Annotated in this window: 58 protein-coding genes (2 of these 58 cut by a window edge); 34 read left to right on the top strand and 24 right to left on the bottom strand. The window is 68.0% G+C overall.

Annotated elements, in window-relative coordinates; translation table 11 throughout:
• Positions 1-1554: the 5' portion of a M16 family metallopeptidase gene (locus tag ACE3N9_RS07245; RefSeq protein ID WP_374282325.1), read on the bottom strand. 1419 nt of this gene lie to the left of the window's left edge; only the first 1554 of its 2973 coding nucleotides appear in the window; the start codon lies at positions 1552-1554; its stop codon lies beyond the left edge, outside the window.
• Between the two features lie 115 nt (positions 1555-1669).
• Between ACE3N9_RS07245 and ACE3N9_RS07240 the strand changes: the two genes are divergently transcribed.
• The 14 genes from ACE3N9_RS07240 to ACE3N9_RS07175 all read left to right on the top strand — a co-directional run bounded on the left by ACE3N9_RS07240 (position 1670) and on the right by ACE3N9_RS07175 (position 12275).
• Positions 1670-2245 (top strand): NifU family protein, encoded by a 576-nt coding sequence (locus ACE3N9_RS07240; protein WP_374282323.1) that lies wholly within the window; start codon positions 1670-1672, stop codon positions 2243-2245.
• Positions 2246-2281: 36 nt separating this feature from the next.
• Positions 2282-2875 carry a malonic semialdehyde reductase gene (locus tag ACE3N9_RS07235; protein ID WP_374282321.1) on the top strand — a complete coding sequence of 198 codons (594 nt, stop codon included), beginning with the start codon at positions 2282-2284 and terminating at the stop codon, positions 2873-2875.
• A gap of 10 nt (positions 2876-2885) precedes the next feature.
• A complete protein-coding gene (gene tsaB / locus ACE3N9_RS07230; protein ID WP_374282319.1) occupies positions 2886-3506 on the top strand; it encodes a tRNA (adenosine(37)-N6)-threonylcarbamoyltransferase complex dimerization subunit type 1 TsaB in 621 nt (206 codons plus the stop codon).
• A 29-nt stretch (positions 3507-3535) separates the two neighbouring features.
• Complete coding sequence (locus ACE3N9_RS07225; RefSeq protein WP_374282357.1) at positions 3536-3973, top strand: GNAT family N-acetyltransferase; 438 nt, start codon at positions 3536-3538, stop codon at positions 3971-3973.
• A 168-nt stretch (positions 3974-4141) separates the two neighbouring features.
• Positions 4142-4582 (top strand): MucR family transcriptional regulator, encoded by a 441-nt coding sequence (locus tag ACE3N9_RS07220; RefSeq protein ID WP_374282317.1) that lies wholly within the window; start codon positions 4142-4144, stop codon positions 4580-4582.
• A gap of 75 nt (positions 4583-4657) precedes the next feature.
• Positions 4658-5080: a Fur family transcriptional regulator gene (locus ACE3N9_RS07215; RefSeq protein WP_374282315.1), complete on the top strand. Its 423-nt coding sequence runs from the start codon at positions 4658-4660 to the stop codon at positions 5078-5080.
• Positions 5080-5841, top strand: a complete 762-nt coding sequence (locus ACE3N9_RS07210; RefSeq protein WP_374282313.1) for a lysophospholipid acyltransferase family protein — start codon at positions 5080-5082, stop codon at positions 5839-5841. Before ACE3N9_RS07215 ends, ACE3N9_RS07210 begins: the two co-directional genes overlap by 1 nt.
• A 40-nt stretch (positions 5842-5881) precedes the next feature.
• A complete protein-coding gene (gene miaB, locus ACE3N9_RS07205) occupies positions 5882-7204 on the top strand; it encodes a tRNA (N6-isopentenyl adenosine(37)-C2)-methylthiotransferase MiaB (RefSeq protein WP_374282311.1) in 1323 nt (440 codons plus the stop codon).
• A 98-nt stretch (positions 7205-7302) separates the two neighbouring features.
• Entirely contained in the window at positions 7303-8328 is a 1026-nt protein-coding gene (locus tag ACE3N9_RS07200) for a PhoH family protein (RefSeq protein WP_374282310.1), read from the top strand.
• Between the two features lie 12 nt (positions 8329-8340).
• Entirely contained in the window at positions 8341-8838 is a 498-nt protein-coding gene (gene ybeY, locus ACE3N9_RS07195; RefSeq protein WP_374282355.1) for an rRNA maturation RNase YbeY, read from the top strand.
• 17 nt (positions 8839-8855) lie between these two features.
• Positions 8856-9761 carry a CBS domain-containing protein gene (locus tag ACE3N9_RS07190; RefSeq protein WP_374282308.1) on the top strand — a complete coding sequence of 302 codons (906 nt, stop codon included), beginning with the start codon at positions 8856-8858 and terminating at the stop codon, positions 9759-9761.
• 6 nt (positions 9762-9767) lie between these two features.
• Positions 9768-10652 carry a LysR substrate-binding domain-containing protein gene (locus ACE3N9_RS07185; protein ID WP_374282306.1) on the top strand — a complete coding sequence of 295 codons (885 nt, stop codon included), beginning with the start codon at positions 9768-9770 and terminating at the stop codon, positions 10650-10652.
• Positions 10649-11545, top strand: a complete 897-nt coding sequence (gene bla / locus ACE3N9_RS07180) for a subclass B3 metallo-beta-lactamase (protein ID WP_374282304.1) — start codon at positions 10649-10651, stop codon at positions 11543-11545. The genes ACE3N9_RS07185 and bla overlap by 4 nt, the downstream gene beginning before the upstream one ends.
• A gap of 40 nt (positions 11546-11585) precedes the next feature.
• The gene (locus tag ACE3N9_RS07175; RefSeq protein ID WP_374282302.1) at positions 11586-12275 is read left to right on the top strand and encodes a peptidylprolyl isomerase; all 690 of its coding nucleotides are present in this window, start codon (positions 11586-11588) and stop codon (positions 12273-12275) included.
• On the opposite strand, the gene ACE3N9_RS07170 is transcribed toward ACE3N9_RS07175, so the two are convergent.
• Positions 12272-12724, bottom strand: a complete 453-nt coding sequence (locus ACE3N9_RS07170; RefSeq protein WP_374282300.1) for a peptidylprolyl isomerase — start codon at positions 12722-12724, stop codon at positions 12272-12274. The genes ACE3N9_RS07175 and ACE3N9_RS07170 overlap by 4 nt on opposite strands.
• 108 nt (positions 12725-12832) lie before the next feature.
• On the opposite strand from ACE3N9_RS07170, the gene mgtE reads away from it, so the two are divergent.
• Positions 12833-14266 (top strand): magnesium transporter, encoded by a 1434-nt coding sequence (mgtE, locus tag ACE3N9_RS07165; RefSeq protein ID WP_374282298.1) that lies wholly within the window; start codon positions 12833-12835, stop codon positions 14264-14266.
• 4 nt (positions 14267-14270) lie between these two features.
• Positions 14271-14669 (top strand): DUF1489 family protein, encoded by a 399-nt coding sequence (locus ACE3N9_RS07160; RefSeq protein ID WP_374282296.1) that lies wholly within the window; start codon positions 14271-14273, stop codon positions 14667-14669.
• 9 nt (positions 14670-14678) lie between these two features.
• Here ACE3N9_RS07160 and ACE3N9_RS07155 read toward each other — a convergent pair whose 3' ends face one another.
• Positions 14679-15593 carry a hydrogen peroxide-inducible genes activator gene (locus tag ACE3N9_RS07155; RefSeq protein WP_374282294.1) on the bottom strand — a complete coding sequence of 305 codons (915 nt, stop codon included), beginning with the start codon at positions 15591-15593 and terminating at the stop codon, positions 14679-14681.
• A 270-nt stretch (positions 15594-15863) separates the two neighbouring features.
• Between ACE3N9_RS07155 and ACE3N9_RS07150 the strand changes: the two genes are divergently transcribed.
• Complete coding sequence (locus ACE3N9_RS07150) at positions 15864-16850, top strand: TerC family protein (protein WP_374282292.1); 987 nt, start codon at positions 15864-15866, stop codon at positions 16848-16850.
• A 22-nt stretch (positions 16851-16872) separates the two neighbouring features.
• Here ACE3N9_RS07150 and ACE3N9_RS07145 read toward each other — a convergent pair whose 3' ends face one another.
• The 4 genes from ACE3N9_RS07145 to ACE3N9_RS07130 are packed head-to-tail and all read right to left on the bottom strand — an operon-like array spanning position 16873 to position 20816.
• On the bottom strand, positions 16873-17559 hold the full coding sequence (locus ACE3N9_RS07145) for a DsbA family oxidoreductase (protein WP_374282290.1): 687 nt from the start codon (positions 17557-17559) through the stop codon (positions 16873-16875).
• Positions 17556-18428 carry an NAD(+) diphosphatase gene (gene nudC, locus ACE3N9_RS07140; protein WP_374282288.1) on the bottom strand — a complete coding sequence of 291 codons (873 nt, stop codon included), beginning with the start codon at positions 18426-18428 and terminating at the stop codon, positions 17556-17558. Before nudC ends, ACE3N9_RS07145 begins: the two co-directional genes overlap by 4 nt.
• Before the next feature lie 13 nt (positions 18429-18441).
• Positions 18442-19755: a serine hydrolase domain-containing protein gene (locus tag ACE3N9_RS07135; protein ID WP_374282286.1), complete on the bottom strand. Its 1314-nt coding sequence runs from the start codon at positions 19753-19755 to the stop codon at positions 18442-18444.
• Entirely contained in the window at positions 19752-20816 is a 1065-nt protein-coding gene (locus tag ACE3N9_RS07130; protein WP_374282284.1) for an A/G-specific adenine glycosylase, read from the bottom strand. Before ACE3N9_RS07130 ends, ACE3N9_RS07135 begins: the two co-directional genes overlap by 4 nt.
• A 43-nt stretch (positions 20817-20859) precedes the next feature.
• Here ACE3N9_RS07130 and ACE3N9_RS07125 point away from each other — a divergent pair, with 43 nt between their 5' ends.
• The 5 genes from ACE3N9_RS07125 to ACE3N9_RS07105 all read left to right on the top strand — a co-directional run bounded on the left by ACE3N9_RS07125 (position 20860) and on the right by ACE3N9_RS07105 (position 27110).
• On the top strand, positions 20860-21387 hold the full coding sequence (locus ACE3N9_RS07125) for a DUF721 domain-containing protein (protein ID WP_374282282.1): 528 nt from the start codon (positions 20860-20862) through the stop codon (positions 21385-21387).
• Positions 21384-22064, top strand: a complete 681-nt coding sequence (locus ACE3N9_RS07120; RefSeq protein ID WP_374282280.1) for a thioredoxin domain-containing protein — start codon at positions 21384-21386, stop codon at positions 22062-22064. Before ACE3N9_RS07125 ends, ACE3N9_RS07120 begins: the two co-directional genes overlap by 4 nt.
• A gap of 1 nt (position 22065) precedes the next feature.
• Positions 22066-22788, top strand: coding sequence for a DsbA family protein (locus ACE3N9_RS07115; protein ID WP_374282278.1), 723 nt, complete (start codon positions 22066-22068; stop codon positions 22786-22788).
• A gap of 102 nt (positions 22789-22890) precedes the next feature.
• Positions 22891-23652: a thioredoxin domain-containing protein gene (locus tag ACE3N9_RS07110; RefSeq protein ID WP_374282276.1), complete on the top strand. Its 762-nt coding sequence runs from the start codon at positions 22891-22893 to the stop codon at positions 23650-23652.
• 32 nt (positions 23653-23684) lie between these two features.
• A complete protein-coding gene (locus ACE3N9_RS07105; protein WP_374282274.1) occupies positions 23685-27110 on the top strand; it encodes a chromosome segregation SMC family protein in 3426 nt (1141 codons plus the stop codon).
• 1 nt (position 27111) lies between these two features.
• Here the strand turns inward: ACE3N9_RS07105 and soxR are convergent, their stop codons facing one another.
• Positions 27112-27555, bottom strand: a complete 444-nt coding sequence (soxR, locus tag ACE3N9_RS07100) for a redox-sensitive transcriptional activator SoxR (protein ID WP_374282353.1) — start codon at positions 27553-27555, stop codon at positions 27112-27114.
• 174 nt (positions 27556-27729) lie between these two features.
• Between soxR and ACE3N9_RS07095 the strand changes: the two genes are divergently transcribed.
• Positions 27730-28551 carry an arylamine N-acetyltransferase gene (locus tag ACE3N9_RS07095; protein ID WP_374282273.1) on the top strand — a complete coding sequence of 274 codons (822 nt, stop codon included), beginning with the start codon at positions 27730-27732 and terminating at the stop codon, positions 28549-28551.
• 189 nt (positions 28552-28740) lie between these two features.
• Here ACE3N9_RS07095 and ACE3N9_RS07090 read toward each other — a convergent pair whose 3' ends face one another.
• Positions 28741-29370, bottom strand: coding sequence for an SOS response-associated peptidase (locus tag ACE3N9_RS07090; protein ID WP_374282271.1), 630 nt, complete (start codon positions 29368-29370; stop codon positions 28741-28743).
• Positions 29370-30272 (bottom strand): 4-hydroxybenzoate octaprenyltransferase, encoded by a 903-nt coding sequence (gene ubiA / locus ACE3N9_RS07085; RefSeq protein ID WP_374282269.1) that lies wholly within the window; start codon positions 30270-30272, stop codon positions 29370-29372. Before ubiA ends, ACE3N9_RS07090 begins: the two co-directional genes overlap by 1 nt.
• A gap of 44 nt (positions 30273-30316) precedes the next feature.
• Here ubiA and ACE3N9_RS07080 point away from each other — a divergent pair, with 44 nt between their 5' ends.
• The 4 genes from ACE3N9_RS07080 (at position 30317) to ACE3N9_RS07065 (ending at position 35483) form a co-directional block, all read left to right on the top strand.
• Entirely contained in the window at positions 30317-31078 is a 762-nt protein-coding gene (locus tag ACE3N9_RS07080; protein ID WP_374282267.1) for a 16S rRNA (uracil(1498)-N(3))-methyltransferase, read from the top strand.
• 60 nt (positions 31079-31138) lie between these two features.
• Positions 31139-33736 carry a CshA/CshB family fibrillar adhesin-related protein gene (locus ACE3N9_RS07075; RefSeq protein ID WP_374282265.1) on the top strand — a complete coding sequence of 866 codons (2598 nt, stop codon included), beginning with the start codon at positions 31139-31141 and terminating at the stop codon, positions 33734-33736.
• A 74-nt stretch (positions 33737-33810) separates the two neighbouring features.
• Complete coding sequence (locus tag ACE3N9_RS07070; RefSeq protein ID WP_374282263.1) at positions 33811-35181, top strand: glutamate--cysteine ligase; 1371 nt, start codon at positions 33811-33813, stop codon at positions 35179-35181.
• Complete coding sequence (locus tag ACE3N9_RS07065; RefSeq protein WP_374282261.1) at positions 35181-35483, top strand: putative quinol monooxygenase; 303 nt, start codon at positions 35181-35183, stop codon at positions 35481-35483. Before ACE3N9_RS07070 ends, ACE3N9_RS07065 begins: the two co-directional genes overlap by 1 nt.
• 19 nt (positions 35484-35502) lie before the next feature.
• Here ACE3N9_RS07065 and ACE3N9_RS07060 read toward each other — a convergent pair whose 3' ends face one another.
• The 5 genes from ACE3N9_RS07060 to ACE3N9_RS07040 all read right to left on the bottom strand — a co-directional run bounded on the left by ACE3N9_RS07060 (position 35503) and on the right by ACE3N9_RS07040 (position 41146).
• On the bottom strand, positions 35503-36831 hold the full coding sequence (locus ACE3N9_RS07060) for an isoprenylcysteine carboxylmethyltransferase family protein (protein ID WP_374282259.1): 1329 nt from the start codon (positions 36829-36831) through the stop codon (positions 35503-35505).
• A 91-nt stretch (positions 36832-36922) separates the two neighbouring features.
• Positions 36923-38269 carry a PQQ-binding-like beta-propeller repeat protein gene (locus ACE3N9_RS07055; RefSeq protein ID WP_374282257.1) on the bottom strand — a complete coding sequence of 449 codons (1347 nt, stop codon included), beginning with the start codon at positions 38267-38269 and terminating at the stop codon, positions 36923-36925.
• A 14-nt stretch (positions 38270-38283) separates the two neighbouring features.
• Positions 38284-39039 (bottom strand): tetratricopeptide repeat protein, encoded by a 756-nt coding sequence (locus ACE3N9_RS07050; protein ID WP_374282255.1) that lies wholly within the window; start codon positions 39037-39039, stop codon positions 38284-38286.
• Positions 39040-39155: 116 nt separating this feature from the next.
• The gene (locus tag ACE3N9_RS07045) at positions 39156-40283 is read right to left on the bottom strand and encodes a glycosyltransferase (RefSeq protein WP_374282351.1); all 1128 of its coding nucleotides are present in this window, start codon (positions 40281-40283) and stop codon (positions 39156-39158) included.
• Positions 40284-40288: 5 nt separating this feature from the next.
• Positions 40289-41146, bottom strand: coding sequence for an alpha/beta fold hydrolase (locus ACE3N9_RS07040; protein WP_374282253.1), 858 nt, complete (start codon positions 41144-41146; stop codon positions 40289-40291).
• A gap of 67 nt (positions 41147-41213) precedes the next feature.
• On the opposite strand from ACE3N9_RS07040, the gene ACE3N9_RS07035 reads away from it, so the two are divergent.
• Together ACE3N9_RS07035 and astD are read left to right on the top strand one after the other, a co-directional pair.
• A complete protein-coding gene (locus ACE3N9_RS07035; RefSeq protein ID WP_374282251.1) occupies positions 41214-42599 on the top strand; it encodes a protein adenylyltransferase SelO family protein in 1386 nt (461 codons plus the stop codon).
• 114 nt (positions 42600-42713) lie between these two features.
• Entirely contained in the window at positions 42714-44129 is a 1416-nt protein-coding gene (astD, locus tag ACE3N9_RS07030) for a succinylglutamate-semialdehyde dehydrogenase (protein WP_374282249.1), read from the top strand.
• Positions 44130-44140: 11 nt separating this feature from the next.
• Here astD and ACE3N9_RS07025 read toward each other — a convergent pair whose 3' ends face one another.
• Positions 44141-44842 (bottom strand): hypothetical protein, encoded by a 702-nt coding sequence (locus ACE3N9_RS07025; protein ID WP_374282247.1) that lies wholly within the window; start codon positions 44840-44842, stop codon positions 44141-44143.
• A 103-nt stretch (positions 44843-44945) separates the two neighbouring features.
• On the opposite strand from ACE3N9_RS07025, the gene rarD reads away from it, so the two are divergent.
• Positions 44946-45854 carry an EamA family transporter RarD gene (gene rarD / locus ACE3N9_RS07020; protein ID WP_374282245.1) on the top strand — a complete coding sequence of 303 codons (909 nt, stop codon included), beginning with the start codon at positions 44946-44948 and terminating at the stop codon, positions 45852-45854.
• Here the strand turns inward: rarD and pyrC are convergent.
• Positions 45832-46869: a dihydroorotase gene (gene pyrC, locus ACE3N9_RS07015; RefSeq protein WP_374282243.1), complete on the bottom strand. Its 1038-nt coding sequence runs from the start codon at positions 46867-46869 to the stop codon at positions 45832-45834. The two genes, rarD and pyrC, sit on opposite strands and share 23 nt — an antisense overlap.
• A 231-nt stretch (positions 46870-47100) precedes the next feature.
• Here pyrC and ACE3N9_RS07010 point away from each other — a divergent pair, with 231 nt between their 5' ends.
• Positions 47101-49026, top strand: coding sequence for a TonB-dependent siderophore receptor (locus ACE3N9_RS07010; protein ID WP_374282241.1), 1926 nt, complete (start codon positions 47101-47103; stop codon positions 49024-49026).
• A 45-nt stretch (positions 49027-49071) separates the two neighbouring features.
• Positions 49072-49782, top strand: coding sequence for a folate-binding protein YgfZ (locus ACE3N9_RS07005; protein ID WP_374282239.1), 711 nt, complete (start codon positions 49072-49074; stop codon positions 49780-49782).
• On the opposite strand, the gene ACE3N9_RS07000 is transcribed toward ACE3N9_RS07005, so the two are convergent.
• A complete protein-coding gene (locus ACE3N9_RS07000) occupies positions 49779-50375 on the bottom strand; it encodes a TetR/AcrR family transcriptional regulator (protein ID WP_374282238.1) in 597 nt (198 codons plus the stop codon). The genes ACE3N9_RS07005 and ACE3N9_RS07000 overlap by 4 nt on opposite strands.
• 28 nt (positions 50376-50403) lie before the next feature.
• On the opposite strand from ACE3N9_RS07000, the gene ACE3N9_RS06995 reads away from it, so the two are divergent.
• Positions 50404-51300, top strand: a complete 897-nt coding sequence (locus ACE3N9_RS06995) for a metal-dependent hydrolase (RefSeq protein ID WP_374282236.1) — start codon at positions 50404-50406, stop codon at positions 51298-51300.
• 40 nt (positions 51301-51340) lie between these two features.
• On the opposite strand, the gene ACE3N9_RS06990 is transcribed toward ACE3N9_RS06995, so the two are convergent.
• The 3 genes from ACE3N9_RS06990 to rplU all read right to left on the bottom strand — a co-directional run bounded on the left by ACE3N9_RS06990 (position 51341) and on the right by rplU (position 52763).
• The gene (locus ACE3N9_RS06990) at positions 51341-51910 is read right to left on the bottom strand and encodes a GNAT family N-acetyltransferase (protein WP_374282234.1); all 570 of its coding nucleotides are present in this window, start codon (positions 51908-51910) and stop codon (positions 51341-51343) included.
• A 213-nt stretch (positions 51911-52123) separates the two neighbouring features.
• Positions 52124-52390: a 50S ribosomal protein L27 gene (rpmA, locus tag ACE3N9_RS06985; RefSeq protein ID WP_147089055.1), complete on the bottom strand. Its 267-nt coding sequence runs from the start codon at positions 52388-52390 to the stop codon at positions 52124-52126.
• 19 nt (positions 52391-52409) lie between these two features.
• Positions 52410-52763 carry a 50S ribosomal protein L21 gene (gene rplU / locus ACE3N9_RS06980; RefSeq protein ID WP_374282232.1) on the bottom strand — a complete coding sequence of 118 codons (354 nt, stop codon included), beginning with the start codon at positions 52761-52763 and terminating at the stop codon, positions 52410-52412.
• 188 nt (positions 52764-52951) lie between these two features.
• Between rplU and ACE3N9_RS06975 the strand changes: the two genes are divergently transcribed.
• Positions 52952-53458: a hypothetical protein gene (locus ACE3N9_RS06975; protein ID WP_374282230.1), complete on the top strand. Its 507-nt coding sequence runs from the start codon at positions 52952-52954 to the stop codon at positions 53456-53458.
• Between the two features lie 12 nt (positions 53459-53470).
• On the opposite strand, the gene ACE3N9_RS06970 is transcribed toward ACE3N9_RS06975, so the two are convergent.
• The 3 genes in view from ACE3N9_RS06970 to moaA are tightly spaced (at most 3 nt apart) and all read right to left on the bottom strand, a layout consistent with a single transcriptional unit that may run on beyond the window.
• On the bottom strand, positions 53471-53917 hold the full coding sequence (locus ACE3N9_RS06970; protein ID WP_374282228.1) for a molybdenum cofactor biosynthesis protein MoaE: 447 nt from the start codon (positions 53915-53917) through the stop codon (positions 53471-53473).
• Between the two features lies 1 nt (position 53918).
• The gene (locus ACE3N9_RS06965) at positions 53919-54152 is read right to left on the bottom strand and encodes a MoaD/ThiS family protein (RefSeq protein WP_374282226.1); all 234 of its coding nucleotides are present in this window, start codon (positions 54150-54152) and stop codon (positions 53919-53921) included.
• A 3-nt stretch (positions 54153-54155) separates the two neighbouring features.
• Positions 54156-55099, bottom strand: partial view of a GTP 3',8-cyclase MoaA gene (moaA, locus tag ACE3N9_RS06960; RefSeq protein WP_374282224.1) — the 3' portion only. Its footprint extends 61 nt past the window's final position; only the last 944 of its 1005 coding nucleotides appear in the window; its start codon lies beyond the right edge, outside the window; it ends in the stop codon at positions 54156-54158.

Genomic DNA, 55099 nt, shown 5'->3' with positions numbered 1-55099 from the left:
CGCGGCCAGCGCCAGCTTGAGCGCGGCGGCATCGGCTTCGCCGCCCTGCGGGGTGATGTAGATCGAACGCGTGACGTTGCCATGGAACAGGCTGCGGGTGCGTTCCAGCACGGCCGCCGGGGTAAACAGGGCGCGCGACTGGTTGAAGATCGACAGCACCACTTCGGGCGAAGCGATGGTTTCATTGATGTCGAGCGCGGTGACCATATCGTCGGCCAGTTTCGATCCGGCGAGCAGGCGGCGCTGTTCGACCGAGCTTTCGAAGGCGACGTTGATTTCGGCCACCTCGCGCTCGATCTCGTCCTCGGTCGGCGCACTGGCCAGGGCATCGGCGATCACGCCGCGCACGTCTGCCAGCGCCTGCTTCCAGTCGGAGCCGCTGGGGGTGATCGACACGAAGGTCGCATCCGCGCTGCGGATATACTTCTCATGATTGACCCCGGCGGCCAGGAAACTGCCCCCGGCACGCGCCTTGGCTTCCAGCCGGCGGTTGATGATCGCCTGGGCCAGGGTGTCGATCATGATCCCCTGGTTGTAGACGATGGTATCCTTTACCGGGCGCCACGGCCGCATCACGGCATAGGTCAGCCCGCGCGGCACCTGCGGTTCCACCACCACGCGGGTTTCGCCCACGGGATTGACGCCGCTGCTGCCCTTGGGCGTCACCGGATCGCCATAGGCGGGCGGCGGCACGGCCGCGCCCTGCACCGGCCAATCGGAAAAATACCTGGCAATCGCGTCCGACATCACCGCCGGATCCACATCGCCGACCACGATCACCACCGCGCGTTCGGGCCGGTACCAGCGCGAATGAAACGCGCGGACCGATGCTGCGGTCGCTCCGCGCAGGGTTTCCTCGGTCCCGATCACCGGGCGCACGGCCACGCGCTGCCCGGCGAACAGGGTGCCCTGCACCGCTTCGGAAATCCGTTCGGCCAAGCCGCCGCGCTCACGCTTTTCGGCCAGCACGATCGGCACGTCGGCGGCGACGTTGGCTTCGGACAGGGTCGGGGCGATCATCATCCCCGACAAGAGCTTCATCGATTCGTCCACCTTGGCCGCGTTGGCATCGGGCAAGTCGAGCTTGTAGGTCGTGCTGATCGGGCTGGTTTCGGCATTGGTATCGCTGCCGAAAGTGGCGCCCAGCCGCTGCCAGGTGGGAATCGCCGCGCCATCGGCCAGGTACTTCGACTGGCGGAACACCATGTGTTCCATCAGGTGGGCATAGCCGCGTTCGTGATCCTGTTCGAACAGCGAACCCACGTCCATGCGGATGCGGATCGACACCTGCCCCGGCGGCACTCCGTTCTTGCGCACCACCCAGCGCACCCCGTTGGGCAGCTCGCCGAAGATCCATTCCTTGTCCTGCGGCACGTCGCTGCCGCGATAGAGCCACGGCCCGGTGTCCTTGACCACGGCGGCGGGGCGCGGGGCCGGCTTGGCGGCGGGCGCGCCGCGCTTGGCCGGCGCTGGCTTGGCCGCCAGCGGCGCGGCCAGCAGCGAGACGGACAACAAGGCGGCAAGGGCGCGGCCGGCGCGGATGGCAAGGATCATGGCCCACCATAGGCAGGGCCAAGTTTAAGGGCCAGTGAATAGAATGCGCCGAACGGATCGGCGCGAGGGCCCTGCGCGGCTTGACCTGCCCGGCGCAGCGCCCATATGGGCAGGCATGTTCATCGAAACCGAAGCGACGCCCAATCCCGCCACGCTGAAGTTCCTGCCGGGACAGCAGGTGATGGAGGTCGGCACCCGCGAATTCCGCGACGAGATGGAAGCCGCCGCATCGCCGCTGGCCGCCGCGTTGTTTGACCTGGGCGATGTCACCGGCGTGTTCTTCGGGCGCGATTTCATTTCGGTCACCGCCGCGCCGGGCGTCAGCTGGAGCGATCTCAAGCCGCAGGTCGTCGCCATGCTGCTCGATCACTTCGTGACCCAGGCGCCGCTGTTCGCTGGTCCCAATGCCAGCGGCATCTTGGTCCCGGCCGAGGATGACGAGGGGCAGGACGATCCCGCCGATGCCGACATCATCGCCCAGATCAAGGAACTGATCGAAACCCGCGTCCGTCCGGCCGTGGCCAACGATGGCGGCGACATCATCTACCGCTCCTACCGCGAAGGGGTAGTCTATCTGTCGATGCAGGGGGCCTGCTCGGGCTGCCCCAGCTCCACCGCCACGCTCAAGAACGGGATCGAGACCTTGCTCAAGCACTACGTTCCCGAAGTGAGCGAAGTGCGCGCCGCCTGACCGGCTGGCAAGTTTCAACAGGGGGGAATACCACAGATGTCCGCACCGCTTTCCGATGCCGCGCTCGACCAGCTGTTCCGCAGCGCGCGCACCTATAACGCCTACCTCGACACGCCGGTCGCCGCCGAACAGCTGACCGCGATCTGGGACCTGATGAAGATGGCCCCGACATCGGCCAACCAGCTGCCCGCGCGCCTGGTGTGGTGCACCTCGCAGGAAGCCAAGGAAAAGCTGGCCGCCTGCAGCGCGCCGACCAATGCGCCCAAGATCCTGTCAGCCCCGGTCACCGTGATCATTGCCGCCGACATGCAGTTCCAAGAACAGCTGCCCTGGCTGTTCCCGCACGCCGACGCCCGTTCGTGGTTCAGCGGCAACGATGCGCTGCGCGAAAAGTCGGCCGTGCTCAACACCACGCTGCAGGCTGCCTATTTCATCATGGCGGCGCGCGCGGTGGGCCTGGATACCGGGCCGATGACCGGCTTTTCAAACGAGGCGGTGGACGCCGCGTTCCTGGCCGACACGCCCGACTACAAGTCGGTGATGATCTCGACCCTGGGCCATGGCGATCCGGCCAGCATCTTCGACCGCAGCCCGCGCCCCGATTTCGACAAGTTCAACCGCATCGCCTGATTTCCGGCCGATGCGGACCCTGGCGATCGATAGCGCGACCGAGGCCTGCTCGGTCGCGCTGTTCGATGACGAGCAACTGATCGCGGGCGATTGCCGCACGCTGGGGCGCGGCCATGCCGAAGCCCTGGTGCCGATGATCGCCGCCCTTCCGGGGCAAGGCCGGGCCGACCGGATCGTGGTGGCGCTGGGGCCGGGCAGCTTCACCGGCCTGCGCGTCGGCCTGGCAGCCGCGCGCGCGCTCGCGCTGGCCTGGGGCGCGCAATTGCAGGGTTATCCCACCCTGGCGCTGGTCGCGGCGATGGCCCGCGCCGCCCGGGGCGCCCAGGACGTGACCGTGTGCATGACCGGCGGCCACGGCGAATGGTTCGTCGCGCAGTATGACGCAGCCGGGATTGAACAGGCCCCGCTTGCCTCGCTGCGGCCGGAACAGGCCGCCGCGCTGCCGCTGGCCCCGCTGGTGGCCGGATCGCAGGCCGAAGCGCTGGTCGCCCGCAGCGGCGCGGGGACGGCGCTGCCGCTGTTACCCGATGCCCGCGAGGTCATGCTGCTGCCCCCCGCCGCGTTCAGCGCTTCGGTGCAATTGTTGTATGGCCGCCCGCCCGATGCCCGGCTGCCCGGACCCGCGGCGTGATACCACCAGTTGACGACATGGACCGGCTGATGGCGGTGATGGATGCCGCCTTCGATCCCGCCTACGGCGAAGCCTGGACCCGCCGCCAGGTGGAAGATGCGCTGCTGGTCGGCAACACCCAATACCGCCTGATCGCCGCCACCGGCCAGCCGCCGCTCGACCATGAAGCGGCCGCCGGGTTCTTCCTGTCGCGCACCGGATTCGAAGAAGAAGAACTGCTGCTGCTGGGCGTCGCGCCGCAGTATCGCCGGCTGGGACTTGGCCGCCGGCTGCTGGACTGGCTGGCCCACGATGCGCGCGAACGCGGCGCGGACCGCCTGCTGCTGGAAATGCGCCAGGGCAATCCGGCCGAACACTTGTATCGCGGCTTCGGCTTCGCGTCGATTGGCCTGCGCCCCAACTATTACCGCGCGCCAAGCGGCGGTCGGATCGATGCGATTACATTCGCCTGGCCCGCAAATTCTTGAACTGGCGCGATTTGTCGCCAGTTAAATCAAAATTTGCCAAAAAGTTAACGAATCCGTGCAATTCAGCTTGTTAATGCGCCCAACCGGCAGTAAATCCGCGCTGAACCAACGAGTTCAAATAAAAACAACAAGTCGCCAACATAATACAAGCTTCAGAAGGGATCAGCCATGGAAACCCTGCAGTCCGACATGAATGAAACGCTTATCACGCTGACGTCTGACATCGTTGCTGCACACGTCAGCAACAACAGCGTCGGCGTGGACGAATTGCCGGTCTTGATCAGCAATGTCTATGGCGCCCTGGCCGGACTGGGCCATGCCGCCCCCGAACCTGAAGCCGCGCCGCTCAAGCCCGCTGTGTCGGTGCGCGCCTCGGTCAAGCCGGACAAGATCGTGTGCCTCGATTGCGGCGCCGAACTGCAGATGCTCAAGCGCCACCTGATGACGCACCACAACATGACCCCGGAAGACTACAAGGCGCGCTGGAATCTGCCGGCCGACTATCCGCTGGTCGCTCCCAACTATGCCGACAAGCGCCGCGACCTGGCCAAGAAGATCGGCCTGGGCCGCAAGCCGGGCGTGAAGCGTGGCCGCAAGGCCAAGGCCTGATCCTATCCAAGCCATTGAAGAATCGCCCCGCCGGTCTATGATCGGCGGGGCCATTCATTTTGACTGTCGGAACCCGTGCAACAACCCATTGATATCGAAGCCCTGTGCGCCCAGCGCGGCCTGCGCATCACCGACCAGCGCCGCGTGATCGCGCGCGTGCTGTCCGATGCCCAGGACCACCCCGATGTGGAAGCCTTGCACGAACGCGCCTCGGCCATCGATCCGCGCATTTCGATCGCCACGGTCTATCGCACCGTGCGCCTGTTCGAAGAGGCCGGCATTCTCGAACGCCACGACTTTGGCGATGGCCGGTCGCGCTATGAAGCCGCGCCGGAAGCGCACCACGATCACCTGATCGACGTCGAAACCGGCAAGGTGATCGAATTCGTCGATCCCGAACTTGAAGCCTTGCAGCGCCTGATCGCCGAAAAGCTCGGTTACCGGCTGGTCGATCACCGGCTCGAACTGTACGGCGTGCGGCTGGACCGGTCGCAGTAATGGCGCTTGCGCTGTCCCGGCCCAGGGCGGTTTCGCCGCTTGGCTGGCTGCGCATCACGCTTCGCCTGGCGGCCATGGCCGCGCTGCTACTGGCCTGCCTGCCGCTCTATTACCTGCTGCGGCTGTTCACCCACCACAACCCGGTGCCCCGCCTGTTCCTGAGCGGGGTGGCCTGGATCGCCGGGGTGCAATTGCGGCGCGAAGGTCAGCGGGTGCATCGCGGCGCCTTCCTGCTGGCCAACCACGTCAGCTGGATCGATATTCCCGCGATCGCCGCCGTCACCGGCAGCGCCTTTGTCGGCCATGATGGCCTGGCATCAATGCCGCTGCTGAAATGGCTCTGCGCGATGAACGATACCGTGTTCATCGCCCGGCACGACCGCGCCAGCGTGGCCCGGCAGATCGAACAGGTCCGCACCGCGCTGTCAGATACCGGCGCGCTGGCGATCTTTCCCGAAGGCACCACCAGCGACGGCACCGGCCTGCTCCCTTTCAAGAGCGCGCTGCTTTCCGCGCTGGAGCCGCTGCCCGATGGCATCGCGGTGCAGCCGGTGCTGCTGCACTATGGCCCGGAAGCCGCCGACATCGCCTGGGTGCGCGAGGAGCACGGGCTGGACAATTTCCTGCGCATCCTGGCGCGCCGCCGCCCGGTGCGGCTGACGGTCCATTTCCTGCCGGTGCTGGCCGGGCAGCAACTGGCCAATCGCAAGACCATTGCCCAGGCCGCGCGCGAGGCGATGTTGCAGGCGCTGGGCCGATAGCACTTCAATTTCGCGCCGAATTCCCCTAACGGCGCAGGCCATGCGCCCCACCCCGCCCCCGCAGACCTACCGGGTCAAGAGCTTCGGCTGCCAGATGAACGTCTATGACGGCGAACGCATGGCCGAACTGCTGGCCACGCAAGGGATCCGTCCCGCCGCCGATGGCGAGGACGCCGACCTGGTCGTGCTGAACACCTGCCACATCCGCGAAAAGGCCGCCGAAAAGGTCTATTCCGACATCGGCCGCCTGCGGCGCGAGGATGGCAGCGCCCCGCTGATCGCGGTGGCCGGCTGTGTTGCCCAGGCCGAAGGCGAGGAGATCATGGCCCGCGCGCCAGCCGTCTCGATGGTGGTCGGCCCGCAGGCCTATCACCGCCTGCCCGAAATGATCGAACAGGCCGCGCTGGGCCAGCGCAGCGTCGATACCGACATGCCCGCGCAGACCAAGTTCGACGTACTCCCCGCCCGGCGCAAGGTTGGCCCCAACGCCTTCCTGACCGTGCAGGAAGGCTGCGACAAGTTCTGCACCTATTGCGTCGTACCCTATACCCGGGGCGCCGAAATTTCCCGTTCATTCAATGATCTGGTGGAAGAAGCGCGAAGCCTGGTCGAAGCCGGCGCACGCGAGATCACCCTGCTGGGCCAGAACGTCAACGCCTGGCGCGATGACAGCAACCGCGGACTTGAGAAACTGGTCGAGGAACTGGCGGCAATCCCCGGCCTGGCGCGGATCCGCTATACCACCAGCCACCCCAACGACATGACCGAGGGGCTGATCGAAGCCCACCGCGACATTCCCCAGCTGATGCCGTTCCTGCACCTGCCGGTCCAGGCCGGGAACGACCGCGTGCTCAAGGCCATGAACCGCAGCCACACGGTCGACAGCTATCTGCGGATCATCGACCGGGTGCGGGCCGCGCGGCCCGACATTGCCCTGTCGGGCGATTTCATCGTCGGCTTCCCCGGCGAAACCGACGCCGAATTCGAAGACACGCTGAAGCTGGTCGAACGGGTCGGCTATGCCCAGTGCTTCAGCTTCAAGTATTCGCCGCGCCCCGGCACGCCCGCCGCCGACATGGAAGACCAGGTGCCGATGGCGGTGATGGACGAACGCCTGCAACGCCTCCAGGCCGCGCTGAGCGCCAGCCAGCTCGCATTCAACCAGGCCAGTGTGGGCAAGCGCTGCACGGTGCTGGTCGAACGCAAGGGCAAGCTGCCGGGCCAGTGGCTGGGCAAGTCGCCCTGGCTGCAATCGGTCCATTTCACCGCCGACGCCGCAATCGGCGACCTGGTGGAAGTCGAACTGGTCGAGGCCGGCCCCAATTCGCTGAGCGGCCGGCTGGTGTCCGCAATCAGCGGCTGATCACTTTTCCACCGTGCAGCCGAGCGATGTCGCTTGCGCCCGGCAAGGCGCGGCCTATCCTCGCGACTCAGGCCGCCCAGGCCGCTTGAAAGGAGCAAATGGCCCGCAAACCTGCCCGCGCCGATGACAACATGGCGCTCAGCCGTCTCGCCGCCCCCCGCCGCGCGCGCGCCGAGATGGAGTTCGAGGAAGCGACGATCCTGGGCGCGCTGTTCGGGCAGTTTGACGCCAACCTCGTCCAGATCGAAAACCGCCTGGGCGTCTTTATCTCCGCCCGCGGCAACCGCGTGCAGATCGAAGGCCCGGAAGATGCCGTGGCCCGCGCGCGCGAAGTGCTGAAAGGGCTGCACCAGCGCCTGACCCAGGGGCACGAGCTGGACGCCGGTGCGGTGGAAAGCCTGATCGCGATGTCGGCCGAACCGACGCTGGAAGGGATCGTTTCGGGCGGCAGCGGCGAAGCTCCGCCGATCATGATCCGCACCCGCAAGAAAACGATCGTTCCGCGCAGCGCGACCCAGATCGAATACATGCGTGCACTGGCCAGCAAGGACGTGATCTTCGCGCTGGGGCCGGCCGGCACCGGCAAGACCTATGTCGCGGTGGCGCAGGCCGTCAGCCAGCTCATCACCGGCAGCGTGCAGCGCCTGATCCTGTCGCGCCCGGCGGTCGAAGCGGGAGAGCGGCTGGGCTTCCTGCCCGGCGACATGAAGGAAAAGGTCGATCCATACCTGCGCCCGCTCTACGACGCGCTGTACGATTGCATGCCGCCCGAACAGGTTGAACGCCGCATCGCCAGCGGCGAGATCGAGATCGCGCCGATCGCCTTCATGCGTGGCCGCACCCTGGCCGATGCCTTCGTCATCCTGGACGAAGCGCAGAATACCACGCGCGAACAGATGAAGATGTTCCTGACCCGGTTCGGCATGAACAGCCGCATGGTGATCTGCGGCGATCCCAAGCAGGTCGACATTCCCGGCGGCCCGGGGATGAGCGGGCTCAACGATGCGGTCGGACGGCTGGAAGGGGTGGAAGGTATCGCCATCACACGCTTCAGCGTGGCCGACGTGGTCCGCCACCCGATCGTCGGGCGGATCGTCGAGGCCTATGAAGGCAAAGACGGGTAAGCGTTGAGCGTGCTGGAACTTGAAATCGACATAGCCGCCGATTGGCCCAGCCCACCCGATTGGGAAGACCTCGCAATGCGCGCCGCCGCCGCGCTGGCCGAGGTCGCCCCGGAACTAGCCAATCCGCGCCTGCAGGCCAGCGTGTTGTTTGCGGACGACGGTGAAGTGCACGAGCTCAACCGCGAATGGCGCGGCAAGGACAAGCCGACCAACGTCCTGTCCTTTCCCATGCTGGAGCGCGATGACCTGCTGGGCCTGCCGGCCGATGGCCCGCCGGAACTGCTGGGCGACATCGCCCTGGCGCTGGAAACCTGCGCGCGCGAGGCAGCGGACAAGGGCATCGCGCTGGCGGACCACGCCGTCCACCTGATCGTTCACGGGCTGCTGCATCTGGCCGGCCACGACCACGAGTTGGGGCCCGAGGAAGCTCGCGCAATGGAACAACTGGAGATAAAGGCGCTTGCGCTGCTGGGCATTGCCGACCCATATGGCGACCACGAGGGACCATAGGGCACCAAGGCGAGACAATGTCCGACAATCATTCCGGAGAGCCGGACAGTAAACGCACGCTGTGGCGTGCGATCCGCAAGTTCTTTGACGGCACCGAAGCCGACCAGTCGCTACGCGCGCAGCTGGAAGAAGCAATCGACGAGCACGAGGAAGGCGACGCCGCCGGCGACGAGGCCGATGGCGACCTGTCGCGGCTCGAGCGCGAGATGCTGCGCAACCTGCTGCATTTCAGCGAACACGACGCCGATGACGTGGCGATCCCGCGCGGCGAGATCGTGGCCGTCAGCGAGGACGCCACCTGGGACGAAGTGGTCGCCGCCTTTGCCCAGCACGGCCATTCGCGCATGCCGGTCTATCGCGACACGCTCGACGAAGTGGTCGGCATGGTGCTGATCAAGGACGTGTTCGCCCATCTGGCCCAGGGCAAGGTGCCCAAGGACTGGACCGCGATGCTGCGCCAGCCGCTGTTCGTGCCGCAGGCGCGCGGCGCGCTGGACGTGCTGAACGACATGCGCGCCAGCCGCACGCACCTGGCGGTGGTGGTCGATGAATATTCGGGCACCGACGGGATCATCACGATCGAGGACCTGGTCGAGGAAATCATCGGCGAGATCGAGGACGAGCACGACGATGCCCCCGAAGCCCTGCTGGTCGAACTGGGGGACGGCATGTGGGAAGCCGATGCCCGCGTCGAACTGGAAGAGGTTGGCGAAAGGGTCGATCCGCGCCTGGGCGACGTCGAAGAAGACGTCGATACGCTGGGCGGGCTGGCCTTCCTGCTGGCCGAGCAGGTTCCCCCGGTCGGCGCGGTGCTGGAACATGACAGTGGATGGCGGCTGGAAGTGATTGCGGGTAACGAAAAACACGTTACCCGTCTGCGTCTGCATCCCCCCGTTCCTTCCCGGGACGAATCCGAAGAGTAAGCCCGCTTGGCCATCCGCCGCCTTCCTCCCCTGCGCGCGATCGAAGCCTTTGTCCGCATCGTCCGGCTGGGCAGCGCCCGCGCCGCCGCCGACGAGCTCGGCCTGTCGCCCAGCGCCCTGTCGCGCCGGGTGGCCGCGCTTGAGGACTTCATCGGCAAGCGCCTGTTCACGCGCCAGCACCAGGCGATGAAACTGACCGACGAAGGCCAGGCCTTCTACGATGCGGTCAGCCCCAAGTTCGACGAATTGGCCGCCGCGGTCGAAGGGCAGGTTGAAAACAGCAAGGTGCTGCGCCTGCACTTGGGGATCCTGCCCCTGTTCGGCAGCCAGCGGCTGTTCCCGCGCCTGCCGGAACTGCGCAAGCTGCACCCGCGTCTGCACATCGATTTCGATACCAGCCCGCACCTCGAACAGCGCGTCGGCGATACGCTGGACGCGGCGATCGTGCTGGCCAAGCAGCCCGATCCCGGCTTTCACGCGGTGCGGCTCGACCACAACCGGGTCTATGCCTTCACCTCCAAGCAGCTGGTGGCGGAAATCGGCCAGAACCCCGACCAGTCGGTGCTGTCGCGCCAGACCTTCCTGATCCACACCGAATTGCCCGACAGTTTCGCGGCGTGGAAGCAGGCGATCGGCATGGCCGATCTCGAACCGGCGGCGATCGACCATTACGATTCGGGCCAGCTGATCCTGGAAGCGGCGGCCAATGGCCTGGGCATCGCGATCATGCATGACGATCACTTCCACCGCAGCCATGACCAGCGGCTGGCCAAGCTGTTCGATGTGGAAGTGCAAAGCCCCTATTCCTACTGGTTCATCTGCCGGCCGCATTCGCTGGAAGTGCGCAGCGTGCGTATCTTCCACGACTGGCTGGTCAAGGCGGCGCCGTGACGCGCGCGCTGCTGGCCCTTGGCGCCGCGCTGCTGCTGGCCGGGGCCGGACCTGCGCCGGCCAAGCCGGGCAAGGTGGCAGATCCCGTCTGCACCAACGATTCGAAGTGGACCGATCCCGCCGCGCCGTTCCGGATCTTCGGCAACACCTGGTATGTCGGCACCTGCGGGCTGTCGGCGATTCTGGTCACCTCGAAGGCGGGGCACGTGCTGATCGATGCGCCGATGGACGAGAACGTCCCCCTGATCGAGGCGAACATCCAGCGCGCCGGGTTCAAGCTGAAGGATGTCAAATACATCCTGTTCAGCCACGCCCACTACGATCACGTCGGCGGCGTGGCGCGGCTGGCGCGCGACAGCGGCGCCACCGTGGTCGGGCGCGGCGCCGATGCCGAAGCGGTCGAGCGCGGCAAGGGCGGGCGCGACGATCCGCAGTTCTACAGCGCGGGCAGCTTTGCGCCGCACAGCCCGGTGCAGCGGCTGGACGATGGCCTCGTCCTGCTAGGACCGCTGGCCTTCACCCCCGTGCCGACCACCGGGCACACCCCCGGCAGCACCAGCTGGACCTGGCAAAGCTGCGAAAAGAAGCGCTGCGTCCAGATCGTCTATGCCGACAGCCTGACCGCGATTTCCGACGATGACTACAAGTTCGGCGATGATGGCGGCCACCCCGGCTATCTTGCGGCGTTCCGCGCCAGCATCGCCCGGCTGGAACGGCTGGACTGCGATCTGCTGATCACCCCCCACCCCGCCGCCAGCGCGATGTGGGAACGCTTTGGCCCGTCCGCCACGCGCGGCCCGATTGATCCGACCGCCTGCCACAACCTGGCCGTGCGCGCGGGCAAGGCGCTGGATGAGCGGCTGGCCAGGGAAGCTGCGCCCGCCCGGCCATAAGGTCTGGAAATAACCCGGCAACATCCGGCAGACTGCGCGGATGAAGCGCCGATTCGCCCTGTTCGCCCTGCCTGCCCTGGTCCTGCTGACGGCGGCCGCCCCGCCGCGCAAGGCCCCTGCCCGGCCCGCGCCGAAGCCGCCGGTCAGCGCCCCGCTGGGCGATGTGGTGCGCGTGGCCATGGTCACCACACTGGGCACGATCGAAGTGGAACTGGATCACAAGCACGCGCCGATCACGACCGAGAATTTCGTCCGCTACGTCGACCTGAAGCGGTTCGACGGGATGAACTTCTACCGTGTGATGCGCCTGCCCTGGGGCACCCCGCCCAACGGGATCATCCAGACCGGGCTGTCGGGTGACCCGACAAAAGTGCTGAAACCCATCGCGCACGAGCCGACCAGCCAGACCGGCATCCTGCACAAGGCCGGCACCCTTTCCATGGCGCGCAACGCGCCGGGCACGGCCACGGCCGATTTCTCGATCCTGCTGTCCGATCTGGAAGGGTTCGATGCCGATCCGAAAAGCACCAATCCGGAATTGCAGGCTGGCTATGCCGCCTTCGGCCGGGTCGTGTCCGGGATGGACGTGGTGCGCAAGATCTACGATTCGCCGCTCTCGCCCACCAAGGGCATGGGGCTGCTGAAAGGGCAGATGCTCGATCCGCCGATCAAGGTGTTGACCGTGCGGCGGGTGGCGTCGCCGCCACCCGCGCCGGTGCCCGCTCCTTAGGAAACGGTCGCCTTGACGATCACGCCGGGTTCGCGCGGCGGCTCGCCCTTGGGCAGCGCATCGACGAATTCCATGCCTTCTTCGACCACGCCCCAGACGGTGTACTGGCGGTCCAGGAACGTCGCATCGTCGAAGCAGATGAAGAACTGGCTGTTGGCCGAATGCGGCGCGCTGGTGCGGGCCATCGAGCAGACGCCGCGCACGTGCGGTTCGTTGTTGAATTCGGCCTGCAGGTCAGGCTTGCTCGATCCGCCCATGCCGGTGCCGTTGGGGCAGCCGCCCTGGGCCATGAAGCCGGGGATCACGCGGTGGAACTTGACCCCGTCGTAGAACCCTTCGCGGGCCAGCTCGGTGATCCGCGCGACGTGGCCGGGGGCCAGGTCGGGGCGCAGCTTGATCTTCACGTCGCCGCCGCTCGACAGCGAAAGGGTCAGGTATTCGTCAGCCATTGAACTCTCCTGTGATTTGCGCCCCGATATAGGGCGCTGGTGCACAAAGTCACCTACCCGGCGCGCGGGTGGTTGCTTTTGTTTTCGGGCGGCCTAGACCACGGCGCGATGACTCCCGATCAGCCCAACCCCGACCTGCTGGAAGAAGGCGCCGAACTGGCGCTCGATCCGCGCGAGGCCGAAGGGCTGGACGAAGAGAACCACTTCAAGAAGGACTATGTCCGCACGGTCCGCGATGCGCTGGACGCGGGCGAGACCGACCAGGTCTATGGCCTGGTCGAATCGCTCCACCCGGCTGACATCGCCGACCTGTTCGAGCTGCTCGATCCTGACGAGCGCCCGGCCCTGGCCCGCGCGATCAGCGATCTCATGGGCAGCGAGGTCATCGCCGAGCTGAACGACTGGGTCCGCGAGGACCTGGTCGAGCAGCTGCCCGCCGGGACCGTGGCCGACATTGCCGAACAGCTCGACACCGACGACGCGGTGGCGATGCTGGAAGACCTCGACGAGGACGACCAGCAGGCCGTCCTGGCCGAAATGGAGCCCGAGGACCGCGCCGCGATCGAAAGCGCGCTGTCCTATCCGGAAGAATCCGCCGGGCGCCTGATGAGCCGCGATTTCGTCGCGGTACCCGAGCACATGACCGTGGGCGACCTGATCGACTTCCTGCGCGAAGGCCATGATCTGGCCAACGAATTCTGGGAAGTGTTCATCGTCGATGCGCGGCATCACCCGCTGGGCACCTGCGCGCTCAGCTGGATCCTGCGCACCCCGCGCCACATCGCGCTGACCGACGTGATGAAGCGCGACCAGACCCTGATCCCGGTGACGATGGACCAGGAAGAGGTCGCGCTGCGGTTCCAGAAATACGCGCTGATTTCGGCCGCGGTAGTCGACGATGCCGGCCGTCTGGTCGGCCAGATCACCGTCGACGACGTGGTCCACATCATCCAGGAAGAAGCCGGCGAGGACGTGCTGCTGCTGTCCGGCGCGGGTGATGGCGACATCAACGAACCGATCCGGCTGACCATTCAGACCCGCCTGACCTGGCTGGTGGTCAACCTCGGCACGGCAATCGTCGCGGCCAGCGTGGTCGGGCTATTCCAGGGCGCGATCGCCAAGTTCGCGCTGCTGGCGGTGCTGATGCCGATCGTCTCGGGCATGGGCGGCAATGCCGGCACGCAGACCCTGGCGGTGATCGTCCGCGCCATTGCCACCAACCAGCTGACCAGTTCGAACACCTGGCGCATGATCGGCCGCGAATTCCGCATCGCCAGCGCCAATGGCCTGGCCCTGGGGGCGATGATCGGCACCGGCGTGGCACTGCTCTACGGCAACCCGCTGCTGGGCGCGGTGATCGCCACCGCGATGCTGATCAACAACCTGGTCGCCGGGCTAGCCGGGATCCTGGTGCCCTTGACGCTGGACAAGGCGCGGGTCGATCCCGCCGTCAGCAGTGCGGTGTTCGTGACCATGGCGACCGACGTGATGGGCTTCTTCTCGTTCCTCGGGCTTGCCGTGCTCAGCGGGCTGACGGGGTAAGGCCATGCCGCTGCACCTGACCAAGGTCGCCTATGGCGCGCAATCGCTCGACGAGCTGCACGGCTGGTTCCGCCAGCGCGGTGCCGAGGCCCGGCTGACCACCCGCTATCTGCCCAAGCGGCACGCGGAAATCGTGCCTGGCGGCTCGCTGTTCTGGATCTACAAGCACCAGCTGGTCGCGCGCAGCGAGATCCTGCGCTTCGAGGAGGCCGAGGGCGGCAAGACCCACATCGTCATTTCGACCCGGCTGATCGACGTCCACCCCGCGCCCAAGCGCGCGCATCAGGGCTGGCGCTATCTTGATGACAAGGACGCCCCGCGCGATCTGGCCGCGGGCGAGGATCCGGGCGAGGTCATGCCCGGCAAGCTGGCGGCCGACCTGGCCCGGCTCGGGCTGGTCTGACCGCCCCGGTCAGAACGGCCCGCCATCCAGCACCCGGCGGGCGGTTTCCGCGATCATGTCGGCAATGATCCGGTAACTGTCGGTATAGGCCGCGCCCCGCCGCCAGACCGCAGCGATAGACCGGCTGGCCGACCAGTCGGGCAGCTCCAGCCGCTTGACCATGTCCTCGCCGCCGGCTTCCGAGCGCAGGTACAGTTCCGGCAGGACCGCGAAGCCCAGCCCCGAACCGCACATCTGGCGCAGCGCATCCAGGCTGGTGCCGTGGTAATCCTCAAGCAGCCGTGCCCCGAGCTCGTCGCAAATCTCGTGCGATTGCCGGTGCGCGTGGTGCCGGCTGTCGAGGCTGAGGAACCCCGCCCCCGCCAGGTCCGCCTGCCGCGCCGTGGCCGCCAGCGCGACCGGGTGATCGGGCGGGCTGACGATGTGCAGCGGCTCGCGGAACAGGGGTTCGATGTGCAGGTCGCTGCCACCAATCGGGAGCGGCGCAAGGATCATGTCCAGCTCGCCCCGCGCCAGCTCCTGGGCCTGCTCGTCGGGAATGCCTTCGCGCACGTAAAGCCGCATGTCGGGATAGCTGCGGTGCAGCGCCGCGACGATGCCCGGCATCAGGTACGGCCCCAGCGTAGGCGTGACGCCGAAGCGGATCGTCCCGCCCATGCCCGCCTGGGCGCGGCGGGCCATGTCCTCGATGTCCTGCACTTCCAGCAGCAGGCGGCGCGCGCGGGCCACCACTTCGCGCCCCACCGGGGTCAGCTGGACCGGGCTGGCCCCGCGTTCGACCAGCGTCACCCCCAGCCGCGCTTCTAGCGCGCGCAGCTGCTGGCTGAGCGTCGGCTGCGAGACATGCACCGCATCGGCCGCGCGGCGAAAATTGCGGCAATCGGCCAGGGCGACGAGATAGCTGAACTGACGAAGCGTACTCATGATAGCTTCAGACTATCAAATACCGTCTGGTAAATCAATTTGAGCAATCATGCGGTTTCGCGCATCTGGGCCCCACACGGAGGCACCCGATGATCATTTCATCCCACGCAGTTTCTGCTCAACCATCCTGAAGGCAGTCCGGCATCCCTTTCGCGCAGGTCGGTCCCTCTGCCTCCTGACCTGATCCTGCGCCGGGGCGGCGCATCGCCCCCTTTCCCTGCGCCGCCCCGCCCTTTTTGCCTTCACGCAAGCAAGCATGGATAACCCCTGATGACCGAATTCCTGGTTGCATCATTCCTTGGCACGCCGGTCTGGTTCTGGCTGGCCTTCCTGGCGATCGTCATCGCCCTGACCGCCTTCGACCTGGGCCTCCTCCACAAGGAGGACCGGGTCATGGGCATTGCCGAATCGCTCAAGCTGTCGGCGTTCTACATCTCGATCGCGCTGGCCTTCGGCGCCTGGGTCTGGCTCGAAAAGGGCGGGGACCTGGGGATGAAGTACTTTACCGGGTTCTTCATTGAAAAGGCGCTGTCGATCGACAACATCTTCGTGATCAGCCTGATCTTCAGCTATTTCGCCATTCCCGCGCGGTTCCAGTACCGGGCGCTGCTGTGGGGCATCATCGGCGTAATCGTGCTACGCGGGCTGATGATCGCGGGCGGCGCGGCGCTGGTCAGCCAGGCTTACTGGGTGCTCTACATCTTCGCCGCGTTCCTGATCGTCACCGGGATCAAGATGTTCTTCGCCGGCGATTCCGAACCGGACCTGGCGAACAACTTCGCGATCCGCTGGATCTCGCGCCACATGCGGGTGACCAAGGACCTGCACGACCAGCACTTCTTCGTGAAGGTGCGGGACGAGCGCACCGGCAAGCTGGTGCGCGCCGCAACGCCGCTGTTCCTGGCGCTGGTGGTGATCAACCTGGCGGACCTGGTCTTCGCGGTGGATTCGGTCCCGGCGATCTTCGCGATCACCACGGATACCTTCATCGTCTACACCTCGAACATCATGGCGGTGCTGGGCCTGCGCGCGCTGTATTTCGCGCTGTCGGCGATGATCGACCGGTTCCACTACCTCAAGTACGCGCTGGCCGCAGTGCTGGTGTTCATCGGCTCGAAGATCTTCGTCTCCGACTTCCTGCTGGGCGGCGACAAGTTCCCGCCCGTCGCCAGCCTGGCGGTGACCTTCGGCCTGATCGGCGCGGGGATCGGCTGGTCGCTGTGGAAGACCCGCGACAGCGAGAGCGCGGCCCGTTAGCCGCCGGCGGGATCGGGCATGGTCATGCCCCGATCCCGCGGGCCACCACGCGGCGCAGGGCGTTGGCGTAGACTTCCGGCTCCTGCGCCCCGGGGATCAGGAACTTGCCGTTGACGATCATCGCCGGGACCCCGGTGATGTTCATGTCCCACGCCGCCGCCTGCTCGCGCCGGACGATCAGGCCCAATGCCTCGTCGTCGAGCGCGGCGCGGGCGCCGGCCGGGTTCAGCCCTTCGGCCGCCGCCAGTTCGACCAGCACATCGGGATCGGACACGTCGCGGCGCTGCTGGAAATGGGCATCGAACAGCGCCAGCTTGAGCCGGGTCTGCACCGCCGGTCCGCCCTCGATCAGCGCCCATTTCAGCAGCTTGTGCGCGGCAAAGGTGTTCCGCATCATCGCCTTGGGCGGCTCGCCCGCGCCGGTATAGGCGAACGAATAGCCCGCCCGCTCGCCAATGTTCAGCAACTGCGCGCGGTTGGCCTCGGCCTGTTCGGGGGTGCGGCCATACTTGCGGGCGATGTGTTCGGACTGCCCCTCGCCCTCGGGCGGCATGTCGGGATTGAGCTCGAACGGCAGCCAGCGCACTTCGGCCTCGATCTCGCCGTCGAGCTGGGCCAGCCCCTTGCGCAGCTGGCTGTAGCCGATGATGCACCACGGGCACATCACGTCCGAATAGATGTCGATCGTGACCCTGGCGGGCGCGCTCATCGGTTGAGCCACCAGTTGAGCAGGTGATGCGCGATCGCCTGCGGCGGCGGGGCAATGAACGGGGCGGCGTCATCCCCGCGCATCGCAGCGGCGACTTCATCGCGGGTGAACCAGCCGGCCTCGTCCAGCTCGGTCCGGTCGATCTCCAGCTCGTCGCTCAGCGCATGGGCGTGGCAGCCGATCATCAGGCTGCTGGGGAACGGCCAGGGCTGGCTGGCGATGTAGGTGACATCACGCACCCGCACCCCCGCTTCCTCAAGCACCTCGCGCGCGACCGCTTCCTCGATGCTTTCGCCCGGTTCGACAAAGCCCGCGAGTGCCGAGAGGCGGCGCGGGGGAAAGCGCGGCTGGCGGCCCAGCAGCAGCCGGCCATCGTGTTCGACCAGCATGATCGTGACCGGATCGACGCGGGGGAAATGTTCCGCCTTGCACACATCGTTGGTGCAGTTGCGCTGCCAGCCGCCCTTGGCCAGCACGGTCGGGCAGCCGCAGCGCGCGCAGTAGCGGTGGCGGGCGTGCCAATCGACCACCGCGCGGGCGGTGCCATAGGTCGCCAGTTCCTCAAGCGGCAGGGCCGACATCGCCGCCCACAGCCGCGGATTGGCGGGCGCGACCGAGCCGATCAGGCTGTTCGCCACTTCGGCGAAGCAGGCCTTGCCGTCGAGCAGGCCGAGGAACACCAGTTCGCTGTCGGGCGCGGCATCGGCCAGGGTGCCCCAGGCCAGCAGGCCGTCGCTGGTGATCACCGGGTCCAGCCCGTCCAGCCGCAGCAGGCGCGCGCGCCAGTCCATCGCGGCGTTCAGCCGGTCGGCATCGGCCCGGATATGATCGGCCCGGTCCAGGTTCGATCCGGCAAAGGCAATCTGCATCTGTTCAGTCCCGTTATTTCGGATTGTGGCCCATCGCGGTCAGGTCGGCCCCGACAGCTTGCGGAAATTCCTTGAGGATCGGCAGCTGTTCCTGCGGCATGTACTGCACGAACAGGCTGGTGCGCAGGCCAAGCCCGGTATGGGCAAAGCCGACCGTGCCGGCCGCGCCCGACCAGCCCCACAGCCCGGTGTCCTTGCCCGCGCCAACCACGGCCCCGGCGCCAAAGCGGTTGCCGGCCACGAAAGTCCCGGTCAGGTCCGCCTCGGGCGGCAGCAGGTCGGACGTGGCCAGGCGCACCGCCGCTTCGTTGACGATCCGCTTGCCCCCCAGCATGCCCCCGCCCAGAATCAGCATCAGGAAGCGGTCATAGTCGGCCGGGCTGCTGACCAGCCCCGACCCGCCGAACGCAAACGGCGGCGGCTGATCGTAGATCGAACTGCCCGGCCGGTCGATCGGCACCGGGATTCCGCTCAGCAACACGTAATTGGTGGTCAGGCGCGGATTGGCGCTGCCCGGCACCTGGAAGAAGCTGCTGTTCATGCCCGCCGGGCCGAACAGCCGTTCGCGCAGGAACACGTCCAGCCCGCTGACCCCGGCGGCGCGCGCGATGACGATGCCCAGCACGTCCAGCCCCATCGAATAGCGCCACTTCGTGCCTGGCTGGGCGACCAGCGGGACCAGCGCCGCGCGGCGCAGGAATTCATCCGGGCCGGGCGTGGGCGGGCCATCGTTGACCCCCGGCAGGCGGCGGCGCGAGACCAGCCCGGGGTTGACCCCCAGCCGCTTCAATTCGTCCCCCACCTTGTTGCGACCGACCACCGCATAGCCCAGCCCGCTGGTGTGGGTCAGCAAGTGGCGAATGGTGATCAACCGGTCGGTCGGCTGCGCGGCCAGACTTTTGGCCGGGTCGATCGCGACCTGCATTTTCGCGAATTCCGGGGCGAAATCGGCCAGCGGCTGGTCCAGCCCCAGCTTGCCTTCGTCGATCAGCATCGCCGCCGCCAGGCCAGTGACCGGCTTGGTCATCGAATAGCAGCGATAGAGGCTGCCCGGCCCGCCCGGGTCCCGGTCGTCAAACCCTTCGCGGCCGCGCGCGATGTATTGCGGGGCGGCCTGTTGCCAGCCCAGCGCGGCGATCATCCCCGCCACCTTGCGTGCCCCGACATAGCGGTCGATCAGCGAAGTGACGTTCGGCCAGGCCGCTCCCGGCTGGGCCGCCAGCAAGCGCCCCGGCAGCGCGCCGGAAAACAGCGCTCCCGCGCCCACCGCGCCCATGCCGCGCAGCAGAGCGCGGCGCGTCACATCGGCTTGCCGCAAGTCGTTCAACCGCTCTCTCCCGTCTCGTCCCGCTGCGCCAGGGCCAGGCCAGCCGCCTTGGCGAACAAGGTGGGCAACCCGGCCTGGTCCAGCCGGGCGATGTCCCACCATTCGCCGTCATTGGGCGCGAACCTAGCCAAATCGCTTCCCGAATAAAGCATCAATTGCAAATCGAGATCGAAATGGGTGAAGCCATGCCGCACCGTGCCGAGGTGTTGCCACGGCCCGTCCAGCGGCGGCAGCTCTGCCCCATCGCCGCGCGCGCTCCAGCCGTCATCCGGCAAGGCCAGCATCCCGCCCAGCATCCCCCGGCCCGCGCGCCGCACCAGCCAGACCTGCCCGGCGCGCTCGATCCAGAAGGCCTGCCCCCGGCGCTGCGGCTTGGCCTTCTTCGGCGGCTTGACCGGAAAGCGTTCCGCCCCCACCCGGCGCCCGGCGCACCACTGCGCCAGCGGGCACAGCAGGCAGCGAGGCGCGCGCGAGGTGCAGACCGTGGCTCCCAGGTCCATCATCGCCTGGGCGAAATCGCCCGCGCGGCGCGGCGGGGTCAGCTCCTCGGCGCGGGCGCGGATCGGCTTGCGCGCGGCGGGCAGCGGCTCCTCGATCGCATGGAGCCGGGCAACGACCCGCTCGACATTGGCATCGACTACCGTTGCCGCCCGGTCAAAGGCGATCGCGGCGACCGCGGCAGCGGTATAGGCCCCCAGCCCCGGCAGCTCGCGCAGGGCCGCCTCGGTATCGGGAAAGGTTCCGCCGCGCGCCGCCACGGCCCGCGCACAAGCGATCAGGTTGCGGGCGCGGGCGTAATAGCCAAGGCCCGCCCAGGCCGCCATTACCTCGCCCTCGTCCGCCGCCGCCAGCGCCTCGACTGTGGGCCAGGCGCGGGTGAACTTGTCGAAATAGGGCCCGACCGCCGCCACCGTGGTCTGCTGCAGCATCACTTCCGAGAGCCACACCCGATAGGGATCGGGCGGCGGCGCACCCGGCGCGCTGCGCCACGGCAGAACGCGGGCATGGGCATCGTACCAGTCCAGCAGGGCGGCACTGATCGTCTGGGTGCTGGCATCCATCGCCGTGCTATGGCAAAGCCTGCGCTGCAATGGAACGGGCCGCATGACCAGCAACGGGGACAAGCCAGCCGCGCCGCGCCGGTTCGAACGGCCGCGGGGTCTGGGCGCGCGCCCGATCAGCGAATTGATGCCCGAAGTGGGGCGCACCGCGTTCCGCCGGTTCGGCTTCATCCAGTCCAGCGTGGTGACCCGCTGGCCGGAAATCGTCGGCCCGGCCCACGCCCGCGTCTGCGCGCCCGAGGCGATCCGCTTCCCCCCCGGCGAAAAGACCGACGGGATCCTGCAACTGGTGGTGGTGCCGGCGCATGCCCCGCTGATCCAGCACGTCGTGCCGGAAATCATGGAGCGGGTGAACCGCTTCTTCGGCTACAAGGCCGTGGCCAAGGTCAAGCTCCGGCAAGGCGAGGTTAAGCCGCCCCCGGCCACCAAGCCCGCCGCGCCGCCCAGCCTGCGCCCGATCCCGCTGGAACTGGGCGACAGCCTGCGCGACATCGGCGACCCGGAACTGCGCGCCGTGCTGGAATCACTGGCCCGCAGCCTGGGCGAGAACGAAGGAACCGAGACGAAGTGAAAGCCGCGTTGAAACTGCTGGCCGTGGGCATGGCCGCGCTCGGCTCGATCGGTGCGGCCGCGCCGGTGCAGAACTGGAACGTGGTGGTGGCCCGCACCGCCTGGCCCAGCCACGTGTTCGGCAACCCCGCCGCGCCGGTCAAGCTGGTAGAATATGTCAGCTATACCTGCCCGCACTGCGCCGAATTCCAGATCGAAAGCGAAGCCCCGCTGCGGCTGAACTATATCCGTTCGGGCAAGCTTTCGCTCGAAGTGCGGCCGATGCTGCGCGATGCGGTGGATGGCACGGTGGCGCTGCTGGCCTATTGCGGTCCGAAGGACAAGTTCGCGATCAACCATTCGATGTTCCTGCGCAGCCAGTCGAAATGGATCACGCCGATGATCACCGCCAATGCGGCGCAGCGCGCGCGCTGGTCCACCGGCACCCGGCTGCAGCGCGCGCGGGCGATCGCCACCGATTTCCATTTCTACGAAATCATGGCCACGCGCGGCTATACCCGCACCATGGTGGACCAGTGCCTGGCCGACGAAGCCCTGGCCGAGCGCATGGCCAAGGCCAGCGATGCCGCCGTCGAAGCGGGGGTGGACCATACCCCCAGCTTTGCGATCAACGGCCAGCTGCTGGTCGGCACGGATGAGTGGAGCGTGCTGCAGGCCCAGCTCGCCGCGCGGATGTAGCGTGGAGCGGCGGCTGGCCCTGCTGGTACTGGCTACCGGAGCGCTGGCCCTGGGCGGCGCCAGGCCGCCCGCCCGGCCTCAACCCCAGCCCCAGCGCGCGGCCCCGCCCCCGGTGCAATGGGACAAGCAGGTTACCGTAACCCCCGAAGGCAACCACATCCTGGGCAACCCCAATGCCCCGATCCGGCTGGTCGAATATGTCAGCTATTCCTGCCCGCACTGCGGCATCTTCGAAATGCAGGGCGGCGCGGAACTGGTGCGCGATTTCATCCGCCCCGGCACGGCCAGCTTCGAAGTGCGCCCGTTCCTGCGCAACGAGCTGGACAAGGCGGTATCGCTGCTCGCCACTTGCGGCGCGCCCAAGCGCTTTTTCGAACGCAACGCGGCGCTGCTCGGCCATCAGCACCTGTGGCTGCGCAACCCCACCCTGGCCCAGGCCCGGCGCTGGGACGATCCCGATCACCTGACCCGGATGCATGCCATGGCCGATGATCTGGCGCTCTATCGGTTCATGGAGCCGCTGGGGCTGAGCCCGCGCCAGCTCGACGCCTGCCTGGCGGACGAAGACCGGGCGGAACGCCTCCAGCGCCAGACCGACGAGGCGATGGAGCGGCTGGGTGTAACCGGCACGCCCGCGTTCCTGCTCAACGGCGCGCAGACGCCTGAAAACACCTGGCCGGGCCTGCGTCCGCGCTTGCAGGCGTTGCTTGGCGGCTTTACCTGATTCTCTTGTGGAGAAGCCTGTGCGCGGTGCAAAATCGCGCCTTTGACACCCCCCGCCGGTCGGCTAGCCTGCCCGGCCCATTTGACGAGGAATCCTGACGAGATGACCGCCCCCATGTTGCGCCGTTTTGCCTTCGCTGCCGCCCTGGCTCCGCTCGCGCTGGGCCTGGCCGCCTGCAGCAAGAGCGAGGACGGCGGCTCGGCCGCGCTGTCCGGCGCCCCGATTGCCAAGGTCGCCCCGCCCGCCGGCAAATCCTGGGCCGAAGTCACGACCGTGACCCCCGAAGGCGGCTACCAGATCGGCAATCCCGACGCGCCGATCAAGGTGCTGGAATTCGGCGCGCTGTCGTGCTCGCACTGCGCGGAATTTTCGGAAGCGGCCAGCGCCGAGCTGCGCGACAATTTCGTCAGCACCGGCCGGGTCAGCTATGAGCTGCGCCTGGTGATGAACAACGCGCTCGACATTCCCGCCGCGCTGCTCGCCACCTGCGGCGCGCCCGAGGCGGTGGTTCCGCTGGCCGACCAGTTCTGGGCCTGGCAGACGACCATGTTCGACAACCTGAAGAACGCCGGCGATGCCAAGATGCAGGGGCTCAGCGCCCTGCCCGATGCCCAGCGCCCCGCCGCGCTGGCCCAGCTGGCCGGGATGGACCAGTTCTTCGCTGCGCGCGGCGTTGCAGCCGACCAGGGCAAGGCCTGCCTGACCAATCAGGCCAAGACCGAAGGCCTCGTCAAGGCGAGCGATGGCTGGCTCAAGTCCTATGACGTGCAGGGCACCCCAACCTTCTTCGTCAACGGCAAGAAGGCCGACTACAACACCTGGCAGCCGATGAAGGCCGAGCTCGAACGGCTCGGCGCGCGCTGATCCGGGGCTGACGGGGGGCAGGCACCGGACCGATGCGCATCAGGCGGCTCAAGCTCAGCGGTTTCAAGAGCTTCGTCGAGCCTGCCGAACTGCGCATCGAACCGGGGCTGACCGGGGTGGTCGGCCCCAACGGCTGCGGCAAGTCCAACCTGCTTGAAGCGATCCGCTGGGTCATGGGCGAAAGCTCGGCCAAGTCGATGCGCGGCGGCGGGATGGAAGACGTGATCTTCGCCGGCACCGCCCAGCGCCCGCCGCGCGATTTCGCCGAAGTGGTGCTGGTGGCTGACACCGCCAGTGCCGAGGAACTGGAAGTCGTCCGCCGGATCGAGCGCGGGGCCGGCAGCGCTTACCGCGTCAACGGCCGCGACGTGCGGGCCAAGGACGTGGCGCTGGTCTTTGCCGATGCGGCGACCGGCGCGCACAGCCCGGCGCTGGTCAGCCAGGGCCGGATCGCGGCGGTAATCGCGGCCAAGCCCGCCGAACGGCGGATGATGCTGGAGGAAGCGGCGGGGATCGCCGGCCTCCACGTGCGGCGCAAGGACGCCGAACAGAAACTGCGCGCGACCGAGGCGAACCTGGCGCGGCTGGAAGACCTGATGGGCCAGCTCGACCAGCAGATCGGCGCGCTGCGGCGGCAGGCGCGGGCGGCGGAACGCTACAAGGCGCTGTCCGACCGAATCCGGGTCGCCGAAGCGCGGCTGATTTTTGCCCGCTGGCGCGATGCCGCCGCCGCTGCGGAAGCGGCGCGGGCCGAGGCGCAGGCGGCCGAAGCGCGGGTTTCCGCCGCGCAAGGGGAGATGCAGGCCGCCCAGCAGGCCCAGCACGCCGCCGCGCAGGCCCTGGCCGAGGCGCGCGACGAACAGGCCGACCGGCGCGATGATGCCACCGCGCATGGTCACCGCATGGCCCAGCTGACCAGCCAGCTCGAAGCGGCCGAGGAGCGGCTCAAAGACCTTGAGCGGCAGCACAAACGGCTTGAGGAAGACCGAGGCGATGCCGACCGGCTGACCCGCGATGCCGCCGAGGCGCTCGCCCGGCTGGAGCGGGAACTGAGCGAGGGCGAAGCGGCCCTGACCGCCGACGAACGCCGCCGCCCGGTCCTGGCCGCCGCGCTCGACGATGCCGACCGCAGTCTGCGCCAGGCCGAACTCGCCCATGCCAAGGCCACCGCCGATCAGGCCGGGGTCGAGGCCGAGTGGCGCGTCGCCGATGCCGAGCTCGCCGCCGCCCAGCAGCGTCTGGCCCGGCTCGATGCCGACCAGCGCCGCCAGAACGAGCTGCGCGACAGCCTGGCGCGGGAGGGCGATCCCGATGCTGCCCTGGCCCAGGCCGAACAGGCCCGCGCGGCGGCCAGCGCCGCCCTTGCCGATTCCCGCGCCGCACTGGAAGCCCAGCAGGCCCGCCGGGCCGAATTGCAGGCTGCGCGCGACGGGGCTGCCTCGGCGCTGGCCGCCGCCCGCGCCGAACTGGCCGGGGTGGAGCGCGAGTACACCGCCTTGCTGCGCGACCGCGAGGCGCGGGCGAAACAGGCCAATGCCAAGCATGGCTTGCCCGTGGCGCTCGACCGGGTGCGCGCCGCGCCGGGCTATGAACGCGCGCTGGCTGCCGTGCTGGGCCGCGATGCCAAGGCCCCGCTGGGCCAGGCCCCGGCGGACGAGGACGGGCGCTTCTGGACCGGCGCCGATGCGCCGGCGCCAGTGCCCGGCAGCCTGGCCGCCCATGTCACCCAGTGCCCACCCGAGCTGGCCGCACGGCTCGCGCTGGTCCATGTCGCCGATACCGACGATGGCCGCGCGCTGGCGCCCGGCGAATGGCTGGTGACCCGGGCCGGGCGGATCCGCCGCTGGGACGGCTTCGTCTCGCGCGGGGAAGGCGCGGCGGAAGCGGCCCGGCTTGAAGCGGAAAACCGCTTTGCCGCGCTGGAAACGGAATTGCCGCCCCTGCGCGAGGCCGCCGCCAGCGCCGAAGCCGCGCAGGCCGCCGTCCAGGCCGAACTGGCCGAAGTGCAGACCGGTGCCATCGCTGCCGAGCGCGCCGTCGCCCAGGCGTCCGATGCCGAGCGGCAGGCCCTGCGGGCAGTCGACCAGGCCGAAGCCGCCAAGGCCCGGCTGGAAGCGCGCCGGGCGGAACTCGCCGCCGCCGCCAGCGACCTCGCCGAACAGCGCAAGCTGGCCGAGGGCGAGATCGCGGCGGCCGAAGCCCGCCGCGCCGCCCTGCCCGACATGGCCGCTGGCCGCGCGCAGCTTGCCGCCGCGCAGGCGCGCCACGATGCCGCCCGCCACGCGCTGCAAGCCGCCACCGCCGGCCTTGCCGCGCACGATCAGGCCCTGGCCGTCGCGCGCGAGCGGACCAACAGCCAGCGCGCCGACATCAAATCGTGGCAGGCCCGCGCCGGCGATGCCGCCAACCGGCTGGCGCAGATGACCCGCCGGTTCGAGGAGATCGAGCAGGAACGCGCGGTCGTCGCCGCCAAGCCGCCCAGCCTGATCCGCGAGATCGAGGCGGGCGAGGCCGTGCGCAGCCGCATCGCCGCCGAACTGGCCGCCGCCGAAGCCGCGGTGAACACGGCGGCCGAGTCTGCGCGCGCCGCCGACACCCGCTTTGCCCAGGCCAACGAGGCACTGGCCAGCGCCCGCGAGCTGCGCGCCGGGGCAGTCGCCCGGGCCGAGAACGAAGAAGGCCGCCGCGCCGAAATGGCCGGGATTTCGGGCGAACGCTTCCAGTGTCCGCCGCCGCTGCTGCCCGAACGCTTCGCCTTCGTCTCGACCGAGGTTGGCCCCGCCCCGCAGGAAAGCGCCGAGCACGACAAGCTGGTCGCCGACCGCGAACGGATCGGCCCGGTCAACCTGGTTGCCGCCGACGAGCTGGTCGAGGCCGAGCAGCGCCACGGCGCAAGTCTCGCCGAACAGGCCGAACTGACCGAGGCGGTCCACCGCCTGCGCGGCTCGATCGGCAATCTCAACCGCGAAGGACGCGAACGGCTGCGCGCCGCATTCGAAGCGGTCGACCAGCATTTCCGCCGCCTGTTCACCCGCCTGTTCGAAGGCGGGCAGGCGCACCTGGCGCTGGTCGACAGCGACGATCCGCTGGAAGCCGGGCTGGAAATCTATGCCCAGCCGCCGGGCAAGCGGCTGCAATCGCTGACCCTGCTATCGGGCGGTGAACAGGCGCTGACCGCGGTCGCGCTGATCTTTGCGCTGTTCCTGACCAACCCGGCGCCGATCTGCGTGCTCGACGAAGTCGATGCGCCATTGGACGATGCCAACATCGAACGCTTCTGCGACCTGCTGGAGGCGATGACCAAGGAAACCGACACCCGCTACCTGATCGTCACGCACAACGCGGTGACGATGAGCCGGATGCACCGCCTGTTTGGCGTGACCATGGTCGAACGCGGGGTGTCGCGGCTGGTCAGCGTCGATCTGGAAGCGGCGGAGCAATTGCTCGCCGCCGAATAGGTCAGGCCAGCACCAGGCGCGGGCCGGTGGCGTTGCCGGCGGCCAGCCGGTCCCCCTTGTTGTGCAGCCGGCAGCGATCGAGGCTGAGACAGCCGCAGCCGATGCATTCGTCCAGCTTGACCCGCGCCAGGGTGAGCAGGCGGATCTTTTCGTCGATCGCGCTGCGCATCGAGCGGCTGAGCTTTTGCCAGTCCGACAGAGTCGGGGCGCGGCCCTGCGGCAGCCTGGCCAGTTCGGCCTCGATCTCGGCCAGGCCCAGCCCCAGCTTCTGCGCGATCAGGATGAAGCTGAGCCGACGGATGTCCGCGCGCAGGAACCGGCGCTGGTTGCCGCTGGTCCGCGTTGGGCGGATCAGGCCGCGATCCTCGTAGAACCGGATCGCCGAAACGGCCAGGCCGGTGCGCCGCGCCAGTTCGCCAATCGGCAGCAAATCGTCGCTTTTCACGCCATGCTCCAACCGCCAGGAATCGAGTTCAAGTTTACTTGAGGTTTTCCCGAGGTAAAGCGACTTGTCGAATTCGTTCATCATGGCATTGAAATATCGTCACTCTTTTCCAACCCCTGATCAACGCCGATCAATTGCTTTGACCTTGCCAGGTTTGCGGCAGACAAGGGCGCGATGAGCGAGACGCTGACTTCCGAGCAGGTTGCAGCCTATTTTGCGCGGATCGGCTATGCCGAAACCGCCCGGGCCGACCTGCCGACCCTGATCGCGCTGCACCGCGCGCACGCCATGACGATCCCGTTCGAGAACCTGGCCGTGCAGCTGGGCACGCCGCCGGGACTGGCGCCGCAGCACGCCTTTGCCAAGCTGGTCGAAGCGCGGCGCGGCGGGTGGTGTTATGAACAGAACGGCCTGCTGGGCGCGGTGCTGACCGCGCTGGGCTTTACCGTGACGCGGCTGGCCGGGGCGGTGCTGCGCGATGAGCGCGGAGACGCCGCGCTGGGCTCGCACCTGTGCCTCAAAGTCTCGCTGGAGCAGGACTGGCTGGTCGATGTCGGGTTTGGCACTGCGCTGGTGGAGCCGCTGCCGCTGGGGCCGGGCGAATGGGCCAATGCACCTGTCCCCGCCAGCCTGGCGCGCACCGGGGACGATCATTGGCGGCTGGCGATCCGGCTTGGCCCCAGCCCGATGTATTACGATTTCCGTGATGCTCCCGCCGACGAAGCCCTGCTGCAGCGACTGTGCGACTGGCAGGGCCGCGACGAGGCCAGCGTGTTCGTGCAGAACCTGGTGGTTCAAGGCCGCGCGCCGGGCGAACACCGGATGCTGCGCGGGCGGGTGTTCACCCGCACCGGCGCGCATGGGGCGGAGCAGCGCGTGCTGGACAGCGCGGCCGAACTGCTGGACGTGCTGGGCGGCGAATTCAGCCTGGACGAGCCAGCCGCCGCCGACCTGTGGGACCCGATCTGCGCCCGCCACGCCGCGCTGTTCGGTTAGGCCGCGTCGACATATCCCGGCCTGGAGCTGGGGCGGCGGACTGGCATTCGCCCCCATCGCCTTCCTCCTTGCCGTCACCCCGGGCTTGACCCGGGGTCCAGCTTCCCTTCCTGCCCCACGAAGAATAGCAGGCCCCCGGGTCAAGCCCGGGGTGACGAGGATTTGAGGAGACCGCCTGAGCTTCTGACCCTAGAACAAGGGCTCCTGCCGGGGCACCGTGCCGCCGCCGACCCAGCGGTCGCGGGTGCGTTCGACCGTCAGTTCGCCCGGCCAGGTGCGGCATAGGGCAAAGGCTTCGTCCGCGCTGCCTTCGGTCCATTGCGCGCGCTGTTCGGGGCGCAGCAGCACGGGCATCCGGTCATGCACTTCGGCCATCTGGGGCGCGCTGTCGACCATCACCAGGCTGTAGCAATCGCCCCATTCCGCGGTTGGCCGCCACAGCGCGGCAATGGCCAGCACCTCGCTGTCAGGCAGGCCATACCAGGTGCGGGTCATCTGCCCGCTCGCCCCTTCGGGTTCGGCCCACTGGCTGGCGGGCACCAGGCAGCGGCGGTGGGTAAAGCTGTCGCGCCAAAAGGCGGTGTGCAGCTTGTCCTCGCGCGCGTTGGTGACGGGCTTGGGCTTCAGCTTCTGGCCGTGCCGTCCGGTCAGCACCAGCGGAAAGCCCCAGGTCATCGCCCGCGCCCGCCCGCCTTCGACCACAAGGCCAGTGTAACCGGGATAGACCTCGGCCACGAAGTTCGCGCCGCGATCGGCTTCCACGGCAAACAGTTTCGCCACCTCGTCTACCGTCTTGGTCATGCGGTAGAGGTTGCACATCAGGCATTCCCCACCACCCAGCAGGCCAGGGCCAGCAGCAGCCCCAGCGTGCGGTTGGATCGGAACCGGGTGAGCGCGTTGTCGCCATCATCCGGCGCGAAAGTCAGCGCCTGCCAGGCGAGGTGCGCGGCGGCCGGCAGCAGGGCCAGCAGCGCCACCCAATCGGGCCGCAGCAGCCACACCGCCAGCGCCCAGCACAGCGCCGCCCCGGCATAGAACGCGGCGACCCCGGCGCGCACGTGGCGGCCCAGGGTCAGCGCCGAACTGCCGATCCCGACCATCGCGTCATCCTCGCGGTCCTGGCAGGCGTAGATCGTGTCATAGCCGATGCACCACAGCACCGCCCCGGCATAGAGCGCGGCGAGCACGTCCAGTCCGTCGCTGCGCAGCGCCGCCCAACCGACCGGCACGCCCCAGGTGAAGACCAGCCCCAGCCAGGCCTGCGGAAAGCCGGTAATCCGCTTCATGAACGGATAGGCCGCGACCAGCGCCAGACTGCCCAGCGCCACGGCCTGTGCCTGCCAGCGCAGTTGCAGCAGCACGACCAGGCCAACCAGGCACAGCAGGCCCAGCCAGGCCCAGGCCGCGCGCTTGCTCACCGCGCCGCTCGCCACCGGGCGGGCCATGGTGCGGGCCACCTGCCGGTCGATGTCGGCATCGACGATGTCGTTATAGACGCAGCCCGCCCCGCGCATCGCCACGCTGCCCAGCAGCAGCCAGCCGAGCAAGGCCCACTGCCCCTCCCCGCCCGCCAGCAGCACGCCCCAGGCGCAGGGCCAGAACAGCAGCCACCAGCCGATCGGCCGGTCGAACCGGGCGAGCAGGGCATAGTTGCGCAGCGGCTGCGGCAGGCGCGCGACCAGGCCCTTGTGTTCGCTGTCGGGGACAATCTCGGCGGTCATGTTCGCTCTCTAGCCTGCCCGGCGAAATGCGCTAGAGGAAGGCCATGCCTGCCACGCCCGCCTGGCCGCCGAAAAGCGCCCCCCGCCTGTTCGTTCCCGGACCGCTGGCCGTGGCCGACCGGGTGGGGATCGATGGACCGCAGGCGCATTACCTGGCGCGGGTGATGCGCGTTGCCCCCGGCGACGGCGTGATCTTGTGCGACAACCAGACCGGCGAATGGGCCGCGCGGGTGATCGAGGCGGGCAAGCGCGAGGTGGCGCTGGCCGTCGAAACCCTGCTCCGCCCGCGCGAGGGCGTGCCCGATTTCACCTTGTGCGCCGCGCTGCTCAAGAAGGACCGGTTCGACCTGGTGCTGGAGAAGGCCTGCGAGCTGGGCGCGGCGCGGATCCAGCCGGTACTGACCCGGCGCTGCGTGGCCGACAAGCTGAACCTGGAACGCGCCCAAGCAATCCTGATCGAAGCGGCGGAGCAATGCGCCCGCACCGCCCTGCCCGATTTGCTCGCCCCGGTGAAGCTGGACGCGCTGCTGCGCCAGTGGGAACCGGCGCGCGCGCTGTTCTTCGCCGACGAGGCCGGGGGTCACGCCGCCGCCGCCGCATTCGCCGCGCATAATGGCCCCGCCGCGCTGCTGACCGGCCCGGAAGGCGGCTTTGACGAGGCCGAGCGCGCCGCCGTGCGCGCCCTGCCGCAGGCGCGCGGCATTTCGCTGGGCCCCCGCATCCTGCGCGGCGAGACCGCCGCCATCGCCGGCACCGCGCTGTGGATGGGGACCTGCGGGGATTGGCCGCAGGCTGGCACTGCCTAAGGATATACCCTGATCCCGAAATTTGCGGGGTGCTAGCCAGGATCGCCTAGTCCCGCGGGTATGCACGAGTCGGTCGCCCGCCACAGCCTTGCCACGCGCCTGTTGCACCGGGCGCTGGTGCTGTTCGCGCTGGCGGTGGCCCTTGCACTGTTTCCCATCGCGGCCCGGGCGCAAAGCTGCATTGGCGCCGCCGGCAGCACGGTCGGCACCGCCGCGATCCTGGCCAGCAACGAAATCCAGCTGACTGCCAACACATCCGGCCAGGTCGGCGCCTGGTGGAGCGGCGCACCGATGGATCTGGCGCAGAACGCCGATTTCACCTTCAAGGCCTATCTGGGTGACAGCGACGGCGGGGCCGACGGCATTACCCTGACCTTCCGCAATCCGGCATCGGCCACCCTTGGCGGGGGCGGCAGCAGCCTGGGTTATGGCAACGTCGGAGGCACCGGCGGGATCGGGCAATCGGTGGCGATGGAACTCGACACCTATTCCACCACGGGCGAACCCACTGCCGATCACATGGCGTTCAACGCCAATGGCAACATCGATCACAACCTGGGCGGAGTGGTCAGCCTGCCGAACCTGGAAGACGCCCTGTATCACACGGTCCGCGTGGTCTGGACCGCTTCGTCCAAGAACGCGGCCGTCTATGTCGATGGCACCCTGCGCGCGAGCGGCGCGATCGACATTGCCGCCTACACCGGCACCAGCAAGCCGATCTGGGGCTTTACCGGGGCGACCGGCGGTTCGTTCAACCTGCAAAAGGTGTGCCTGCAATCGGTCCCGCCGCAAGCTGACCTGGCGCTGACCATGTCGATCTCAAGCAGCAGCCCGACCTATGGCACCACGTTCACCTATACCCTCGCGGCCACCAGCGCCGCGTCCTCCAACGCCACCGCCACCGGGGTGACCGTCAGCGACGTGCTGCCCGCCGGGGTAACTTTTGTCAGCGCCGCCGGCAGCGGCACCTATACCAGCGGGACCGGGGTGTGGAGCGTGGGCAGCCTGGCGAGCGGAGCCAGCGCATCGCTGACGATCACCGTCACCGCCAGCGGCGCGGTCGGCACCAGCCTGACCAACAGCGCGCAGATCATCGCCAGTTCGCTGCCCGATCCCGATTCCACCGTGAACAACGGCGTGGCCGCCGAGGACGATTACGCCAGCCGCACGGCCTCCATCGGCGCCAACACCATCAATTGCCCGAGTGGATCGAGCGCGACCGGATCGGGCTTTGCCAGCAGCGGCAGTAGCAGCAAGGTGGGCCAGGTGTTCTGGCTCGACTGGTCCTGCACCGGCACCAGCCAGTTCAACGCCGGGGCAATCGTCAACAAGACCTGGACCGCCGGCGACGGGCTGACCATCACCGGGCAGATCACCGGCATCACCCAGGCGCTTCGGCCCTACACGCCCGGCGAATGGAGCGGCGACACGCTGCAAGTGCTGCACGCCGGGCTGGGCCAGATCGGGCTGCGCAACCAGGTTGACGGGCAGGACCCGCAATACACCATGGCCCTTTCGGCCACGCTGAACGGCAGCCCCGCCAGCCTGCGCTACGTGGTGGGCGATGCCGAGGATTCGGGCGGTGTCGCCACCAACGAATCGATCGGCGTCACCACCAACGGGTCGGCCTGGCAGGCGTTAGAAAGCCTTGGTTCGATCACGGTGAGCAATACGGGTTCGGCCATGACGATCTACGATCCGGCCAGCGGCGGGGGCGGCACCGCAGTGCTGGAAACCACCGCCAGCAACCTCTCGCTGGCACTGACGACCTATTCCAGCGGCGGCACGGCAGCGGCCTTTGGCTTCCATGCGCCCTACGATTTCAGCGACGCGCCGCTGACCGGCACCAGCTATGGCGCGGCCAATCATCGCACCCTGCCGGGGCTGCGCATGGGCGCTGCCGTGACCAGCGAGGCCAGCGCCTATGACAGCGCCAACGCCGCGGCCGATGCCGACGACGGCGCGACCATTCCCACCCTGATCCGCAGCCAGGCCAGCACGGTCAACATCGCGGTCAGCGGTCCGGGCAAGCTCAGCCTGTGGTTCGATCGCAACGGCGACGGCGACTTTGCCGATACCAACGAAGCGGTGATCACCGATGCCGTCGATGGCGGCAGCGGCGATAGCGACGGCGCGGTCAACGGGGTGATCGCCCTGGTGCTGACCCCGACGGCCAACACCACGCTCAACCCCACCATCGCCCGCCTGCGATTTTCATCGAACAGCGGCGCGGCAAGCAGCGGCTTTTCCGGCTATGGCGAGGTCGAGGATTACCAGGTTACCGTGATCTATCCCAACCTGACCGTGACCAAGACCAGCGCACTGGTCAGCGATCCGGTGAACGGCACCACCAATCCCAAGGCGATCCCCGGCGCGGTAATGCGCTACTGCGTCACGCTCAGCAACGGCGGCAACACTTCGGCCAGTTCGATCAGCCTGTCCGACGCCCTGCCCGCCACGCTAACCTATGTCGCGGGCACCTTGCGCTCGGGCACCGGCTGCGCCGCGCTGGCGACCGTGGAAGACGACAACAACACCGGGGCCGACGATACCGACGGCTTCGCCGCCGCCGTTGCAGGCACGACCATCAGCGCGCAGGTCACCGCGCTCGCCGCCGCGGCCACGGCCGCGCTCGGCTATGACGTGACGGTCCGCTGATCGCTGCCGAAGCGAGTCGCGGCACCAAGAAATTATTGCTGGCGCTTCGCTGCCCGCGCACTTATCCCCGCGCCATGAGCACCAGACAGGTTTCAGATAGCAACGATCCGGTGATCGAAAGCCGCGATCAATTGCTGGCCCCGATGATCAAGGGCGAAAAGCCGCGTGACCGCTGGCGGATCGGCACCGAACACGAAAAGCTGGTGTTCAAGCGCAGCGACCACCGCGCCCCCAGCTATGACGAACCTGGCGGCATCCGCGACCTGCTGCTGGCGCTGAAGGACTTCGGCTGGGAAGAAGTGATCGAGGGCGGCAACGTCATCGCCATGGCCGGCAGCGACGGCACGGTCAGCCTTGAGCCGGCCGGACAGCTTGAACTGTCGGGCGCCCCGCTCGAAAACCTGCACCAGACCTGTGACGAAACCGGCCGCCACCTGGATCAGGTGAAGGCAATCGGGGAACGCACCGGCACGGCCTTCCTGGGCCTCGGCATGTGGCCCGACAAGGCGCGTGAAGACCTGCCGATCATGCCCAAGGGGCGCTATGCGATCATGCTGCGGCACATGCCGCGCGTCGGCAATCTCGGCCTCGACATGATGCTGCGGACCTGCACGATTCAGGTCAACCTCGACTATGGCAGCGAGGCGGACATGGTGCAGAAGTTCCGCACCAGCCTGGCGCTGCAACCGCTGGCCACAGCGCTGTTCGCCAATTCGCCGTTCACCGATGGCAAGCCCAACGGCTTCCTGTCCTACCGCAGCCACATCTGGACCGATACCGACCCGCACCGTACCGGCATGCTGGGCTTCGTGTTCGAAGATGGCTTCGGCTATGATCGCTACGTCGAATACATGCTCGACGTGCCGATGTATTTCGTCTTCCGCGACGGCAAATACATCGATGCCGCCGGGCAAAGTTTCCGCGACTTCCTGAAGGGCGAGCTGCCCGCACTGCCCGGCGAACTGCCGACCGAAAGCGACTGGATCGACCACCTGTCCACCGCCTTCCCCGAAGTGCGGCTGAAAAGCTTCCTCGAAATGCGCGGCGCCGATGGCGGGCCGTGGAACCGGATCTGCGCGCTGCCCGCCTTCTGGGTGGGCCTGCTCTACGATCAGGGCGCGCTCGACGCGGCGTGGGATCTGGTCAAGCACTGGGACATGGAAGGGCGCGAGGCATTGCGCGCCGCCGTGCCGAAGCTGGGGCTGGACGCGCCGATCCCGGGCGGCGGGACGCTGCGCGACATTGCTCCGCGCGTGCTCGACATCGCCCGCGCCGGCCTTTCGGCCCGCGCCGAGCTCAACAACATTGGCGACAACGAAACCGGCTTCCTCGCCCCGCTCGACGAGATCGTGCGCAGCGGCAAGGTTCCGGCGCAGGTCCTGCTCGACAAGTATCACGGCGAATGGGGCGGCGATCTGTCCCGCGTTTACGAGGAGGCGTTCTGATGCCCGTGGCCGTGATCGGCCAGTTCCGCATGCCGCCGGAAAGCATAGCGGCCGCCCGCCCGCTGATGGCCAAGGTGATGCTGGCGACCCGCGCCGAAGACGGCTGCATCGAATACAACTATGCCGAAGACGTGCTCGACCCCGGCCTGATCCGGGTGAGCGAGGTGTGGGCCAGCCGCGAACAACTGGCCGCCCATCTCAAGACCCCGCACATGGCCGTCTGGGGCGAGGAACGCGCTGCCATGGGCCTGACGGGGCGCAAGATCACCGTTTACGAAGTGACCGGCGCGGCAGAGCTTTAAGCCCGTCCAGCGCGCAGGCTTACCCGCGCCGCCGGTGCAGCACCTGGCCCAGCCGGTGCAGCGGGGCGGTGATCGCGCCGTGCTGCTCCATCCAGTGGTAATAGGCGCGGTATTTCGGGTCTTCGCCCAGCAGATGCTTTTCCTCGGTCCGGGCGCGCCAGTAATAGACCGCGCTGACGCAGCCCAGGAAGAACGTGTTGCGGATAGCGTCCGCCATTGATCCGCTGGTCACCAGGAACGGCAGCGTCGCCAGCCACCAGAACGCGTTCTTGGACAGATAGGCCGGATGCCGGGTATAGGCATAGGGCCCGACCGTGATCACCCCGCGATAGGTCAGGTTGGAAAAGCGGATCCCGAACACCACCGTCGCCCAGGCATAGATCCCGGTCAGCGCAACCAGCAGCGCCGCCCAGATCCACAGCAGCGGGGCATTGCCGGCAAACCAGAAGGCCCAGTCGCGCGTGTTGATGTCATACTGCAGCGGCCCGCCGCCCTGCATCACCTGGAACGGGGGATAGCACATCAGCGCCGCGACCCAGCCCGCCAGATAGGGATTGGCCGAGCGGATCTGCGCGTCGAGCGGCTTCATCGTCAGGATATAGCCAACCGTGCCGATCTGTTCGTCGAACACGAACATCATGGTGATCAGCAGCCCGGCCAGCAGCACCGGATCGTGCAGGAATTCGCTCCAGTTCCGGCCCACTAGATCGGCGAACCCGCCGGGGACAATGGCGATCATGAACGCGGTGAAGAACCCCTTCACCGCCCAGGCGCGCAAGTGGATGCGGACCTTGTCCGGGTCATAGGCCTCGCGCCCGACCAGCATCGCGCCGAAGTGCCAGCTGGAGTCCTTGGGTTCCACCAGCACCCGGTCAAGCCACAGCACATAAGGCACCGACAGGAAGAACACCGGCACCATCACCGTACCCAGCACCCGCATCGAGATCGCGTAGAAGTCGTTCCAGTACCACCGCCCCAGCGCATAGAGGCAGCCGATCAGCGCCCAGGTGGCCCACAGCCCGGCCAGCTTGGTGATCGAAATGTCGACCACGTCGCCCAGCGGGCGCTTCAGCGACCAGTCGATCCCGGTTGACGGGCGCAGGTGGACCTTGTCGACCAGCACCGACCACAGCACCATCGGCAGCGCGGCGGCAACCAGCCCCATCAGCGCCGCGTTCGGCCCGGTCAGCCGCCCGCGCGCGGGATCAAGCCCCAGCAGCGGCGCGACCTCGGGGTAGAAGTGGCAAAACAGGATCCAGCCGCACAGCCCCAGCGCTCCGACCAGCCCCACGGCGGACGAGACATCGCTGGACGGACGCGGCGGCACGGCGTGGGCAGGCACGGTCATGCCACCCGGTTAGCAGGGATTGGTTAAAGCGCGCGTAACGCAGGTGGGTTGTGCCCTTCGCTTCCGCGAAGGGCTTCGCAACACCAATCCCTTACCGGAACGCGCTGATCCGGCCGCCGTCATCCAGGATATAGAGCGTTCCGCCCGCCACGATCGGGGCGAGCGAGACCGCTTCCTTGAGATCGGTGAACGGCACGGGCGAACCGTCCGCGACCGAGGCCGAAAAGACCTGTCCGTTGGAATTGACGAACCACAGCCGGTCACCGGCCAGCACCGGGCCGGTCCAGAAGATCGGGTTCTTCTTCTTCTTCTCGTTCTCGAACCGGGCCAGTTGCTGCATCCAGCGCACCTTGCCGGTGGCGCGGGCGATCGCCAGCAGCTTGCCATCGTCGGTCAGGGTAAAGATCCAGTCCCCCGCCACCGCCGGGGTCGAAATCCCCGCGAGGTTGAGCTCCCAGATGCGCTGCCCGGTGACCAGCTCGTAAGCGGCCATGCGCCCGCCCTGGCCCAGCGCATAGACCCGGCCGCGATCGATGATCGGATCGGCGTCGATGTCGGTCAGCACGCCGACCGAGGTGGAGAGCGAAGTGCGCGCCAGCGCGTCGTTCCACAGCTGGCGGCCGTTTTCATAGCGGTAGGCGATCAACTCGCCGGTCGAATAACCGGAAATCACCGTGCCCTGCCCGGCGGCGGGCGCAGCCACGCCGAACACCCCGGTCTGCCCGGTTGAGGCGGTTTCGTTCCACAGCGGCGCGCCGTCTTCGGCATTCAGCGACCACAGCTGGTTGTCCATGGTCATCACGAAGACCGAATTGTAGGCGATCGTCGGCGAACCGCGCAGCGGCCCGGCGGGCTTGACCTTCCAGATCACGTTGCCGGTCTTGGCATCAAGCGCGGCAACCTCGCCCATGCCGGTGGTCACATAGAGCCGGCCATTGTCATAGCTCGCGCCGCCGCCATAGACCGAATTGGCGCCATCGCCCTTGATCTGGAAACCCGCGCTCCAGCGCTGGGCGCCGGTCTGCGCATCGAACGCGCGGACCACGCCGGCGGTATCCATCGCAAAAAGCTGCCCGCCACCGACCACCGGGGCCGCGGCGAGGCGCTGCTTCTTGTCCGAACCCGCAATCTTCGCGGTCCAGGCGCGCTGCGGCGCGGCGGCCAGCGCCAGGTTGCCATAGCTCTTGTTGGCGGTGCCGCCGGCCTGGGCCCAATCGGTGTTGGCCACTGCCGGCGGCACGATGACCGACAGGGCGGCCAGCGCCGGATCGACCTTGGCCCCGGTATCGACCCGCGACAGGATCGGGATGCGGTTGCCCACGGTCGGCGTGGTCGGCTTGCCCTTGCCGCCGAACGCGCCGCAACCGGACAGCGCCAGCGCCAGCACCACGGCCAGCGAACCTGCGCCGATCCGGCGGGAATTGGTGTTGGAATGCATCGCTTTCATCCTGCTTACTGTACGCTGGCGGCGGCGGCTGCCTGCGCCGGATCCTCACCCGCATCGAAACCCAGCTGTCCGCCGATCTGGCGCATCCGGGTCCGCAGCGACTGCGGCACGTCCTTGTCCTTGGCCACGGCGACGAACATCGCCCCGGCCAGGTCCGGCTTGCCCTGCTTGAGATAGGCCATGCCAACCATTTCACCGGCGCTGCCGAACCACGGGTTGCCCGGCACGGCCAGGCCCTTCAGCCGGTCCACCACCTGCTGCGGCTGCAGCTGGTCGAACCGGATCGCGGTTTCGCGCAGCAACGCCATGTCGCGCAGCGGCTGCGGCGCTTTTTCGTCAGCGGCCACGGCGGCGAATTCGCGCGCGGCGTCTTCCTGCTTGCCCTGCTGGAACGAAATCGCGGCGCGCAGCATCCGCGCATTGGCCTGCGATGCCGCGCCGCCTTCCTTGGTCAGCGGGTCGATGTCCTTGAGCGCCTGGTCCAGCCCGCCGCCGCGCGGATCGATCTTGTCGAGCGCGAGGATGGCCTTTTCGCTAAGCTGCCCGGCAGCTTCCTTGCGGGCGTGATCCCAATAGAGATAGCCCGCCAGGCCCAGCAGCAGCGCGATGATCGCGCCCCCCACCGGCTTGCCAAAGCGCTTGAGCAGGTCGACGAATTCCTGCTCGCGCAGCGCTTCATCAACTTCGCGCAGGAACCCGTCCTGCTGGGCCGCGTCACGATCGTCGGCCGGTTTGGAAGGATTTTGGGGACGCAGGGCCAAGGGTGCTTGCTTTCGGTCTATTTATCCAACGTGCGCGCTGTTTAGCCGATAGGCGCGCCTTTTCAATCCGCGATTGAATGGCTTTCCCCCGCTGAAGGGCCGGTGAACAGGTAGGTTCAGGGAAACGACCTGCGCCCCATGGCGTCGCCATAAACGCGGGCATAGGCGGCGACCATCCTCGCCTCGTCGTATTCGGCCTCGGCCTTGGCACGGTTGGCGGCACCGATACGGGCGCGCAGGTCCGGGTCGGCGGCGAGCCTCGCCAGCGCCGCGCCCAGCGCGGCATCATCGCCCGCAGGGGTGATGAACGGACGGTTTTCCGGGGCAAGCATCGCCTCGACATCGCCAACGCGCGGGCTGGCGACGGCCAGCCCGGCCGCCATCGCCTCGACCACGGAGATCGGAAACTGTTCGCTGTCGGAGGACAGGCCGAACAGATCAAACAGCCCTAGCACCTTGGCCGGATCGGCGGCAAAGCCGGGCAGGTGGACGCGGTGGCCCAGTTCCAGCCGCACCGCTTCGGCACGGATCGCATCGCGCTCCGGCCCTTCGCCCAGGATCACCAGGTTCCATTCCGGCGGCATCGCGGCAAAGGAGCGGACCAGCCGGGGCAGGTTCTTGACCGCGCGCAGCCCGGCCAGCGTGCCCAGCCATAGTTCGCCCGGATGCTTGATCACGCGCGGCAGGGCATCGGGCGCGGCCGCTTGGCCATAGGCGGCCAGCGGGATGCCGTTGGCGATCCGCACCACCTTGCGCGCCGGCTGGCCCCAGGCAGTGCGGGCAATGTGTTCCAGCCGCTGCGACGGCACGACCAGCGCCTGGGCATGGGTCAGCGCGACACGGCGGAACCAGTTGCGCGCAGGCTTCAGCCGCTCGGCCTCGTCCTGGTTGAAGCCGTCCTCATGGTGAACCAGCGGCGGCAGCCCCAGGTGGCGCGCGAACACGGTATGCGCCAGCACCGCGTCCATCGCCCCCCAGTTGTAGGTCAGCACCAGGTCAAAGCCCTGCATAGCGCGGGCCAGTTCCAGCAGGCGGCGCGGGAACGGCCGGCCCGACAGCGAAGGGAAATCATCCGGGTAGGACACCCGCACATGGCTGCCCACCGCGGCGGCGGCGGCCATTTCCCCCGGCACGGCCGAAACGACAGTGTGCTCCACCCCCTTGCCAAAGGCGTTCATCAGCTTGGCGGCGCGCAATTCCTTGCCGCCCGCCGCAAAACTGGAATGAAGGTGCAGCAGCCGCAGCAAGCTCAGCCGATCCGAGCCAGAAACCGGTCGATCGCGGCGCGCGCTTCGGGCTCGTCCAGCGTGGGGGCATGGCCGACGCGCGGCACGGTCACCGCCTCGCTCCCGTCAAGCCGCCGGGCCATCGCCTGATGGGTCTGGGCCGACAGCACATCGGACAATTCGCCGCGCAGCAGCAGCGCCGGGCGGCCGCGCAAGGCCTCGAAACAGGGCCACAGGTCGACCCCCGCCTCGCCCCCCGGCTGGGCAAAGGGTTCGGCGATCTTCATGTCATAATCGAAGTGGATGCGGCCATTGCTGCCGATCACCATCACCCGCTTGGCCATGGTCAGCCAATCGGAAATTTCATAATCGGGAAAGGCGATTTGCTGCGATTCCTCCAGCGCGCGGGCGGCGTGCATCCAGGTCGGGAAATTGCGCCCCTGCCCGACATAGCCGCGAATCCGCTCCAGCCCGGCAGGATCCAGTTCCGGCCCGACATCGTTGAGCAGCACCCCGGCGATCCGCTCCGGCGCGGACAGGGCCAGGATCATCGCCATCAGCCCGCCCAGCGACGTGCCGACGAACACGGCGCGGTCGATCTCGGCCTGGGCGAACAGTTCGAGCAGGTCCTCGACATATTGCACCGGGTTGTAGGTGGCCGAATCCTTGGCATAGGCGCTGTCGCCGCGCCCGCGCATTTCCGGGCACAGCACCCGCCATTCGCCCGCCAGCCGGTTGGCCAGCGGCTCGGCATCGCGGGCATTGCGGGTCAGTCCGTGCAGGCACACCAGCGGCGGCCGATCGGCCGGCCCCGCGTAATCGCGATAGTGCAGCTTGAGCCCGTCCCGGCTCGTCCAGAAGCGGTCGGCAAATTCAGTCATGCGGGCGACCCGGAAATCCTTGGCAGTGCGGCTTGCGGCGCGCGGTGTTCGTGGCCACTATTGCCGGATGCGCGCCGAACCGCAAGCTTGCGACTATCGCCCCGACACTCCGCTGGCCGCGCTGGCCCCGTGGCTGGCCGATCCCGTGCAGCCCGCCCCCTTTCCCCAGGCCGTGCTGCGCTGGCGCAACGACCGCTGGGACCGGGCCGTCGGGCTGGACCAGCTGGACGAGGCGGCCTGGATCAACCACTTCGCACGGTTCGAGCCGCTGCCCGGCAACCTGCCCCAGCCGCTGGCGCTGCGCTATCACGGCCACCAGTTCCGCGTGTACAACCCGGACCTGGGCGATGGGCGCGGGTTCACCTTTGCCCAGCTGCGCGACGGCGCGGGGCGGCTGCTGGACCTGGGCACCAAGGGTTCGGGGCAAACCCCGTGGAGCCGCACCGCCGATGGCCGCCTGACCCTGAAGGGCGCGGTGCGCGAAGTGCTGGCAACCGAAATGCTGGAAGCCCTGGGGGTCAACACCAGCAAGACCTTCTCGGTGATCGAGACCGGCGAGGAGCTGTGGCGCCAGGACGAGCCCAGCCCGACGCGCTCGGCCGTGCTGGTGCGGCTCAGTCACGGGCACATCCGCATCGGCACCTTCCAGCGGCTGATCTACCTTGAAGAAGCCGGGCACATGGCCGAACTGGTCGATTACTGCCTGGCGCAGTTTCCCGGCAGCGAACCGCCCGAGGACGCCCCCGGCCGCGATGAGCCCGCCGTGCGGCTGCTCCACCAGGTGGTCGAACGGCTGGCGCGGCTGGCAGGCGAATGGATGGCCGCAGGCTTCGTCCACGGCGTGCTCAACACCGACAACATGAACATATCGGGCGAAAGCTTCGATTACGGGCCGTGGCGCTGGCTGCCCAAATGGGACCCGCAGTTCACCGCCGCCTATTTCGACCAGCAGGGGCTGTACGCCTTTGGCCGCCAGCCCGAGGCGGTGCACTGGAACTGCGGGCAGCTGGCCGTTGCGCTGCGCCTGCTGGTTCCCGCCGAACCGCTGATCTTCGCGCTGAACCGCTTCGCCCCGCTTTACCAGCAGTCGCTCGCGCGGCACTTCGTCTGGCGGCTGGGGCTGGAATCGCAGGGGTTCGAAGCCGACGGCGCGCTGATCGCCGCGGCCGAGCGGCACATGCGCGAAACCGGCCTGTCGCCCGATCTGTTCTTCCACCGCCACCGCTTTGGCCGGGCCAGCGCGGCGGACGGCGACTGGGCCGGAGCCCTGGCCGGCTGGCAGCCGCGCGGCGCCGATCATGCCCTGTGGCACGAAGCCGCCCCGCCCGCCCTGCTGGTCGACAATGTCGAACGAATCTGGGCCGGAATTGCCGAGCATGACGACTGGAGCGCGTTCACCACTGCAATCGGCGAAATCAGGGCATTGGGCGAAGCACTCGGGACCCCGCCTTAAGCAAAAAATTAGCCTTGCGGATTATGAACTGTCGCAAGCCTTTGCTTATATGCGCGCAAACGGTAAGGGCTGAAGCGGACCCGGGGTCGCAACCGGAAGAGCGGGGCAGGACAGTTGAATACGGCAGAGATCATTTCCTGGGAACCGGCAACCGGCGCCGAACTGTGGCGCGGCAAGCGCGGCGACGTCGACGATGTGGTGGGCCGCGCCCGCCGCGCCTGGCCGGCCTGGGCCGCGCAGCCGCTGGCCACCCGCATGGAACTGATGCGCCGCTTCGCCAATGAAGTGCGCAAGGATGCCGAAAAGCTCGCCACGCTGATCTCGCGCGAAACCGGCAAGCCGCTGTGGGAAGCGCGCACCGAAGTCGAAAGCGTCATCAACAAGGTCGAAATCTCGATCCGCGCCTATGCCGAGCGCACCGCCCAGCGCCGGCTGGACAACGCGCTGCAGGGCACATCCGCCGTGCGCCACAAGCCGCACGGGGTGATGGCGGTGCTGGGGCCGTACAATTTCCCCGCGCACCTGCCCAACGGCCACATCGTCCCGGCGCTGATCGCGGGCAACGCGGTCGTCTTCAAGCCGAGCGAGAAGACCCCCGCCACCGCCGAAGCGCTGATCGGCTGCTTCCATCGCGCGGGGATTTCCGCCGCCGTGGTGCAGTTGCTGGTCGGCGGCCCGGAGGAAGGCCAGGCGCTGGTCGGCCACGAAGGGATCGACGGGGTGCTGTTCACCGGCAGTGCCCACGCCGGGATAGCGATCAACCGCCGCCTCGCCGCGCGGCCGGACAAGATCGTCGCGCTGGAAATGGGCGGCAACAACCCGATCGTGCTGTGGGACACCCCAAAGGTGACCGACGCGGCCACGCTGATCGTGCAGTCCGCCTTCACCACTGCCGGGCAGCGCTGCACCGCCGCGCGCCGCCTGATCATCAAGTCGACCATGTATGACGCGGTGATCAGCGAGGTTAAGCGGCTGGCCGACCGGATCATCGTTGGCGCCCCGTTTGATGAACCGGTGCCGTTCATGGGCCCGGTGATCGACAACCAGGCGGCTGATGGGCTCACCGAAAGCTTTCTCTACCTGCTCAGCCACGGCGGCAAGGCGATCAAGCACCTGGTCCGCCCGCGCGATGACCTGCCGTTCCTCTCACCCGCGATCATCGACGTGACCGGGGTCAAGGACCGGCCGGACGTGGAACTGTTCGGACCGCTGCTGCAAGTCGTCCGGGTCAGCGACTTCGACGAGGCGATTGCCGAGGCGAACAACACCCGCTTTGGCCTGTCGGCCTCGCTGGTTGGCGGCGGGCCGACCGAATACAACCGCTTCTGGGCCAATGTCCGCGCCGGGGTGATCAACTGGAACCGGCCGACCAACGGCGCGTCCAGCTCGGCCCCGTTCGGCGGGGTGGGCCTGTCGGGCAACCACCGCCCGAGCGCCTATTACGCGGCTGACTATTGCGCCTATCCGGTGGCTTCCAACGAGATGGAACAGCCGCGCGCGATGATCGGTGTGGGCCTGCGGGAAGCCTGATCGCGGGGGCGCTAAAGCCCCGCCGTCACCAGTTGCGCTTCGGTCAGGCCATCACCCTGGCGGCGGGCGAACAGCGCCCAGCTGGGCCCGCTCACCACTTCGTCCCCGCCCGCCTTGCGGCGTCCGGCCGGCAATTGCCCGGCCCGGGCCGAAGCGTGGTAGAAATCGATCACATCCGCCACCGGCACCGGGGTGATGAAGCGCACCACCCGCAGCTTGCAGGCCGCATCGTCCACCCCCGCCGCCTCGCGCACATGGGCGCGCGGGTAGACCGGCAGGCGCGCCGGCAGTTTTGCCGCCCAGGCCGCCGAATAGGCCAGCTTGCCCGCACAGGGCGCGGCGAACCGCAGCGCCTGGGCCAGAGCCACGGCGGTCGGCGCGGTGACGGCGGGCGATTGTTCGTCCTGCTGCTGCGCCATCGGCGCGGTCGGGACCGTCCCGCCCAACAGGGTCATCGCATCGGCGCGGGCGCGGTCCACTTCTTCCTGCCCGCGCTTGTCCAGCGGCAATTCACCATTCGCCGGGCCGCCGCCCGATAGCGCGGCATTGCCCCGGTTCTGGCTGGCGAGGTCCGGATCGGTCATCAGCGGATCGGACAGCGCCCCGGCCACGGCCGGATCGCGATTGGCCAGCGCGCTGTCGTCGGGCTGGTCCTGGCCGCAGGCCGCCAGCGCCAGCACGGCGGCAACCAGGGCAAGGCGGCAGGTGGGCATGAAACGGGCACTCCGGACAAGGACCGGACCTGCTTAGCCAAGTGGCGCCCGCCTGCAAAGCGCGCGCTTGCCGCCCGCCGCGGCGCAGGCTAGCGCAGCGCCCATGCCAGCTTCCCGGTCCCATCGCCCCAGCGGCCTGCCCCATGCGCTGGGCGCCTATCTGATCTGGGGCCTGCTGCCGCTGTATCTGCGCCTGCTGAAAGCGGTGCCGCCGTTCGAATTCGTGGCCTGGCGGATCGTCTTTACCGTGCCGCTATGCCTGCTGTTCATCGCCGCGCGCCGCCAGTGGGGGGAACTGCGCGCAGTGCTGGCCAACCGGCGGCAACTGCTGACGCTGCTGCTGACCGCGCTGCTGATCGGGATAAACTGGACGATCTACATCGCCGCCGTGCAGCATGGCCACGTGCTGGCGACCAGCCTGGGCTATTACATCAACCCGCTGGTCAACGTACTGGCGGGCACGCTGTTCCTGGGGGAACGGCTCAGCCGGCGGCAATGGTCCGCCGTGGCGCTCGCCGGGCTCGGCGTGTCACTGCTCGCCTGGGGGGCGCTCGACACCTTGTGGATCAGCCTGTCGCTGGCGATCAGCTTTTCGCTCTATGGCCTGATCCGCAAGCTGACCCCGGTCGGATCGCTGACCGGCCTGACGATCGAGGCGGCAGTGCTGCTGCTGCCTGCCATGGCGGTGGCGTGGTGGTATGCGCAGCAACCGCTGGGTTCATCCGTGGGGCACGATCTGGGGCAAAGCCTGCTCGTCGCCTGCGCCGGGGTGCTGACCGCCGTGCCGCTGCTGATGTTCGCCGTGGCGGCGCAGCGGATGGACTATTCCGCGCTGGGCATGGTCCAGTTCCTGTCGCCCACCATCGTGTTCTTCCTGGGGCTGTTCCTGTTCGGCGAACCGCTGAAGCCGGTGCAGCTGGCCTGCTTCGTGCTGATCTGGGCGGCGATCGCGCTGTTCGTGTGGGACCTGCTGGCGCTGCGCCGGAAGGCTAGCCGACCAGCCGCCAGTTGAGCGTTTCACCGGCGTGGAACGGCACGATCGCGGTGCCGTTCGCGTCGATCACTTCGGGCACCTGCACACCGGCGCGTTCCAGCGTGACCGTGCCCTCGTTCAGCGGCAAGCCGTAAAAGCGCGGGCCGTTTTCGCTGGCAAAGGCTTCGAACCGGTCCAGCGCACCTTCCTCCTCGAACACGGCCAGATAGCTTTCCAGCGCGTAGGGCGCGTTGAAAATCCCGGCGCAGCCGCAGGCCGCTTCCTTCAGGTGCTTGGCGTGCGGCGCCGTATCGGTGCCCAGGAAGAACTTTGCGCTGCCCGAAGTCGCCGCCGCGCGCAGCGCCAGGCGATGATGTTCGCGCTTGGCCACCGGCAGGCAATAGGCATGCGGGCGGATCCCGCCGACCAGCATGGCGTTGCGGTTGATGTGGAGGTGCTGCGGGGTGATCGTGGCCGCCACGTTCGGCCCGCTGGCCATGACGAAATCCGCCGCTTCCCGGGTGGTGATATGTTCGAACACCACTTTCAGCGTGGGCAGGTCCCGCAGCAGCGGGGCCAGCACGCGCTCGATGAACACGGCCTCGCGGTCGAAGATGTCGATCTCGGCATGGGTCACTTCGCCGTGGACCAGCAGCGGCATGCCGATCGCGGCCATGCGTTCCAGCACGGTGCGGATATTGGCCACATCGGTCACGCCGTGGGCCGATCCGGTGGTGGCATGCGCGGGATAGAGCTTGGCTGCGACGAACACCCCGGCGGCAAAGCCGCGCTCCACCTCGTCCGGGTCAGTCGCGTCGGTCAGGTACAGGGTCATCAGCGGGGTAAAGTCCGCATCCTTCCCCAACGCGGCGACGATCCGGTCGCGATAGGCGGACACTCCGGCCATGTCGGTCATCGGCGGCGACAGGTTGGGCATCACGATCGCGCGGGCGAACTGGCGCGCGGTATAGGGCGCGACGCCTTTCAGCAGGTCCCCATCGCGCAAGTGCACGTGCCAGTCATCGGGGCGGCGGATGGTGAGCGTCTGGGTCACGGCAGGAGCCTCTTGCTGGGGCGGGGAATCTGGCCTCGGCGCATGCCACAGCGCGGCGGCGCTGCCCAGCCCGGACGAGGGCGATGATCGACTACAAATGTAGTTGATCGGACAGGCTTGCGCGTTCGTCGATAGCGCCAAGCCTTCGCCGAAACGTTGTATTAGCCCCGCAATACACCAAAACACCGGCGGGGCGGGCCGGCATGATCAAGTATCTGAGGGAGAACCCGAATGTCGATCCACTTGCGCACCCTGCTGGCCGGCTTGCTGGCAGGCGCGGCGCTGCTGCCCGCCGCAGCCCAGGCCCAGAACACCGACGACAACGCGGTGGAAAGCGCCGAAGACGCCTTCGGCACCTCGACCGGGCATGAAACCATCGGGGTCTATGACGAAGGCAACGTGCGCGGCTTTTCCCCCGGCAACGCGGGCAACTATCGCCTCGAGGGGCTATATTTCGACATCCAGGGCGGGATGGGCAACCGGGTGCTGGACGGCTCGACCATCCGCGTCGGCCCGGCCGCCCAGGGCTATGCCTTCCCCGCCCCGACCGGGATCGTCGACCTGCAGTTGAAGAAGGCGGGCGACAAGCTGGCGGTCAGCCCGTTCGTCTCGGTCGACAGCTTCGGTTCGGCGACGCTGGAAATGGACGCGCAGATCCCGCTGGCAGGCAAGGAACTGGCGGTGACCGCCGGCTTCGGGCTCTACAACAACGAGTATGCCAATGGCGGCGGATCAAAGGGCTACAGCGTGGGCGTGGTGCCGCGCTGGCGCCCGGCCAAGGGGGTGGAACTGCTGGCGTTCTTCAACCGCCAGCAATTCAGCGACGAAACCGCGCAGCAGCTCTACGTGCCGACCGGGAACTTCCTGCCCCCCCGGATCGAGCGTGACCGCTATCCCGGGCCGGACTGGGCGACCAATTCCAGCCACAGCGACACCTGGGGCCTGACCGGCCATGCCAATCTGGGCAACTGGACCCTGCGCGGCGGGCTGTTCCATTCGGCCTACGATGGCGATCCGGGCCATTCGAACATCGTGCTGATCAAGCCCGATGGCACCACCGACCGGCTGATCTTCGCCAATCCCGGCAACCACAGCGCATCGTGGAGCGGCGAACTGCGCCTGTCGCGCCGGTTTGCCGATGGGCCGCGCCAGCACCTGATCACCGGCACGATCCGGGGCCGATCGATTGACGCCACCTATGGCGGCGGGGATTCGCGCATTATCGGCAGCGCGCCGCTCAATGCCCGGTTGCAGGTGCCGCGCCCGGCCTTCACCTTCGGCCCGCAGACCGGGGACGAAACCCGCCAGCTGTCCGGCGCGCTGGGCTACAGCCTGGCCTGGAAGGGTATTGGCGAGCTGACCCTGGGCCTGCAGCGCACCCATTACGTCAAGCGGGTGGCCAATCCCGGCGTGCCGGTCACCAGCGGCACCAGCAACGTGACCCTGCCCAGCGCCAGCGCGGCGCTGAACCTGGTCAAGGGGCTGACCGCCTATGGCAGCTTCGTGCGCGGGCTGGAGGATGCGGGCAGCGCGCCCGGCTATGCCGCCAACGCCTACCAGGTGCTGCCCGCGATCCGCACCAAGCAGTTCGACGTCGGGCTGCGCTGGTCGCCGGTGAAGGACACCACGCTGATCGCGGGCTATTTCTGGATCGCGAAGCCGTTCATCGACATCGACCAGGCGGGCCGGTTCGGCCTGCTCGGCGATGAAACCCACCAGGGCTTCGAATTCTCGATCACCAGCAACGTGACGAAGGACCTGCGCGTGGTCGCGGGGGGCGTCTATCTTGACCCCACGGTCAAGGCCGCGCCCAGCATCGCCCAGCCGGTCGGCAAGCGCCCCGTCAACCAGATGAAGTTCCGCTCGCGCTTCAACGTCAACTGGACGCTGCCCTTCGCCCGTTCGCTGACGCTGGATGCCTATGTCAATCACGACGACGGCGTCTTCGCCAATGTCGACAATAGCCTGTTCGCGCCGGGATCGACCCGGATCGGCATGGGCGCGCGCTACAAGTTCAAGCTGGGCGGCAAGCCGGTGACCGCGCGGGTCACCCTGTTCAACATCTTCAACGCCTACGAGGTGATCCCGGTGGCAAGCGGAGTCTATTCCTACAACACCAAGCGCAACATCCAGGCGTGGCTGGCGATGGACCTGTAACTGCGCGGGTTGCACAGCGGCGCGGCAATCGCCACCTTGCTGGCAATGACCGCCACCTTGCTGACCAGCCGCGCCGTGATCCGCCTCTCCCCCCAGGACGAAGGGGAGGATGTCCGCCAGTTCCTGCAAGGGCTGGTGACCAACGATGTCACCGGCGCCTTGCCAGTCTGGGCCGCGCTGCTCAGCCCGCAGGGCAAGGTGCTGTTTGATTTCGTGGTGTGGGGCGACGGCGGCGACCTGCTGATCGACTGCGAGGCCGCCGGAGCCGAAGCGCTGGCCAAGCGGCTCTCGCTCTACCGACTGCGCCGCAAGATCGCGATCGGGATTGATCCGGCGCTGGGCGTCCACTGGCAGCCAGGCGACGGCGGCAATCCCGATCCGCGCTTGCCCGCGCTGAGCCAGCGCTGGCTGGGCGAACCTGCGGGAGACAGCGCCGAGGATGCCTGGCTTGCCCACCGCCTGGCGCATGGCCTGTGCGAGGGCCAGAGTGAACTGGCCGACCTGCTCTGGCTGGAATGCAACGCGGCGGAACTGAACGGGGTCAGCTTCACCAAGGGCTGCTATGTCGGCCAGGAAAACACCGCGCGGATGAACTGGCGGCAGAAGGTCAACCGCCGGCTGGTGGTGGTGCCGCTGGGCGAAAGCGACCCGGCTCGGCAACGCGCCAGCTATCCGGCGCTGAACCTCGCGGTCGATCATCGCCGGATCGAGGATATACCGCCCGGCGCGGTGCCGGCATGGATGCCGCTCGGCTAGTCCTCGCTGACGGGGAAGGCCAGCCCGGCCTGCGCCGCGCCCTGGATCAGCATCCGTTCCGCCGTGTCGCGCGCCGAAGTGCGCGGCAGGCCCAGCGAATGCGCCAGCGCCCCACCCATCAGCGCATCACCCAGCGCCATCAGGCACAGGGCGTGGGTCACATCGTGCATCTTACCGGTATCATGATCGGCCAGGTCATCGACCAGATCGTGAACCGCATCGACCAGCGGGTCGAGCGCGTCCTCGTTGCCGTTCATCAGCATCCAGGTCGCCAGCGCCCCGCCGCCTTCCTTGTCGAACGCATCGAAGGTCAAGTCGACCACTTCGCGCGCGGTGCCTTCGCCCGCGCGGCTGGCCAGCACGGCCTCCTCGATCGTGGCGCAGATCGTCACCGCCAGGTGTTCGGCCAGCGCTTTCTGCAAGCCTGCGGCAGAGCCGAAGTGGTGCAGCAGGTTGGCGTGAGTCCGGCCGATTCGCGCCGCCACCGCCTTCAGCGTGACGGCCTGCGGGCCCAGTTCGATCAGCAGCGCCCGCGCGGCTTCCAGCGCGACAGTGCGGCTCTCCTCCTGGGTCAGGCGCTTCCTTATTGACATCGGTGTAAGTTACTCTATTTTGATGGGCATGAACGCACCCACCAGGATCCCCCTCGACGTAGAACCGCGCGCCGCATCGGGCAAGGCGGTTCCGACCCCCGCAGATCTCGAGATCGTCGTGCGCGACCGCCGCTTCGGCCGCGACAAGGCGCCGCCGCGCTGGTGGCTGAACAACGATCCGATCGCCACGGCCTGGCACAACGCCCTGTCCGCTACCTTCCCGCGCGGCGAAGCGCTGTTCATCGAATCGGTCAAGGCCCACCGCGACGGCGTGCCACCCAAGCTGGAGGCCGAAATCCGCGCCTTCGTGAAGCAGGAAATCAACCACACCCGCGAACACATCGTCCTGAACAAGGCCGCGCAGGATGCCGGTTACGACATCGAGGCAATCGACCGCAGGATCGAGGACCTGATGATCGAGATCCGCAAGCGGCCGGCGATCGTCAACCTGTGCGCCACCATGGCGCTGGAACACTACACCGCGATGATGGCGCACGAATTCCTTGCCAATCCCAGGCACTTCGCGGGCGGCGATGCGGAAACCGTGGCGCTGTGGCGCTGGCACGCGATCGAGGAAATCGAGCACAAGGGCGTCGCTTTCGACACCTACATGCACGCGACCCGCGATTGGAGCACCTGGCGGCGCTACAAGCTGAAGTCGCTGATGATGCTGGTCATCACCCAGAACTTCATCCGCAACCGCTGGGCCGACACGCTGGAACTGCTGGCTCAGGATGGGCTGACCGGCTGGAAGGTCAAGGCCAAGCTGGCCTGGTACCTGTTCGGCACCCCTGGCGTGCTGCGCAAGATCGTGCCCGCCTGGTTCGCCTATTTCATGCCCGGCTTCCACCCCTGGAAGCACGATGACCGCGCGCTGATCGGCAAGGCCGAAAGCGAATTTGGCGATGCAGTCCTGCCGGCCTGACAGATGATGCACCTGCCCCCTGCATTCAGGGGGCAGGCGCTCAGGCGGCTCGCTTCATTCCATCATCGTCCGACCCTCCGTCGCAATCGCATGGATTGCCAAGGTCCGTGGTCAGGATCGCGGCCGGCGCTTCGCCGCCGCGCGCCAGGCTGAAGCGCGGCTTGACTTGGCCCGTCGGGCAGAAGCCCGCCTTGCGCAGCACCCGGCCCGAAGCCGGATTATCCAGGAAATGGCCGGCGCTGATCCGGCGGTGGCCCAGCACCTTGGCCAGACGCAGCACGGCGCGGGTCGCTTCGGTGGCATAGCCCCGCCCCCAATGGTCGCGGCTGATCCAGTAGCCCAGTTCCACCCCCTCGTCGCCCTTGGCCAGCCCGACACTGCCGATGATCTCGGCCGGTGCGGCGCTGGTCGGCAGGGTGACGAAGAAGTGCGGCAGGCGCGCGTCCTGCGGCTGGCGCGCGAACCAGCGCGCATCCTCGGCCGTATAGGGCCACGGCGCCTTGGCGAGGTTCATCACCACCGCCTCGTCCTGGATCCGGGAAAGCAGTTCTTCCCAATCCTCCGGCCAGCCGGGCCGCAGGAACAGCCGTTCGCTGCGAATGAACATCATGCATCTCCTTCAACCGCCCCGCGCCGGCCATCTAGGCACACCGCGTGACAAAGCCATTACGCCTTGCGCCGATCTGCCCGGCCAGGCGGGCGATCCGAACGCACTGAGGGAGAAAACGACAAAAGGGAGACGGGTTGGCCCCTCTCCCTCGTTCGTGCCGGCTGCGGACCGGCGGGGCCATCCCATCAGGGACAGCCCGCTATCGGCTGTCCGTTATTCGGCAGCGATTGCCATGTCGACCGACACGTACTTGCGGCCGAGCTTGCCGTCATGGAAGCGCACACGGCCTTCGGTCAGCGCGAACAGGGTGTGATCCTTGCCCATGCCGACGTTGGCGCCGGGGTACACCCGGGTGCCGCGCTGACGGATGATGATGTTGCCGCCGATCACTTCCTGACCGCCGAACTTCTTCACGCCAAGGCGACGGCCGGCCGAATCACGACCGTTACGCGACGAACCGCCTGCTTTCTTGTGTGCCATCTCAAACTACTCCGAAAACTTATTCAGCAGCGGCTTCGGCGGCCTTGGGGGCAGCCTTCTTCGCCTTCTTTTCCTCGCCACCGACGGCCAGGATGCGCAGCAGGGTCATCTGCTGGCGATGACCGTTCTTGCGGCGATAGTTGTGGCGGCGACGCTTCTTGAAAACGATCACCTTTTCCGACTTCGCCTGGGCGATGATTTCCGCGGAAACGACCACGCCGGCAGCGTCCTTGATCTCGCCGCCGTCACCGGCCAGCAGGACATCGCCCAGCGTGACCTTGTCGCCGGCTTCGCCAGCCAGCTTTTCAACCGCGATCTTGTCTCCGGCGGCAACCCGATACTGCTTGCCGCCCGTGCGCACTACTGCGAACATGGTACCTGCATCCGTTCAATAAGTCTGACCACACTGCCTGCCCGGTCTCCCGAATCAGACAGCGCGCCCGGCACCCCGCCACACGGCAGGGGGGCCGGAAGAAGGGCTGCCCCTAGTGGAAGCGGCCCGATGTGTCAACGCCGATGGCGGACACTGGCGGAACTTTCCCAAGATGCTAAGGACTGGCCATGGCTATCCAGCGCACCGCCCTGACCCTCGCACTTTCCGCGCTTTCCCTGGCCGGCTGCGCCAAGGATGTCCAGGACTATCCCTCGCTTGCCCGCCGCCCGATCGAACGGGTGACCGGCACCGCCCCGGTCGCCGCGCCGACCGAGGCGCCGCCCGCGCCGCTCGACTCCGCCGTGCTGGGCCAGCTCGATTCGCTGGTCACCCGGGCCCGCACCGCCGACCGCCGGTTCCACGACAAGCAGCCGCGCGCCCGCGCGCTGGTCGGCGCTGCCGCTGGCAGCGCTGTGGCGAGCGAGGCCTGGTCGGTCGCAACCGTCGCCCTGTCCGAGTTGGAATCGGCGCGCAGCGATGCCTTCGTCGCGATGGCTGAACTCGACGCGCTCTATGCCCGCGCGGTGGTGGACCGGGTGGCCACCGGCGACATCGCGGCCGCGCGCAACACCGTGCAGGGGATCCTGACCGACCAGGGCAAGGTCATCGACGAGCTGCACGCCCGGCTGCCCTAGGCCCGCCGCGCCCTATCCCCAGCGGGCCTTGTCGGCATAATCCTCGGCGCGCGGCTCGACCCAGCGCCAGCTCCCGCCCGCCTTCTCGCGCTTCCAGAACCACGATTCGCTCTTGAGGTGGTCCATCGCATAGTCGGCGGCGGCAAAGGCATCGCGGCGGTGGCGCGCGGCGGCGGCGACCAGCACGATCGGATCGCCCGGCAGCATCACCCCGCTGCGGTGCAGGATCAGCAGGCCGTCCAATGGCCAGCGCACCAGCACCGCCGCGCTCAGCGCCTCCATGCCGGGCAGGGTCAAGGGCGCGTAGTGTTGCAGCTCCAGCGCCTCGACCGCGCCATCGGCGCGCACCTGGCCCAGGAAGCTGACCACCCCGCCCGCCTGCGGATGGGCGCAGGCAAAGTGTTCCAGTTCGGCGGCGTGGTCGAACGCCGCGGTGCACAGCCGCACGTCAGCCGCCATGTCAGCCACCGCTGACCGGGGGGAGGAAAGCCAGCTCGTCCTCCTCGCCCAGCACCAGCGCGCGTTCGCCCACCAGTTCGCCGTTCAGCGCGGTGCGCACCCGTTCATCGAGCAGCGCCAGCGCAAGATCGGGTTCGAGCGCGGCCAGCACCTGATCCAGCGGACCGGCGGCCACCACGCGCTCAGCCCCGCCCGCCAGATCGGCCAGCTTGCCCAGGAATAGCAATCGCGCCATCGCTCAACCTCCGGTGGTCGACATGTGCCGCGCCACCGCTGGTGCCGCGCCCGGTGCGGAAATGTCGAAGTGATGCCGCAGCGGCTTGATTCGCATCGCGGTGTCCAGCGCGCCAGCCAGCGCCGCCTCGGGATCGGCAGAGCGCAGCGCGGCGCGCAGGTCGACCCGCTCGTTGCCGCCAAGGCAGGCATAAAGCTGCCCGGTCGCCGTCACCCGCACCCGGTTGCAGCCTTCGCAGAAATTGCTCGTCAGCGGGGTGATAAAGCCGATCCGGCCGCCGGTTTCGGCCACTTCGGCATAGCGCGCCGGGCCGCCGGTGCGGTGGCCGCTGTCGCGCAGCGTCCAGCGCCGCGCCAGATCGGCACGCACCTCGGACAGCGGCAGGAAATGGTCGAAGCGGTCAGTCTCGACCTCGCCCAGCGGCATGACCTCGATCAGCGTCAGGTCCATGCCCTGGCCGTGCGCCCAGGCGATCAGATCGGGGATCTCGTCCTGGTTGACGCCTTTCAGCGCCACGGTGTTGAGCTTTACTGTCAGCCCCGCCGCGCGCGCCGCCGCGATCCCGTCCAGCACCTGCGGCAAGCTGTCGCGCCGGGCAAGGCGGGCGAAAGTGGCGCGGTCCAGCGTATCGAGCGAAACGTTGATCCGCCGCACCCCGGCTTCGCGCAGATCATCGGCGAATTCGGCCAGGCGGGTGGCGTTGGTGGTGAGCGTCAACTCGTCCAGCCCCTGACCCAGCTTGCGGCCCAGCGCGCGGACCAGTTCGATCATGTCGCGCCGCACCAGCGGTTCGCCTCCGGTCAGGCGCAGCTTGGTCCCCCCCCGATCGATGAAGCCCAGCGCCAGCCGGTGCAGTTCCTCCAGGCTCAACACTTCGCTGCGCGGCAGGAAGGTCTGCCGTTCGGGCATGCAATAGGCGCAGCGCAGGTCGCAGCGATCGGTCACCG

The organism is Novosphingobium sp., from assembly GCF_041905565.1.
Lineage (GTDB): Bacteria > Pseudomonadota > Alphaproteobacteria > Sphingomonadales > Sphingomonadaceae > Novosphingobium.
This window is presented reverse-complemented; position numbering and strand designations above follow the sequence as displayed.

Excerpts from the sequence above, each read along its gene's own strand:
- ACE3N9_RS06990 (WP_374282234.1), bottom strand. The coding sequence starts at position 51,910 with ATGATGTTCATTCGCAGCGAACGGCTGTTCCTGCGGCCCGGCTGGCCG.
- ACE3N9_RS07040 (WP_374282253.1), bottom strand. The coding sequence starts at position 41,146 with ATGACTGAATTTGCCGACCGCTTCTGGACGAGCCGGGACGGGCTCAAG.
- nudC (WP_374282288.1), bottom strand. The coding sequence starts at position 18,428 with ATGCAGATTGCCTTTGCCGGATCGAACCTGGACCGGGCCGATCATATC.
- ACE3N9_RS06965 (WP_374282226.1), bottom strand. The coding sequence starts at position 54,152 with ATGGCGCGATTGCTATTCCTGGGCAAGCTGGCCGATCTGGCGGGCGGG.
- ACE3N9_RS07110 (WP_374282276.1), top strand. The coding sequence starts at position 22,891 with ATGACCGCCCCCATGTTGCGCCGTTTTGCCTTCGCTGCCGCCCTGGCT.
- ACE3N9_RS07240 (WP_374282323.1), top strand. The coding sequence starts at position 1,670 with ATGTTCATCGAAACCGAAGCGACGCCCAATCCCGCCACGCTGAAGTTC.
- ACE3N9_RS07155 (WP_374282294.1), bottom strand. The coding sequence starts at position 15,593 with ATGAGTACGCTTCGTCAGTTCAGCTATCTCGTCGCCCTGGCCGATTGC.
- ACE3N9_RS07160 (WP_374282296.1), top strand. The coding sequence starts at position 14,271 with ATGCCGCTGCACCTGACCAAGGTCGCCTATGGCGCGCAATCGCTCGAC.
- ACE3N9_RS07225 (WP_374282357.1), top strand. The coding sequence starts at position 3,536 with ATGGCGGTGATGGATGCCGCCTTCGATCCCGCCTACGGCGAAGCCTGG.
- ACE3N9_RS07060 (WP_374282259.1), bottom strand. The coding sequence starts at position 36,831 with ATGACCGTGCCTGCCCACGCCGTGCCGCCGCGTCCGTCCAGCGATGTC.
- ACE3N9_RS06975 (WP_374282230.1), top strand. The coding sequence starts at position 52,952 with ATGGCTATCCAGCGCACCGCCCTGACCCTCGCACTTTCCGCGCTTTCC.
- ACE3N9_RS07065 (WP_374282261.1), top strand. The coding sequence starts at position 35,181 with ATGCCCGTGGCCGTGATCGGCCAGTTCCGCATGCCGCCGGAAAGCATA.
- ACE3N9_RS07150 (WP_374282292.1), top strand. The coding sequence starts at position 15,864 with ATGACCGAATTCCTGGTTGCATCATTCCTTGGCACGCCGGTCTGGTTC.
- ACE3N9_RS07095 (WP_374282273.1), top strand. The coding sequence starts at position 27,730 with ATGAGCGAGACGCTGACTTCCGAGCAGGTTGCAGCCTATTTTGCGCGG.
- mgtE (WP_374282298.1), top strand. The coding sequence starts at position 12,833 with ATGACTCCCGATCAGCCCAACCCCGACCTGCTGGAAGAAGGCGCCGAA.
- ACE3N9_RS07075 (WP_374282265.1), top strand. The coding sequence starts at position 31,139 with ATGCACGAGTCGGTCGCCCGCCACAGCCTTGCCACGCGCCTGTTGCAC.
- ACE3N9_RS07175 (WP_374282302.1), top strand. The coding sequence starts at position 11,586 with ATGAAGCGCCGATTCGCCCTGTTCGCCCTGCCTGCCCTGGTCCTGCTG.
- ACE3N9_RS07235 (WP_374282321.1), top strand. The coding sequence starts at position 2,282 with ATGTCCGCACCGCTTTCCGATGCCGCGCTCGACCAGCTGTTCCGCAGC.
- ACE3N9_RS07200 (WP_374282310.1), top strand. The coding sequence starts at position 7,303 with ATGGCCCGCAAACCTGCCCGCGCCGATGACAACATGGCGCTCAGCCGT.
- ACE3N9_RS07130 (WP_374282284.1), bottom strand. The coding sequence starts at position 20,816 with ATGGATGCCAGCACCCAGACGATCAGTGCCGCCCTGCTGGACTGGTAC.
- ACE3N9_RS06970 (WP_374282228.1), bottom strand. The coding sequence starts at position 53,917 with ATGGCGGCTGACGTGCGGCTGTGCACCGCGGCGTTCGACCACGCCGCC.
- ACE3N9_RS07145 (WP_374282290.1), bottom strand. The coding sequence starts at position 17,559 with ATGAGCGCGCCCGCCAGGGTCACGATCGACATCTATTCGGACGTGATG.
- ACE3N9_RS07220 (WP_374282317.1), top strand. The coding sequence starts at position 4,142 with ATGGAAACCCTGCAGTCCGACATGAATGAAACGCTTATCACGCTGACG.
- ACE3N9_RS07005 (WP_374282239.1), top strand. The coding sequence starts at position 49,072 with ATGACCGCCACCTTGCTGACCAGCCGCGCCGTGATCCGCCTCTCCCCC.
- ACE3N9_RS07105 (WP_374282274.1), top strand. The coding sequence starts at position 23,685 with ATGCGCATCAGGCGGCTCAAGCTCAGCGGTTTCAAGAGCTTCGTCGAG.
- rplU (WP_374282232.1), bottom strand. The coding sequence starts at position 52,763 with ATGTTCGCAGTAGTGCGCACGGGCGGCAAGCAGTATCGGGTTGCCGCC.
- ACE3N9_RS07190 (WP_374282308.1), top strand. The coding sequence starts at position 8,856 with ATGTCCGACAATCATTCCGGAGAGCCGGACAGTAAACGCACGCTGTGG.
- ACE3N9_RS07125 (WP_374282282.1), top strand. The coding sequence starts at position 20,860 with ATGACCAGCAACGGGGACAAGCCAGCCGCGCCGCGCCGGTTCGAACGG.
- ACE3N9_RS07025 (WP_374282247.1), bottom strand. The coding sequence starts at position 44,842 with ATGCCCACCTGCCGCCTTGCCCTGGTTGCCGCCGTGCTGGCGCTGGCG.
- ACE3N9_RS07080 (WP_374282267.1), top strand. The coding sequence starts at position 30,317 with ATGCCTGCCACGCCCGCCTGGCCGCCGAAAAGCGCCCCCCGCCTGTTC.
- ACE3N9_RS07210 (WP_374282313.1), top strand. The coding sequence starts at position 5,080 with ATGGCGCTTGCGCTGTCCCGGCCCAGGGCGGTTTCGCCGCTTGGCTGG.
- rpmA (WP_147089055.1), bottom strand. The coding sequence starts at position 52,390 with ATGGCACACAAGAAAGCAGGCGGTTCGTCGCGTAACGGTCGTGATTCG.
- ACE3N9_RS06995 (WP_374282236.1), top strand. The coding sequence starts at position 50,404 with ATGAACGCACCCACCAGGATCCCCCTCGACGTAGAACCGCGCGCCGCA.
- ACE3N9_RS07170 (WP_374282300.1), bottom strand. The coding sequence starts at position 12,724 with ATGGCTGACGAATACCTGACCCTTTCGCTGTCGAGCGGCGGCGACGTG.
- ACE3N9_RS07010 (WP_374282241.1), top strand. The coding sequence starts at position 47,101 with ATGTCGATCCACTTGCGCACCCTGCTGGCCGGCTTGCTGGCAGGCGCG.
- tsaB (WP_374282319.1), top strand. The coding sequence starts at position 2,886 with ATGCGGACCCTGGCGATCGATAGCGCGACCGAGGCCTGCTCGGTCGCG.
- rarD (WP_374282245.1), top strand. The coding sequence starts at position 44,946 with ATGCCAGCTTCCCGGTCCCATCGCCCCAGCGGCCTGCCCCATGCGCTG.
- ubiA (WP_374282269.1), bottom strand. The coding sequence starts at position 30,272 with ATGACCGCCGAGATTGTCCCCGACAGCGAACACAAGGGCCTGGTCGCG.
- ACE3N9_RS07000 (WP_374282238.1), bottom strand. The coding sequence starts at position 50,375 with ATGTCAATAAGGAAGCGCCTGACCCAGGAGGAGAGCCGCACTGTCGCG.
- ACE3N9_RS07055 (WP_374282257.1), bottom strand. The coding sequence starts at position 38,269 with ATGCATTCCAACACCAATTCCCGCCGGATCGGCGCAGGTTCGCTGGCC.
- ACE3N9_RS07090 (WP_374282271.1), bottom strand. The coding sequence starts at position 29,370 with ATGTGCAACCTCTACCGCATGACCAAGACGGTAGACGAGGTGGCGAAA.
- ACE3N9_RS07070 (WP_374282263.1), top strand. The coding sequence starts at position 33,811 with ATGAGCACCAGACAGGTTTCAGATAGCAACGATCCGGTGATCGAAAGC.
- miaB (WP_374282311.1), top strand. The coding sequence starts at position 5,882 with ATGCGCCCCACCCCGCCCCCGCAGACCTACCGGGTCAAGAGCTTCGGC.
- ACE3N9_RS07035 (WP_374282251.1), top strand. The coding sequence starts at position 41,214 with ATGCGCGCCGAACCGCAAGCTTGCGACTATCGCCCCGACACTCCGCTG.